The organism is Paenibacillus sp. FSL H8-0457 (assembly GCF_038051935.1).
Taxonomy (GTDB): Bacteria; Bacillota; Bacilli; order Paenibacillales; family Paenibacillaceae; genus Paenibacillus_AQ; species Paenibacillus_AQ lautus_A.
On the sequence record NZ_CP150293.1, the window covers coordinates 5270779 to 5328449 of the forward strand.

At 52.2% G+C, this 57671-nt stretch carries 45 protein-coding genes (1 of these 45 running past the window's edge); 11 read left to right on the top strand and 34 right to left on the bottom strand.

Features of this window, described 5'->3' with window-relative positions; translation table 11 throughout:
- Positions 1 to 1329: the 5' portion of a glycerol-3-phosphate dehydrogenase/oxidase gene (locus MHI43_RS23575; RefSeq protein WP_036660170.1), read on the bottom strand. Its footprint begins 435 nt before the window's first position; the window shows 1329 of its 1764 coding nt (coding positions 1–1329); it begins with the start codon at positions 1327 to 1329; the stop codon falls past the left edge of the window.
- Between the two features lie 312 nt (positions 1330 to 1641).
- Positions 1642 to 2499 carry an AraC family transcriptional regulator gene (locus MHI43_RS23580; protein ID WP_015736731.1) on the bottom strand — a complete coding sequence of 286 codons (858 nt, stop codon included), beginning with the start codon at positions 2497 to 2499 and terminating at the stop codon, positions 1642 to 1644.
- Between the two features lie 126 nt (positions 2500 to 2625).
- On the opposite strand from MHI43_RS23580, the gene MHI43_RS23585 reads away from it, so the two are divergent.
- The 3 genes from MHI43_RS23585 to MHI43_RS23595 are packed head-to-tail and all read left to right on the top strand — an operon-like array spanning position 2626 to position 5484.
- The gene (locus tag MHI43_RS23585) at positions 2626 to 3684 is read left to right on the top strand and encodes a Gfo/Idh/MocA family oxidoreductase (RefSeq protein ID WP_015736732.1); all 1059 of its coding nucleotides are present in this window, start codon (positions 2626 to 2628) and stop codon (positions 3682 to 3684) included.
- Entirely contained in the window at positions 3681 to 4538 is an 858-nt protein-coding gene (locus MHI43_RS23590) for a sugar phosphate isomerase/epimerase family protein (RefSeq protein WP_015736733.1), read from the top strand. The genes MHI43_RS23585 and MHI43_RS23590 overlap by 4 nt, the downstream gene beginning before the upstream one ends.
- Before the next feature lie 49 nt (positions 4539 to 4587).
- The gene (locus MHI43_RS23595) at positions 4588 to 5484 is read left to right on the top strand and encodes a sugar phosphate isomerase/epimerase family protein (RefSeq protein WP_036660168.1); all 897 of its coding nucleotides are present in this window, start codon (positions 4588 to 4590) and stop codon (positions 5482 to 5484) included.
- Positions 5485 to 5636: 152 nt separating this feature from the next.
- Here MHI43_RS23595 and MHI43_RS23600 read toward each other — a convergent pair whose 3' ends face one another.
- Positions 5637 to 6668 (bottom strand): Gfo/Idh/MocA family oxidoreductase, encoded by a 1032-nt coding sequence (locus MHI43_RS23600; protein ID WP_036660167.1) that lies wholly within the window; start codon positions 6666 to 6668, stop codon positions 5637 to 5639.
- A 26-nt stretch (positions 6669 to 6694) separates the two neighbouring features.
- Complete coding sequence (locus tag MHI43_RS23605; RefSeq protein ID WP_036660164.1) at positions 6695 to 7582, bottom strand: sugar phosphate isomerase/epimerase family protein; 888 nt, start codon at positions 7580 to 7582, stop codon at positions 6695 to 6697.
- A 213-nt stretch (positions 7583 to 7795) separates the two neighbouring features.
- Between MHI43_RS23605 and MHI43_RS23610 the strand changes: the two genes are divergently transcribed.
- Positions 7796 to 8701: an AraC family transcriptional regulator gene (locus MHI43_RS23610; RefSeq protein ID WP_015736737.1), complete on the top strand. Its 906-nt coding sequence runs from the start codon at positions 7796 to 7798 to the stop codon at positions 8699 to 8701.
- Here MHI43_RS23610 and MHI43_RS23615 read toward each other — a convergent pair.
- The 24 genes from MHI43_RS23615 to MHI43_RS23730 form a co-directional block, all read right to left on the bottom strand.
- Complete coding sequence (locus tag MHI43_RS23615) at positions 8687 to 9889, bottom strand: aminotransferase class I/II-fold pyridoxal phosphate-dependent enzyme (RefSeq protein WP_036660161.1); 1203 nt, start codon at positions 9887 to 9889, stop codon at positions 8687 to 8689. The two genes, MHI43_RS23610 and MHI43_RS23615, sit on opposite strands and share 15 nt — an antisense overlap.
- 6 nt (positions 9890 to 9895) lie before the next feature.
- Positions 9896 to 10813 (bottom strand): D-alanine--D-alanine ligase, encoded by a 918-nt coding sequence (locus MHI43_RS23620; RefSeq protein WP_015736739.1) that lies wholly within the window; start codon positions 10811 to 10813, stop codon positions 9896 to 9898.
- A gap of 260 nt (positions 10814 to 11073) precedes the next feature.
- Positions 11074 to 11208 carry a hypothetical protein gene (locus MHI43_RS23625; protein WP_341283170.1) on the bottom strand — a complete coding sequence of 45 codons (135 nt, stop codon included), beginning with the start codon at positions 11206 to 11208 and terminating at the stop codon, positions 11074 to 11076.
- Between the two features lie 385 nt (positions 11209 to 11593).
- Positions 11594 to 13048, bottom strand: a complete 1455-nt coding sequence (locus tag MHI43_RS23630) for a PLP-dependent aminotransferase family protein (RefSeq protein ID WP_015736740.1) — start codon at positions 13046 to 13048, stop codon at positions 11594 to 11596.
- A gap of 48 nt (positions 13049 to 13096) precedes the next feature.
- Complete coding sequence (locus tag MHI43_RS23635; protein WP_036660157.1) at positions 13097 to 13285, bottom strand: hypothetical protein; 189 nt, start codon at positions 13283 to 13285, stop codon at positions 13097 to 13099.
- A gap of 131 nt (positions 13286 to 13416) precedes the next feature.
- A complete protein-coding gene (locus MHI43_RS23640; protein WP_036660156.1) occupies positions 13417 to 15081 on the bottom strand; it encodes a DUF4091 domain-containing protein in 1665 nt (554 codons plus the stop codon).
- Positions 15082 to 15255: 174 nt separating this feature from the next.
- The gene (locus tag MHI43_RS23645) at positions 15256 to 16683 is read right to left on the bottom strand and encodes an alpha-L-fucosidase (RefSeq protein ID WP_036660155.1); all 1428 of its coding nucleotides are present in this window, start codon (positions 16681 to 16683) and stop codon (positions 15256 to 15258) included.
- A gap of 19 nt (positions 16684 to 16702) precedes the next feature.
- Positions 16703 to 18331: an ABC transporter substrate-binding protein gene (locus MHI43_RS23650; protein ID WP_015736743.1), complete on the bottom strand. Its 1629-nt coding sequence runs from the start codon at positions 18329 to 18331 to the stop codon at positions 16703 to 16705.
- A gap of 138 nt (positions 18332 to 18469) precedes the next feature.
- Positions 18470 to 19366: a carbohydrate ABC transporter permease gene (locus MHI43_RS23655; RefSeq protein ID WP_009593621.1), complete on the bottom strand. Its 897-nt coding sequence runs from the start codon at positions 19364 to 19366 to the stop codon at positions 18470 to 18472.
- 10 nt (positions 19367 to 19376) lie between these two features.
- A complete protein-coding gene (locus MHI43_RS23660) occupies positions 19377 to 20357 on the bottom strand; it encodes an ABC transporter permease subunit (protein ID WP_036660153.1) in 981 nt (326 codons plus the stop codon).
- Positions 20358 to 20650: 293 nt separating this feature from the next.
- Positions 20651 to 22897 (bottom strand): helix-turn-helix domain-containing protein, encoded by a 2247-nt coding sequence (locus MHI43_RS23665; protein ID WP_036660151.1) that lies wholly within the window; start codon positions 22895 to 22897, stop codon positions 20651 to 20653.
- Between the two features lie 212 nt (positions 22898 to 23109).
- Positions 23110 to 23619: a DUF4188 domain-containing protein gene (locus MHI43_RS23670; RefSeq protein ID WP_015736747.1), complete on the bottom strand. Its 510-nt coding sequence runs from the start codon at positions 23617 to 23619 to the stop codon at positions 23110 to 23112.
- A gap of 6 nt (positions 23620 to 23625) precedes the next feature.
- Positions 23626 to 24267: a TetR/AcrR family transcriptional regulator gene (locus tag MHI43_RS23675; RefSeq protein WP_036660150.1), complete on the bottom strand. Its 642-nt coding sequence runs from the start codon at positions 24265 to 24267 to the stop codon at positions 23626 to 23628.
- A gap of 168 nt (positions 24268 to 24435) precedes the next feature.
- A complete protein-coding gene (locus tag MHI43_RS23680) occupies positions 24436 to 25608 on the bottom strand; it encodes a glycoside hydrolase family 88 protein (RefSeq protein WP_015736749.1) in 1173 nt (390 codons plus the stop codon).
- Positions 25609 to 25640: 32 nt separating this feature from the next.
- Positions 25641 to 28010, bottom strand: coding sequence for a helix-turn-helix domain-containing protein (locus MHI43_RS23685; RefSeq protein WP_036660149.1), 2370 nt, complete (start codon positions 28008 to 28010; stop codon positions 25641 to 25643).
- A 145-nt stretch (positions 28011 to 28155) separates the two neighbouring features.
- Positions 28156 to 29856, bottom strand: coding sequence for an alpha-L-fucosidase (locus MHI43_RS23690; RefSeq protein ID WP_036660147.1), 1701 nt, complete (start codon positions 29854 to 29856; stop codon positions 28156 to 28158).
- 10 nt (positions 29857 to 29866) lie between these two features.
- Positions 29867 to 30745, bottom strand: coding sequence for a carbohydrate ABC transporter permease (locus MHI43_RS23695; RefSeq protein ID WP_015736752.1), 879 nt, complete (start codon positions 30743 to 30745; stop codon positions 29867 to 29869).
- Between the two features lie 14 nt (positions 30746 to 30759).
- Positions 30760 to 31707, bottom strand: coding sequence for an ABC transporter permease subunit (locus MHI43_RS23700; protein ID WP_036660146.1), 948 nt, complete (start codon positions 31705 to 31707; stop codon positions 30760 to 30762).
- Positions 31708 to 31812: 105 nt separating this feature from the next.
- Entirely contained in the window at positions 31813 to 33420 is a 1608-nt protein-coding gene (locus MHI43_RS23705; protein ID WP_036660143.1) for an extracellular solute-binding protein, read from the bottom strand.
- 227 nt (positions 33421 to 33647) lie between these two features.
- Positions 33648 to 36884, bottom strand: coding sequence for a M60 family metallopeptidase (locus MHI43_RS23710; RefSeq protein WP_036660140.1), 3237 nt, complete (start codon positions 36882 to 36884; stop codon positions 33648 to 33650).
- 232 nt (positions 36885 to 37116) lie between these two features.
- On the bottom strand, positions 37117 to 37686 hold the full coding sequence (locus MHI43_RS23715; protein WP_036660138.1) for an XRE family transcriptional regulator: 570 nt from the start codon (positions 37684 to 37686) through the stop codon (positions 37117 to 37119).
- A gap of 33 nt (positions 37687 to 37719) precedes the next feature.
- Positions 37720 to 38688: an NAD-dependent epimerase/dehydratase family protein gene (locus MHI43_RS23720; protein WP_036660136.1), complete on the bottom strand. Its 969-nt coding sequence runs from the start codon at positions 38686 to 38688 to the stop codon at positions 37720 to 37722.
- Between the two features lie 16 nt (positions 38689 to 38704).
- Positions 38705 to 39895, bottom strand: a complete 1191-nt coding sequence (locus MHI43_RS23725) for a glycine C-acetyltransferase (RefSeq protein ID WP_036660133.1) — start codon at positions 39893 to 39895, stop codon at positions 38705 to 38707.
- A 165-nt stretch (positions 39896 to 40060) separates the two neighbouring features.
- A complete protein-coding gene (locus MHI43_RS23730; RefSeq protein WP_036660132.1) occupies positions 40061 to 42571 on the bottom strand; it encodes a M60 family metallopeptidase in 2511 nt (836 codons plus the stop codon).
- 199 nt (positions 42572 to 42770) lie between these two features.
- Between MHI43_RS23730 and MHI43_RS23735 the strand changes: the two genes are divergently transcribed.
- Positions 42771 to 43604 (top strand): AraC family transcriptional regulator, encoded by an 834-nt coding sequence (locus tag MHI43_RS23735; protein WP_015736760.1) that lies wholly within the window; start codon positions 42771 to 42773, stop codon positions 43602 to 43604.
- 258 nt (positions 43605 to 43862) lie between these two features.
- Here the strand turns inward: MHI43_RS23735 and MHI43_RS23740 are convergent, their stop codons facing one another.
- The 4 genes from MHI43_RS23740 to uvrA all read right to left on the bottom strand — a co-directional run bounded on the left by MHI43_RS23740 (position 43863) and on the right by uvrA (position 49951).
- Positions 43863 to 44765, bottom strand: a complete 903-nt coding sequence (locus MHI43_RS23740) for a LysR family transcriptional regulator (protein ID WP_015736761.1) — start codon at positions 44763 to 44765, stop codon at positions 43863 to 43865.
- Positions 44766 to 45169: 404 nt separating this feature from the next.
- Entirely contained in the window at positions 45170 to 45559 is a 390-nt protein-coding gene (locus MHI43_RS23745) for a tautomerase family protein (RefSeq protein ID WP_015736762.1), read from the bottom strand.
- Positions 45560 to 45656: 97 nt separating this feature from the next.
- Positions 45657 to 47420, bottom strand: a complete 1764-nt coding sequence (locus tag MHI43_RS23750) for an ABC transporter ATP-binding protein (protein ID WP_015736763.1) — start codon at positions 47418 to 47420, stop codon at positions 45657 to 45659.
- A gap of 29 nt (positions 47421 to 47449) precedes the next feature.
- Complete coding sequence (gene uvrA / locus MHI43_RS23755; protein ID WP_015736764.1) at positions 47450 to 49951, bottom strand: excinuclease ABC subunit UvrA; 2502 nt, start codon at positions 49949 to 49951, stop codon at positions 47450 to 47452.
- 232 nt (positions 49952 to 50183) lie between these two features.
- On the opposite strand from uvrA, the gene MHI43_RS23760 reads away from it, so the two are divergent.
- The 3 genes from MHI43_RS23760 to MHI43_RS23770 all read left to right on the top strand — a co-directional run bounded on the left by MHI43_RS23760 (position 50184) and on the right by MHI43_RS23770 (position 52709).
- Positions 50184 to 50807: a CGNR zinc finger domain-containing protein gene (locus MHI43_RS23760; protein ID WP_015736765.1), complete on the top strand. Its 624-nt coding sequence runs from the start codon at positions 50184 to 50186 to the stop codon at positions 50805 to 50807.
- A 203-nt stretch (positions 50808 to 51010) separates the two neighbouring features.
- The gene (locus tag MHI43_RS23765) at positions 51011 to 51877 is read left to right on the top strand and encodes an alpha/beta hydrolase (RefSeq protein WP_015736766.1); all 867 of its coding nucleotides are present in this window, start codon (positions 51011 to 51013) and stop codon (positions 51875 to 51877) included.
- A 130-nt stretch (positions 51878 to 52007) separates the two neighbouring features.
- A complete protein-coding gene (locus MHI43_RS23770; protein WP_015736767.1) occupies positions 52008 to 52709 on the top strand; it encodes a MerR family transcriptional regulator in 702 nt (233 codons plus the stop codon).
- A gap of 87 nt (positions 52710 to 52796) precedes the next feature.
- On the opposite strand, the gene MHI43_RS23775 is transcribed toward MHI43_RS23770, so the two are convergent.
- Both MHI43_RS23775 and MHI43_RS23780 read right to left on the bottom strand, forming a co-directional pair.
- Positions 52797 to 53675 carry a DUF4097 family beta strand repeat-containing protein gene (locus tag MHI43_RS23775; protein WP_341283171.1) on the bottom strand — a complete coding sequence of 293 codons (879 nt, stop codon included), beginning with the start codon at positions 53673 to 53675 and terminating at the stop codon, positions 52797 to 52799.
- A 310-nt stretch (positions 53676 to 53985) separates the two neighbouring features.
- Positions 53986 to 54906, bottom strand: coding sequence for an NADP-dependent oxidoreductase (locus MHI43_RS23780; RefSeq protein ID WP_015736769.1), 921 nt, complete (start codon positions 54904 to 54906; stop codon positions 53986 to 53988).
- Between the two features lie 132 nt (positions 54907 to 55038).
- On the opposite strand from MHI43_RS23780, the gene MHI43_RS23785 reads away from it, so the two are divergent.
- From MHI43_RS23785 to MHI43_RS23795, 3 genes are all read left to right on the top strand, one after another.
- Entirely contained in the window at positions 55039 to 55935 is an 897-nt protein-coding gene (locus tag MHI43_RS23785) for a LysR family transcriptional regulator (RefSeq protein WP_015736770.1), read from the top strand.
- Between the two features lie 292 nt (positions 55936 to 56227).
- Positions 56228 to 56851: a TetR/AcrR family transcriptional regulator gene (locus MHI43_RS23790; RefSeq protein ID WP_015736771.1), complete on the top strand. Its 624-nt coding sequence runs from the start codon at positions 56228 to 56230 to the stop codon at positions 56849 to 56851.
- A 136-nt stretch (positions 56852 to 56987) separates the two neighbouring features.
- Complete coding sequence (locus MHI43_RS23795) at positions 56988 to 57542, top strand: HXXEE domain-containing protein (protein WP_015736772.1); 555 nt, start codon at positions 56988 to 56990, stop codon at positions 57540 to 57542.
- Positions 57543 to 57671: the final 129 nt, after the last annotated feature.

Consider the following 57671-nt stretch of genomic DNA (forward strand, 5'->3'; position numbering starts at 1 on the left):
CACGTCATCGTGCCTGATGCCGAGGGATTCGCCCTGTTTAATAAGCTTCTCCTGAGCTTCCGCATAGGTGAGTCCGTTCAGGTCTCCTCCGCTTATCGGAACCCGATCCGTCGTACAGGGAGGATAGATGGTGCCATCGGCGTCCTGAAGCTGTCTGGCAGCAAGGTTAACGACCTTTTCGGCCATTCTCCGGAATCCGGTCAGCTTTCCGCCCGCAATCGTGATCAACCCGGAATCGGATATAAACAACTCATCTTTTCGCGATATTTCCGAAGGACCTTTTCCTTCCTCGCGAACGAGCGGCCGCAGTCCCGCCCATCCGGATTCGATATCGCTTGGCTTCAGCCCTGCTTCCGGAAACGCATGATTGACCGCATCGATGAGATAGCGCCGGTCTTCCTCGGTAATGCCGGGCGTCTCAATCGACCCTTTATAGACTGTATCAGTCGTTCCGATATACGTCTTGCCCTCCCGCGGAATGGCAAAAATCATACGGCCGCCCGGCACATCAAAATAAGCGGCCTGTCGTACGGGAAGCTTGGCATGATCCACCACCAGGTGAACGCCCTTTGTTAAGAGCAGCTGCTTGCCCTTGAGCGAATGATCCTTCAGCCTGACCTGATCCACCCATGGACCGGCGGCGTTTATGATTTTTTTGGCGTATATCGCATAGGTCTCCCCGCTCAATTGGTCTTCTACCTGTGCACCCGCTACTTTTCCTCCTCGATAAATGAACTCACGAACCTTGGCGTAATTCGCGATGTGCGCTCCCTTAGCCCTTGCAGACTTTACCACTTCGACCGTCAAACGAGCATCATCGGTGCGGTATTCGTAATAATAACCGGAACCTTTCAATCCCTCCTTCCGAAAGAGCGGTTCAAGGGCCAAGGTGCTTTCCCTCCGAAACATCTTCCGCCGTTCGCTGCGTTTGACACCCGCCAGCCTATCATACAGATACAATCCGACGCAGCTGGCAAAATAACCATAAGTGCCTTTTTTATAAATAGGGAGCAGCATGGGGATCGGCTCCACCAGGTGCGGAGCGCTGCGGTGAAGCAGTGCCCGTTCGGAGCCCACCTTCCGTACCAGGCCGATTTCCCCTTGCTTCAAATACCGGAGTCCCCCGTGGATCAGCTTCGTTGATCTGCCGCTCGTTCCCGAAGCAAAATCATTCATCTCCACCAAGCCCACGCTCATCCCTCTGCAGCTGGCGTCCCAAGCAATGCCCGCCCCCGTGATACCGCCGCCAATCACCAGCACATCCAGCTTATTTGCCGACATGTCCTGTAAATAACGGGTCCGCATCTTGGCGGATAAGCTTGTGTCCACCTGACATTCTCCTCTCTCAACATATAATAAGAAAAACATCTATCGACGTACCTTCACAGAAGACAGACCGCATTTAGTGGACGTTTTTCTTGCGATTATCGAATGGGTTCAGCTTCGCTTATAACTTTTACATTCAATAATCTAAAAAAAAGAACCGCTTCTGCTCGGAATGCATACCAAATACGGTATGCATGTAAGCAAAAGGGTTCTCCGTCGTCTCCGCCGCTTTATGCAATCAATATGATTACTCATTATATGTCGCTTTTATATTTATGTCTATATGGAACCTGATAGAACCGCAAAACCCCGGGATCACTTTTTCCGTAAAGCCGATGGAGCCATCCGCTTATATTTCTTGAAGGTCCGGCTGAAATAATAAATATCGTTGAATCCGGTAGCAGCCGCGATTTCCGATACCGTAAGCGGGCTTTCGCGGAGCAGGTAATCCGCCCGGTTGAGCCTGGTTTCATTCACGTACTCCGTTACGGTTCGGCCGCTGATTTCCTTGAACAACCGGCTGAAATGAAAACGGCTGAGGCCGGCCATGCCGGATAACTGCTCCACCGACAGATCCTCCCGGTAATGCTCCTCGATATACTTGAATATCGGTGCAAACCGCTCGACGTTCTTCATCCGCTCGACGTATTCATCCTGCGTCAGAACCGTTGCGACATAACCTCGAAGCAGGAGCGTAAGCAATCGGTACAGCTCCGATTTGATAGCCAGCTCATAACCGAATTCCTGCCGTTCCAGCTCCTTGATAATGGATAGCATGGGCGCCAGCGCATCAGCCCCGCTGATTCGGTTCTCGAAGATCAGCCGGTTCTGGGTTATCGGCGTGATGAATTTCATCTCGGGCGCATCCAGGGAATGGCTCTGCAGCAGCGAGAAATCTGCGATTAACGCATAATAAAACAAATGGTCCGACTGGCTGAGGCCATAATGCAGTTCATTCCGGTTAATGACGATCATATCGCCTTCCTTGGCGGTAAAGGTGGTCGAGCCGCATTCCAGCGTCGCTTCCCCCGAAACAAAATATAATATTTCAAGATGCTCATGCCAGTGATGATTAAATAATACCTGTCCCCGGCCATCAAACTCGCAACGATGAACCTTGATCGGAAACTGAGGATCCGGCATCGTCATCGGTTCTCGCAGTGTTTTGTCCAATGCTCTGATCTCCTTCCAGTAAGACAGCACAATTGTACAAACAAACAGCACGGTTTATCATGGCGTCTTCCTCTAAAAGCATTATAATACGAAAGTGTAATGCAGTAAATTCAGAGGAGTGAACTCATGAAATCTATTAATGTTGGCGTCATTGGCACTGGATCAATCTCTGCTATGCATTTGCAATCCTATCAAAAACATGCGAACGCGAATTTGCTCGCCGTGTGCGATTTAAACGAAGAAAGAGCACAGCGCGCAGCTGAAAAATACGGCGCTACCAAAGTCTACACGGACTATAAAGAACTTCTGGCCGATCCGGAAATCGATGCGGTAAGCATCTGTACCTGGAACAATACGCATGCCGAAATCAGCATTGCGGCACTGAATGCCGGCAAACACGTTCTGGTTGAGAAACCGCTTTGCCGCACCGTTGAGGAAGCGCTTCAAGTACAGGAGGCCGTGAAATCCTCAGGCAAGATGCTCCAGGTCGGTTTCGTAAGACGTTATGACCCTAACGCCCAGATGCTCCGCGAGTTTGCAGACAAGGGTGAATTCGGGGAGATCTACTTCGCGAAGGCTTCCTCCATTCGCCGCCTTGGCAATCCGGGCGGCTGGTTCTCCGACATCGAACGTTCCGGCGGCGGACCGCTCATCGATATCGGCGTGCACGTCATCGATCTGTGCTGGTACATGATGGGCCGTCCGAAGCCGGTTGCCGTCAGCGCCAATACATACCGGAAGTTGGGCAATCGCTCTAACGTGCGCAACCTGTCCTTCTATAAAGCAGCTGATTATGATGCTGAGAAGAACACCGTCGAGGATATGGCGAATGCAATGATCCGTTTTGAAAACGGCGCCTCTTTGTTGGTGGACGTAAGCTTCACGCTGCACTCGAAGGAAAATCTGCAATCCGTTAAATTGTATGGAGACAAGGGCGGATTCGAGATCGACCCTGAGGTTTCCATCGTAACCGAGAAGCACGATACCATCATCAACATCCAGCCGCAAACCGACAACAAGGGATTCGACTTCGATGCTGCTTTCCAAAGCGAGGTCAATCACTTCATTTCCTGTATCGAGAACGGCACAACACCGCTCAGCCCGGTTGAAGACGGCGTTGAGATCATGAAGATTCTGTGCGGCATCTATGAATCCGCCGAGAAAGGGGCTGAAGTTCTCCTATGAAACTCGGAATAAGCTCGTACAGCCTGTACCAGGCCATGAACAAAGGCGAAATGACCATTACCGACGTCATCGACTACGTTGCGGAGATCGGCGGAGAGCATATCGAGATCGTTCCGCTCGGCTTTAACCTCAAGGAAACGCCGGAGCTGATCGATACGATCAAATCCCGTGCCGCCTCCAAAGGACTTGAAATCTCCAACTACGCCATCGGCGCCAATTTTGCGGAATTGGATGACGCTGCTTATGAAGCGGAGATTGAACGAGTTAAAGGCGAAGTGGACATTGCGGCTGCGCTTGGCGTCAAGCTGATGCGCCATGACGTAGGCTCTTCCAAGGACTTGTCCATCACGCATTTCCTGGAGGAACTTCCGCGGCTGGCCAATGCATGCCGCATCATTGCCGATTACGCGGCAGAACGCGGCATTACCACCAGCGTGGAGAACCATGGTTACTTCATTCAGCATAGCGACCGCGTCAAAGCTCTGGTTCAGACCGTGAACCACCCTAATTTCAAAACTACCCTGGACATCGGAAACTTCCTCTGTGCAGACGAGGTATCCACCGTGGCTGTCGCGAACAACATCGGCCTCGCGTCCATGGTTCACTTCAAGGACTTCTACTATCGTCCGGCTAACCGCGCGCCCGGATCCGGCTGGTTTAACACCTCCAGCGGCAACTGGCTGCGCGGCGCGATTGTCGGCCAAGGCGATATCGATATGCCGGAAGTCGTTCGCATCGTGAAGGAATCCGGTTACGACGGCTATATCTCGATCGAATTCGAAGGGATGGAAGATTGCCGCACGGGTGCTAAATTTGGTTTGGAATATGTCCGTAAAGCCTGGAACGAAGCTTAAGGCAGAAGGCTTATGGATCACACAAGGATGATATAAGGGGGATATTAGGATGTCGAAGCCTATCATGCCTAACAAAATTGGCGTTATCGTTGACAGCTTTCGGGTTGGCGTAAGAGAAGGTCTTGTCAAAGCACGGGAGGTCGGGGCGGACGGCGTACAGATTTATGCCGTTCACGGCGAAATGGATCCAGCCAACCTCTCCGCTTCCGCTCGAAAAGAATTGAAGGATTATATCGATTCCCTGGGACTTGAAATTTCCGCCCTCGTCGGTGACCTTGGCGGACACGGCTTTCAGGATCCTGCCGAAAATGCGGCCAAAATCGAAAAATCCAAGCGGATCATGGAGCTCGGTTTGGAGCTTGGAACCAATATCATTACGACCCATATCGGTATTGTGCCGCAGGATCACAACGGCCGCGTATACGAAACGATGCATAAGGCCTGCGTAGAGCTCAGCACCTTCGCGAACTCGATGAACGCGTTTTTTGCCATCGAGACAGGGCCGGAGCCTTCGGCTCACTTGAAATCATTCCTGGACGGCCTGGGTTCCAACGGTGTATCCGTTAACTTTGACCCGGCCAACATGGTCATGGTTACGGGCGACGATCCAGTACAGGGCGTATACAACCTGAAGGATTATATCGTTCATACGCACGCGAAGGACGGAATCAAGCTGGCAGACTACATCGATCCTCGTGACGTATACGGCGATTTCGGATATGAAGCACCCGCGCTTGACCATGACAAAATTGCCGATATGGCGGAGTCCGGCGAGAAGTTCCGTGAGGTTCCGCTTGGCGAAGGCGGCGTTAACTGGAATGCTTACCTGCAGGCCCTTAAGGATATCGGCTATACCGGGTATTTGACAATCGAACGCGAAGTGAAGGCTAACCCGGAAGCGGACATCAAGCTTGCCGTGGACTTCTTGAAGACGTTCAGAGCATAAACCGACGCAACGTTGAGACCGTGCCACGCAAACCGCAACGTTCGCTTGGCACGGTCTCGATAACCACAAACAACAGGCCGATCAGGAAATTTCCTGATCGGCCTGTTCATTGTCTCACCATAATGTGTGTAGGAACTTGAAACTTGTATACCTTAAGATACCGCTTGTTTCCCCGTCACGGTCTCCAAAGCCCCGTTCGCTCTTGCGGAACGGATCTCGGCTTCGATAATTTCCAGCGATCCTGCCGCGCTGTCTGGCGTGCATACCGTTACCGGCTTCCCTTGCGCAACATGCTCGATGAAATACTGAAGCTCGCGGTAGTAGCCGGAATCTCCGGACAGTTCGGCTGTAAAGCCCGGTGCGTCTTCAGGATACACCTTCAATTCATTATTCTCGAACACCAGGGTAGCCTCCTCGAAATTTACCCGGTATCCCATATAGAAGCCATGTTCGCCGTGCAGCGTCCAATCCGCATGGGCGTTAATCACTTTCCCGTCAGGGTATGTGTAATGGGTGGATACGATATCGTACGAGCTTCCTTCAATGATCGTTTTGGCGAATGTGGACACCCGCTCCGGTTTGCCCATCAGCCAGTGGATCATGTCCGCGTCATGCACATGCATGTCCGTGATGCAGCCTCCGCTCTTCTCCCCTTCCAGGAACCAACCCTTAGGCGGCTCCGATCCCCGGAAGAATTCGCCTGCAACGATGCTGCCGTAGCGGCCGTCCTCCACGCATTCTTTCAAATATTCATAAGCCGGCCAGAAACGCAGGCATTGTCCGATCATTAGCGTTTTGCCCGTGCGTTCCGCTGTTTTCACCATGCGCCAGGCTTCTTCCGAGCTGCCCGCAACAGGTTTCTCGCACAGGACGTGAATGCCGCGCTCCAGCAGCATGCAGGACATATCCGCATGCAAATACGTTGGCAGGCATACATCCACGATATCCAGCTCTTCATGCTCGAGCATTTTGTCCACATGATCGTAAAGACGATAGGGCTCCAGGTCGTAGACATCGCGCTCGGTCGCCATATTCCCGTTGGCTTTGCTGTCTTTAAGCTCATCGATGCGCAGATCGCAAATCGCCACCAGCTCGATGTCCGCACCTTCTTGAGCCAAACGAAGATAATTGTCGAAATGCATGCGGCCCATGAAACCAAAACCCAATATTCCGATTTTAAGCATTCTTATTCCCTCCGTATTCCTTATGATTATGATTGTCCTTGATGCTGCCGTGCGTCCGGCTTGCGCAAAGACGGCGTCCGTCCGAGAATCGCATCCATCGCATTGGATGTGTTAAATATGATCTGCTCCGAATAATGGGTATAGGCCGGGATCATCTCTGCCGTGACATAGTTGTCGTAGCCGATCAGGCGCAGAGCTTCCACCACTGCGGGATAATTGACGTCTCCTGCCAGCAGGTCGACAAAGCCGTGCAATCCGCCTGCCTGCCTGCGGTAATCCTTGAAATGGACTTTCTTGATCCGCTCGCCCAAAATCCGAATCCAATGCTCCGGATAACCGTTGTGCACGACGTTGCCTACATCAAAATAGGAGCCGACATAGTCGGAACCGATCTCGTCAATAAAGGTCCGCAATTCCAGCGGGGACAACAGGAATTTGTTCCATACATTCTCAAGCGCGATCGAAACGCCGGCGCTTTCCGCGTACGGAACAAGCTTGCGAATGGACTCTTGTGCCCGCTCATAGGCATATTCGTAGTCGATGACTGCGGAACCGGGAACAAAATCGACGCCGACCGCCCCTGGTATCACAAGAATGGCATCCACACCGAATGCAGCCGCGAGTTCCAGCTGCTTTTTGCAAACGTCCATGGCCTTTTCACGGATAGCCGGGTCGTCGCTGGTCATCGGATAGTCCCAGTACAAGCCTGTCGCCAATCCTGCAATATCGAGGTCTGCGTCCTTCAGCTGTGCCGTTATGTTCTGCACTTCCTTATCGCCTGCCTGGAGCCCGAGCTCCCCCGTTTGGTTCAGCGACAATTCGATTCCGTCAAAGCCCGCTTCTTTTGCCAATCGGATACAGTCGGAGATGGAAGCCTCTCCCGGGAACGACCAGATGTTAATCCCTTTTTTCATCGCAAATCCCTCCTAAAATTCATAGGTTGATAATGTTACAAATGTTTTCTGAAACGCATCATTTGACTTTTTCCGTCAAGTTGTAAATAAACCAATTGGATGTAATAATACTTATATAATAAATAAACATTCCAAGAAATGATTTAGAAAGAAAAGCGATTATTTGGACAATTCCGTTCTATTCTCTTACTAACATTCGGGAGTGAATCTACGATGGCCGATATGGACCCCGATTATCCGGTAAAACGCGAAGCGCCTTTCCGCGAATGGTCGCCCAGCATTCATTATGCACAGTTTCAACGCATGGCGACGGGAGCTCTCCCGCAGCGCAGGTTATATGATTTCGAGCTGCTCTATGTATGCCATGGGGAAGCCGTTACCACGATGTACGGGAACCGGCATGTCGTCGAAGCAGGCCAGCTGATCTTCCTGCCGTCCGGCGTTTACCACCAGAATGAGGTGGTTTCCCATCCCGACGCGCGTTTTCTGGGCATCCATTTTGATTTTTTCGATGAGCTGGACATCCAAACGGAAGCCGATATGATCGTGAACGAAGCCGTGGTGGATACGGATAAGTTCGCGCATGAAGCCGTGTCATCCGCTTTCCCTCCCCTTTCTTCCCGGATTATCTACACGCCTCCCCTGCCATGCGTACAGATGATGGAACGCATCGTAGAGGAATTCACCCTGCGTCCCGCCGGCTATGAGCTTGCCTGCAAGGGACTGATGCTGGATGTGCTGGTTCAGCTGTTTCGGACGCACCCCTCCCGGGCATTGACGGAAACGTCGCCGCACGAGGCCAAGCTGATCGAGCTGATGGCTCAAATCGAAAAAGCTCCAGCCAAAGACTGGAGCAACAAAGTCATTGCGGAGCATTTGATGTTAAGCGCGGATCACACCGCCAAATTGTTTAAGCGCCTTGCCGGGATGCCGCCGAGCGAATTCGTGCAATCCGTTCGTCACCGTGAAGCGCGCCGGTTGCTCCGGGAATCCGACATCTCCATCGAGATGGTTGGCGAAGGCGTCGGATACCCCGACATTCATTATTTCAGCCGGATCTTCCGGAGGCTGGAGGGGATTACCGCTACCGATTACCGGAAGCTGTCAAGAATTCTGTAAGGCATGAAGATCTTCGGCACGTACATGCGTTTGAAGCCAGCGTTCCATTCGTTCGAGCGCTTCGCAGAGTCGAGCGGATGAAGCGGCATACGAGCAGCGGATAAAGCCTTCGCCCCCGGCACCGAATACATGGCCCGGCACAACGGCTACTTTGGCCTCCCGAAGCAATCGCTCCGCGAACTGCTGCGAGCCGAGGCCGGTTCCGGTTATGCTGGGGAATGCATAGAAGGCTCCCAGAGGATCGCGGCAGCTCAGGCCGATATCGCTCAGTCCCTGCACAAACATTTGTCGGCGCTCATCGTAAGCCTGCCTCATCACGTCCCGATCCCCGAGCCCGTTCCTTAAACATTCGATGGCCGCAATCTGTCCCATGATGGGCGCGCAGAGCGCGGTATACTGATGAATCTTGACCATAGCGCTCACCAGCCCGGCATCGCCGCAGAGGTAGCCGACCCGCCAGCCCGTCATGGCAAAGGCTTTGGAGAATCCGCCGATGATGATGGTCCGCTCCCGCATCCCCGGCAGGGAAGCAACGCTCGTATGCGTGCCGCTATAAGTAAGCTCGGCATACATCTCGTCTGAAATCACCACCAAATTGTGCTCGACCGCAAGGCGCGCAATCGGAAGCCAATCTTCATGGGTCATGACGGCTCCTGTCGGATTGCTCGGAAAGTTAACAACGATCGCTTTCGTCCGGGGCGTAATCGCCTGCTGCAGTGCATCCGCCGTCAATTTGAAGTCATGCTCCGCGGATAGCTCCAGCTCGACGACGGTGCCGCCGTTCAATTGCACTAGAGGAGCATAGGCGACATATCCCGGTACGGGAATGATAATTTCATCGCCCGGCGAGATGAGCGCCCGCAGCGCAAGATCAATCGCTTCGCTGCCGCCGACCGTAACCAGGACCTCCCTCGACGGCTCGTATTGCAGCTGGAAGCCGGCATGCAGATAGTCTGCAATTCCTTCCCTCAGCTCCATCAGCCCTTCATTCGGCGTGTACATCGTGCGCCCATGCTCCAGCGCCCGTTTGCATGCGTCGATCGCACACTGGGGCGTCACGAAATCCGGTTCGCCCACGCCGAGCGAAATGACCTCGTCATCCGCTTCCGCAGCATTAAAAAATTGCCGGATGCCGGATGGCGGCATGACTTGCACCGTCGATGTTAGAAAGCTGCTCGTTGTCTTCATATCCTTCTACTCCTTGCCTTCGCGTTTTCGTTCCGATAATGAGGTTTCAATCAAGGCATCCAAAAGTCCGCTGAACGAATATCCCGCCGCTTCCGCGCTTCTTGGCAGCAGACTGGTCTTCGTTAAACCCGGAAGCGTGTTGACCTCCAAAATATAAGGAATCTTTCCCTTCAGGATGATATCGATCCGGGCATATACACTGCACTTCATCGCCTTATAGCATTGAAGCGCGGCTGTGCGCACCTGCTCCTGAAGTTCTGTGGGAAGCTCGATCACCTGCTCATCCGCTTCGCCTTCTTCGTATTTGGATGCATAATCGAAGAATTCGGAGTTCGGCTTGATCGACACAATCGGAAGCATATCGCCGTTAAGGACCGGGCAGGTGATTTCCTCTCCCTCGATCCATTGCTCGATCATGACGAAGCGGTCCCACCGCAGCGCCTCTTCGACGGCGGATGCTAGGCCAGCCGAGTCGCGCACGATCCGGGTACCGATGCTGGACCCGCCCGCATTCGGCTTCACCACAACGGGAAAACCGAGCCCCTCCACGTCGGCGGCCGCCAGCTCTTCCATGCAGCTGACCATGATCCAGTCAGCCGTATGCAATCCTTCGTAACGCAGCAGCTTCTTGCTCAAATCTTTATCCATGCAGAGACTGCTGGCCAGAACGCCGCTGCCGGTATACGGAATCCCCAGCGTATCGAGGGTGCCCTGCACCGTGCCGTCTTCCCCGAACGCGCCGTGCAGGGCGAGCAGCGCAATATCGATGCCTTCGGTTTTGCTGATCAGCTCGCGTTTATCGTGAATCTCGATCGGATAGACCTCGTAGCGGCTTTTATCCAAATGAGCGATCATCTCTTTGCCGGTCATGAGCGAAACTTCCCTCTCGGATGATACGCCTCCCATGATGACGCCAACCTTCATGATGTAGACCTCCTAAATAAATTCTTCAAGCTGATTGCCAGTGCAACACTCCGCATGCGGATTATTCCTCCGATCTCTGTTGCCCTCAGATTTCCACTGATCTGAATTTTCGTTGTTGAAATCTGACGGCAAAGGTGAACGCTTCGCTTCTCCACAATAATTCCGCCTTCTCCGTTGCAGCCCATGATTTCTCGGAGAAGTATTCTTTGTATGTTAATCATCACTCCGCATGCGGATTATTCCTCCGATCTCTGTTGCCCTCAGGTTTCTACCGATTTGAATTTTCGTTGTTGAAATCCGACGGCAAAGGTGAACGCTCCGCTTCTCCACATTAATTCCGCCTTCTCCGTTGCAGCCCTGATTCTCGGAGAAGCATTCTTTTGTATGCTAATCATCGGATTATTCTTCCGATCTCTGTTGCCCTCAGATTTCCCCTGATTGGATTTTTCATTGTTGAAATCCGACGGCAAAGGTGAACGCTTCGCTTCTCCAGAATAATTCCGCCTTCCCCGTTACAGCCCTGATTTCTCGGAGAAGCATTCTTTTGTATGCTAATCATCACTCCGCTTGCGGATTATTTTTCCGATCTCTGTTGCCCGCAGATTTCCACTGATTTTGAATATTCGTTGTTGAAATCCGACGGCAAAGGAGAACGCTTCGCTTCTCAACAATAATTCCGCCTTCTCCGTTGCAGCCCATGATTTCTCGGAGAAGCATTCTTTTGTATGTTAATCATCACTCCGCATGCGGATTATTCCTCCGATCTCTGTTGCACCCCGATCACACCAGCTTCCTTGCCGCCTGGCCGATGATCCGAATCCCCTTCTCGATGTTCTCGTCGGAGACGCGGGAGAATCCAAGACGCATGGTATGCTGGCCTCCGCCATCGGTATAGAAAATATCGCCTGGCGTAAACACCACGCCCTGGGCGGAACAGGCCTCAAGCAGCTCCCGCGTCCGAAAGTCCGGACCGAATTCAACGAACAGGTGAAGCCCGCCGTCACCGGACAGCCGCTCCATCGGAATCCACTCCTCGCAGCAGCGGATCGCAAGCTCATATTTTCGCTTGTACTCGGCTTTCGCTCTCTTTAAATACTTCTCGAAGTTGCCATTGTACAGATATTGAAAGAGCAGGGACTGATCCAGAGTCGACGTATGAATGCTGCGGGCCCGCTTCACGCTTTCCAGATAATGAATGAGGGTCTTGTCGGCCAGCACCCATCCGACTCGCAGGCCGGGGAACAGAATCTTGGAGAAGCTGCCCAGGTAAATCACGCTGTTGTTCTCTCCCCCTGCACATGCAACGAGAGGCGCGATGTGGGAGCCCGAATAACGCAGCTCCTCATTGAAGCCGTCTTCGATCACGGGAATCTCATGCTCGTTCAGCAGCCGCAGCGCTTCTAGCCGCTTCTGGTGGGACATTACGATTCCGGTAGGATTATGATAGGAAGGCACAAGGTACGCCATGTCGTACGACCGCTCCGACAGCTCGCGTGCGAGCCCTGTCAGGCTGATGCCGTCTTGCTCCATCTCGACGCCGGTAATGGCGTACCCGTGCATTTTAAAATTTTTAATGGCGGTATGATGGGTGGGATTCTCGCATAGAATGCGGCCATGCCCTTGGTTCAAGGCGGATAGCACCAGACTTAAGCCTTCCGTAAAACCGCTGGTGATCAGCATATCTTTGCCCTGAATATTCACCCCTTTGTTCTCCATGTAACGGAGAAGGTAATCAATAAGCGGTTTATAGCCTTTCGCGTAACCGTAATTTAGTAGGATATCGCCTTCAAGCGACATCCGGTCCAGGAATGCACGCTTGACATTGGGCAGGTCGAACAGCTTCTCGTCGGGAGCGATGCTTGTAAACGATATGGAACCCTTCTCAGCACGGATCCCGTGCTTCATCAGATCGTTCGCTTCCGCAAGCCTGGCATACTCGTTCAGGCGAGGACCCCAGTCCAGCCGTTTGCCTTCCGGCTGTGCGGATGCCCCGCTGATCGAAGGGGAAACAAAGTGTCCTTGCCCTTTAACCGCGTAGATATAGCCTTCATCCTCCAAATCGGAGTATGCGCTCAGCACCGTATTGCGGCCCACTCGAAACAGCGCGCTTAGCTCACGCGTGGAGGGAAGCTTCTGATCGGCTTGCAGCGCCCCGGTTGTCATCAAGCGCTTCATGTAATCCTTGACTTGAATATACGCCGGGCGGTCATTCGCCAGCTTGAAATCCAAATACATCGTTCATTTCCCCCTTGCTCTTATGATGGCATAATTTCGGCGGCGCCACTAGAACCACAGCAGGCCTCTTTCGCCTCGGGCGTGGTTTGCCGATATCGTTGGCAGAATCCCGGCCATCTCATCTCTAGGATTGGACTGCCCTTTGCGCCGGTATACCTTGATGACATGCACGTTCTCTTTATCATGGAACCATACGGGATCATGCACAAGCAAGAATGAAACATGCTTGGTACCCATCAGGCGAAAAAACAGATCGGAAAATCAAAAACTGCCCCACCTTCTCAAAGGAAGATGGGGCAGTGTTACGCCGGATTCGTTCGGCCTAAAATGGCCCTGATTCGTCTAAATAAGCCGTACGCCCGGCCCGCTTACTTCACAGCCAAGCTTTCCCTGATCTTATCATTGATCCACTGCCGCTTCGACAGCAGCCATTCCGGATCCCTCGGGTACGTCTTGAAGGTGATCGGCTCTTCAAGCCCTTCTTCCAGCGCCTGCAGAACTGCCTCCCTGCCGATCTGGGTTTCCAGCAGTTGAAGCGCTCTCAAATCCTGAAGCGCTTCCTGGAATACCTTCAGCCGAATGGATTCGATCGGCCCTTCTTCACCGGGATATACCACAAAAGCATCTCCGGAAGGAAAACCGCAATCCGCATCCGTCACCTTGAACGGATCAATGGCGCGTTTTGAGTATTGCGAATTCCAAAAGTTATATCCCCAATGGAGAAATCCCTCAATGTTAAACTTATACAGCTGAATCCCGATGATCCGGTTTCTCGCCGAAGGCAGATTGAAGAATCGGTTGGACACTTCCTTGTACTGGGAACAGCAATAATAGGTCCACAACGGGGTTACCTGCTGATCCAGGAAAGGCTCGATGTGGTTGCTGCCCGGAATCGGACGCTTCACCAGCCCCTGCTCATAGAACGAAATATCGGAGAGCGCGTCAATGATCGGGTAATCCGGCAACAGCTCGTTCATCAACCGGCTTGCATGCCCGTAAGCCTCCAGATGGGACTCGTACGGCTCATCGGATACATGGAAATAACAGCGCTGCTCAAGTCCCCGGCTTTCGATCCAACCGGTCAAAGCAGGAATAAATTGTCTGATGAAGGAATGATACGCTTCTCCAGTCGCATCCGTCTCCCATCCGAACAGCTTCTCCGGCTGTCCGTTCACGTTAGCCATAATCTTCGGCGCATGCCGGGCTCCCCACTGCGTGAAGAGGTGCGAGAATTCCAGATACTGAATGCCATTGGAATCACACAGGTCAGCCCAGCGGTCGAGTTTGTCAAACCCAAACGCATATGTTCCATCTTCGCTCACATCGACATCGACCAGCTGTACCGTCGGCCGCTCTCCGCCCACTTCCGTATCCAGCGGAGGCGTAAACACCGGAGTCAGGATCATATTGATCCCATGCTGTGCCGCGGTCTGCATAAATTGTTCGATCAACATCCAGTGCCGTTCGCTAAAAATCCCCACCTCATAGTAGTTTGCCAGGCAATCGACATGGAACCATTCCGTATGAATGAGCTTCTGCGCAGGTAAGGCTGCCGGTATCACTTCCAGCGTAAATACCTCTTCTCCAAGCGTATCTCCCGATTCCGCTTCAAAACGGATCCGGATTTCATATGTACCTCCCTGGATCTCTTCCTCAGGCTGTACCGTGATCCAGAGGCTTCTCCACTGGCCCGGGCATCCGGTTATAACAGGATCTGATGCCAGAGGCAGCAGCGGGTCCGGATATAGCCCGGGCGTAGCTCTTAAGATAAACTCGTCATGGTCATGATACGTAGGCAGCTCCGACGGAACCAGGCCTACGGAGCGGACGGTAACCCGTTCGCTTAACTCGGATTGCAGAATAACCCGGATGTTTTTCAACAAGCGATTGGTACGGTAGGCCACTTGAAACGAGAATGTCTCATTGCTAAACGCTGCCCCTGCGTCGTACGAGGCTGGGGACAGTTCTTCATCGGCGAACACTTTGGACAGAGAGCTTAACAGCCGGGTTTCAAACGTTATGGAATGACTCATGCAGATTGCATCCTCTCTACAATGGAATGAGGTACTTTCACGTACATCTTACACTAATCTGGATGGAACGGAAGGTAAATTTTGCGTTTTCGAAAAAAAGGAGCCACCGCTCTTTTGCGATGGCCGCCTTATTACTGCCAATCCTTTAGGGGAGGCTGCAAATCTGCAGTCCTCTCAACAATCCCTCGAGCTCCGGTAAACTTCCATGCCGGACAGGCGCGGACACCATCTCGATTCCAAAATGGTAAGGCGGATATATTGAGCGCGTACGGCGGGAAAGCGGCAGATGCGTTTGCGCCCGATTACCGTCCCGGATTGGATCGTGTGCCATTTCCCGTTTTCCATATATTCAAGCTCGAAGCGCTCGATCCGCTGCCCGTACCGGTATTCGGCCAATACGATATGATCGAAATCGATCGCCCGCCCCAGGTCCAGCTCAATCACGGCGTATTCCGTACCCTCCTCGGGGCTCCAATACGTATCCTTGTTACCGTCGACCATATTTCGAGCATCCGATCCGGCTTTCGTTTCGGAAGCCGTAATATCCGCGCCGGCTGCCAAATCGGTATCAAACGTTGTTCGGATGGCGTCCCCGAGTTCCTGCAGACGCCGCAGATCGTTCTCATGTACGAGTCCGCGGGTATCCGGCGGAATATTGAGCAGAAAGGTGGCATTGCCGCCAACCGAGCCGTAATAAATATGCAGCAATTCTTCCAGCGATCGAACCTTATCGTCTTCGGACGCATGGTAGAACCAGCCGGGACGGATCGAGGTATTCACTTCAGCCGGATACCATACCAGCTCCTTCTCGCCTTGAATGACGCTCCGGCTGCCGAGATCCTCTTCGCTGGATTCATAGCGGCGCGCGAACTCACGGTCATCCGTTTGCTGCGACTTTTCCTGGATCGCTTCATTTTGGCGCAGCGACGCCGGAACGACGCTCCACTCCGACTCCCTGCAATGTCCCGCTTCATTCCCGCACCAGCGAATATCCGGCCCGCATACCGAGATGGCGGCATTCGGCTGCAGTTCCCGAATCAGGGCGTAATACGCATCCCAATCGTATTCCTGGCGCTTGCCGTTCGGCCCTTCGCCGCAGGCCCCGTCAAACCAGACGCTGAATATCTCGCCGTAGCCGGTCAGGAGCTCTCTTAGCTGATTCAGGAAAAATAGATTGTACCGCGGCGAATCCCCATACGACGGTTCATGCCGGTCCCAGGGGGACAAGTAGATGCCGAATTTGATCCCCCCTCTCCTGCAGGCATCGGCAACCTCCTTCACCACATCCCCATGGCCGTTTCGCCAAGGGCTGCTCTTCACGGAATGCTCCGTATACTGACTCGGCCATAAACAGAAGCCGTCATGATGCTTGCAGGTCAGGATCAGGCCGCGCATCCCGGCGCTGACACAAGCGCTGACCCATTGATCCGCATCCAGCTGCGCCGGATTGAACAGCGCCGGGTCTTCCTTTCCCGTGCCCCATTCCATATCCGTGAACGTATTGATGGTAAAATGAAAGAAGGCGTAGAACTCCATCTCCTGTACGGCTAATTGACGTTCCGAGGGCTCGATGTTGGCGGCGTATTCAATGAAATTGTGCAAGCGATAAACCTCCCATACCTCATCCTTGATTGTCTAATGCTTTCTGATGAATCTCCAGATACTTATCCAGCTGAAGCCCCTTAAATCCGCTGACATAGGCATCCCAATCCTTCTCGATGTCTTTGCTGCCGGTTACGAACTGCGCCAGGTTCGATTTCACGTAATCCTGAATCGTCTTCTGAATCTGCGCGATAAAGGTTGCGTCTTTCGGATCGATGAACACATCGGTCGGGTACACTAACTCCGGTTTGGCAAAAGGCTCATATTTCTTGGCAGCCAGCCATAAACGATACTCGTAGGCTCCGTTGCCGAGCGGATCTTCAGGAGCAACAAAGGATTCGCGGAGGGAATTCACCATCAGCATCGTGCCGAGCTGCCACCAGGTTACGTCAAGGGATCCCTCGGGCACATCTCGCTTCAACGCTTCGTATGCGGCCGGCTCGCCGTTGTAATCAAGCGCACCGGACTCCGCCTTTCGCCATCCGTCTCCCTCGAACCCCCAGGAAGTCATGACGGTGCCTTCTTCAGAGAACAAGTAATCCGCCAGCTTGATCGCTGCGATCCGCTGCTCCTCCGTCGCTTTGTTCGTAATGACAAACGATCCGTCACCTGCTCCGACGCTATAACCTGCTAGCTGTACGCCATTCGGTCCTTTCAGCGGGGGAACGACATCGTATTCCTTATGGCGGGGCTTGGCGTCGGTCGGCTCCAGCACGCTGCTGATCAGCGCATAACCGACGGTGCCGACCACATTCTCCGCTTTGTTGCCAAGCTGCTTGACGGCATCGCCGTTCTGCGTAAAAGCTCCTTTATCGATCAGTCCTTCGCTATAAAGCTTACGTAGATATTTCAGCCCTTCCCTCCATTCGGGCTCAGCCGCCGACAAAATCACCTTGCCATTCTTCACGCTTAGATAAGTCGTGCCATTGTTGTATATAAAAGCATTCATCAAAAAGGCGTCAACTCCTCCTCCCCATACATCGAGCGAAGTGGTCATCGGAATTTCGTCAGCCTTTCCGTTGCCGTTCGGGTCCTGCTCCTTAAAGGCTTTCAGCACTTCATAGAACTCGTCGGTGGTCGTTGGCATTTCAAGCCCTAACTTCTCGAGCCAGGTCGTATTGATCCACATCCGCTGGCCATACGTGCAGTGCAGGCACTCGTTCACCTTCGGAAGCGCGTATATATTGCCGTCCGGGGCCGTCATGGCGGATTTCAAATAGGAAACTTCCTCCAATGCCTTCTTGATGTTCGGCGCATGCTGGTCGATTAAATCATTCAAAGGGATAAAGGCCCCCTGCATTCCGTACTTGATCTGATCCGCCTTGGATATGCCGGCATTCATAATAAGCGCCGGATAATCCCCGCTGGCCAGCATCAGCAGTTTCTTGTCGTTGAATACCGCGTCGGGCGTCGTATTCCATTTGAACGTAATCCCCAGCTTCTCTTCGATATGCTTGGAGAATGGATTGACATCGAGGCTCTCGATGCCGGCGGACTGAGGAGCGAATACCGATAGTTCAACGGGTGCCCCCGACTCCGGAGGGCTTGCCGGATTTCCAGTTCCTGTTTCGCTCGATTTGCCGCAAGCGGATAAAACCAGCACTGCCGCGAGAATCAGACTTAAACCTAATCCAGTGAACCTTTTCAAATCGATTCCTCCCTAATATGGAATGTCTGCCCGTACTTCATAAACGAAACCTAATTTTGCATATACCCCCTATGTGTCCGATCATCGGAATTACCCATTCTATACTGCCGGCCTCACCTCCTTCACAATAAGCAGGAATCACCCTTTCAAGGACCCGATCATCACGCCTTTGACAAAATACTTCTGCACGAACGGGTAAATGACCAGTACCGGGGCGCTTGCCACCACGATCAGCGAATACTTCAGCAGATCCTTCAGCCCTTCGCGGACCAGCAGCTCATTCACGTTGGTCACCATCTCGGCGCTGACGGAATTCAGGATCAGAATATCCCTCAGGAAGATTTGAAGCGGAAACAGGCTGCTGTCCTTTAAATAAATCAGGGCGTTGAAATAGGAGTTCCAATGGCCGACGGCGTACATCAGCGCGAGCACGGCCAGGATCGGCTTGGATAACGGAAGGACGATTTTCAGAAAAAAGGTAATGTCGCTGCTGCCGTCCATTTCGGCCGCTTCGGCGAGCTCCTCCGGGATCGTGGTTTGAAAAAAGGTTCTGGCTATGATGACCTGAAACACGGCTAACGCACCCGGTATAATCATGGCCCAGCGCGTGTCGAGCATGCCGAGCGACTTTACGAGCAAATAGTTCGGAATGAGCCCGCCGTCAAAAAACATCGTGAACACCAGCAGCATCATGATGATGTTGCGAACGTAAAACGTCTTTCGGGCTAACGGATATGCAAGCATCACCGTGAATGCGACGTTGACAAGCGTGCCGACAACGGCATAGAACAACGAGTTGCCAAACCCGATCAGAATATTGGAATTCTGGAATACCGCTTTGTAGCCGATCAGGGTCACGTCCACCGGCCACAGCCACACCTTGCCCGACGACACTGCGCCCGGGGAGCTGAAGGATGCGCTTACAATATGCAGCAGCGGAAACAGAATGACAATCAGGACGACGGATAGAAACAAATACACGATACCAAGGAAAATCCGGTCTGCAGCGGACTCCCGTACGGTTGATCTGCTCATGCGATTCCTCCTACCATAGACTTGTGGATGAGACTTTTCTGGATACGTAATTGACGATGACCAAGAGAATGAAATTGATAACGGAATTGAACAGGCCGATGGCGGCGGAGAAGCTGAAGTTCGCTCCGAGCAGGCCGACCTTGTACACATAGGTGGAGATGACCTCGGACGTGTTCTGATTCAGCGGGTTTTGCATGAGATATATTTTCTCGAAGCCCAGGCTCATCAGATTGCCCAGATTCAATATGAGCAAAATGACGATGACCGGAAACAAGCTGGGAATATCGATATTGATGATTTTTTGAAACCGGGTCGCCCCGTCCACTCGAGCCGCCTCGTACAAATCGGGATTGACTCCCGCCAAGGCCGCAATATAAATGATGGCGCCGTAACCGGTGAACTGCCATACATCGGACCAGACATAGATCGATTTGAACAGCTCCGGCACGCCGAGAAAATCAACGGTTTCCAGTCCCAGCGCCCGGAACAGGTTGCTCATCAGCCCGGTGTTGGGCGAGAGGTTCACGATTAGAATCGAGACGATGACAACCGTTGAAATAAAGTACGGCGCGTAGGTCACCATCTGGACGGTTTTCTTGAATCGGCCGTTCCTGATCTCATTCAGTGCCAGCGCCAACAGAATGGGGGCAGGGAATCCGACCAGCAGGCCGTACAGGGAAATCTCGAGCGTGTTGCGGACATACTGCCAGAAGAACGGCGCATCGAACAATTGCCGGAAATAATCGAACCCTACCCAGGGACTGCCGAAGATCCCCTGTACGACGTTGTATTCCTTGAATGCAATCAGTACGCCGAACATCGGAACGTATTTGAAGAGGATGATGTAGACTAACGGGAAGAACACGAGCAGGTAGAACTGCCAGTGCTTCATCAGCTTCTTCCTCGTTCGGTTCATGGGCTTGTTCGATGGTAGATTCGTTGGTGCCTGTGCATCTGCAGGTACTGGAATTGCGCTGCTCATACGAGCCAATGGGGTCACCCTCCTTCGCTTTGTGTTGGTCCCAAGTTTAGAGCGGACGGTTCCATCCGATCAATAAACAAGATTCTCCGAATCAACGTATTTCCGCGAGCAGGGGAAAATTTCAGAGCCGGCAGGCCGTGAGAGCGATAAACCTTTTTCCGCCGCTAAACCTCTCTCCGTTGACGGCAAAAAAGCCCGCAGGACAGCATCGTCCGCAGGGCTCTCTGCTTGGTTATATACGCATGACCTAGTCAGAAGGATTCTCTACTTGATCAGTATGCATGAAGCAGTCAGAAGGATCGTTAGTTCCCGTAATTCTGCTGCTTGATAGCAGCTTGCTCACGATAATCCCCCGGCGACATTCCCATCAGCTTTTTAAACATCCGGCCAAACGAGATGGCGTTGGAATACCCGACTTCGGTGGCGATATCCTGTACGGGCAGCAGGGTTTCTTCCAGCAGTCTCCGGGCATGGTTCATCCGCAGCTCGATCAAATAATCCACGAATTTCTGGCCGGTCTCCTCCCGGAACAGCTTGCTCAGCGTTTTCCAGTTCATACCGAAGCGTTCGCTTAAATAATTGAGGGACAGGTCCGGGTTGCTCGAGTTTTGCTCCATAAACAAGCGTACCTTCTGAATCGTGTCCGCATGATTTCGGCCCTCCATGAGAGCGAGGATGCTGTCGTACAGAGCGGATAAAGCCTCCCCGAGTTCCTGTTCCAGCTCCTCCAGCGTATCGGACGACTGAAGCGCGTTCCGTAAGGCAGGCTGCCCCTCCGTAAGCCACAATTCCTGAAATTCCTTCGCCATGCAGGACATTTCGCGTCCCAGCGAGTACATCATGTAATCCGCCAGGTTCACCACGCCGTCCCGGTCCAGCATGTTCTGCTCGATGTTATGGATAAGGGTGCTGTATTTCTCCTGCCAATCCTTGTTGACGAGCCGGAAGGACTGCGCCATCGAGCGGATCAGGTTCAGAAAATCGAATGCATTCCCCCGGTCCTCACCGGATACTTCGGCGTAATGAATGATTCGGTTGTCGCCGAGGATCATTTTGTATTTCAATGCGGCGCGTGCCTGCTCATAGGATTCCGGGATATCCGTATACCGCTCCGCTTTCTCCCCGATGCCAACGGTTATGGTCAGCTTCAGGTGCTCCTCCACCCACTGGCGGGCTTGCTCCAGCAGTGTGGCCACATGCCGATTTGGATCCTGATCTTCCGCTGCCACGAGAACTCCCAGCTTCGAGGCTGAAATCCATTCCGTCCAAAGCATCGTTTCCTGCCCGGCCGCAATTTCTTGAACGACGCTTTTTAAGGCAAACTTGATCAGATACTGGTCCTGCTGGGGATACTGTTCGCAAAACAGCGGGTATTTATCGATTTCAATGACATTGACGATCTGTGGTTGGGACAGGTCCGGCAGCCCCATGGCTTCGCGCTGCTCGTTCCACTGCTCCAGATGAGAAGGATACTGTCCCTCCATCAGCTGCTGAAACAGGTACGCTTTGCGCAGGAGCAAATCTTCACGGTGCTGCTGCTGAAAGCTGCTCGCCTGTTCCAGCAGGCTCTCCAGCGCCGATTCGATAAAAGCAAACTCATCCTGTTTGCCGCCATGGAGCAGAACGCTCGTTTTGGTCTGCGAATATTTTGAAATCCGGGACACGATGGCTTCAATCGGCTTATAGTTCCGGCGCGTGACGAATACGATCCAGACCACGCCGGCCATGCACATCAGAAGGCCGACGATAAACCAGACATTGTACAATTGGCTGACGATACCCACCACCCTGCCTTGGGTAAGCCCCCCTTCGTAAATCCATCCGGTGTAAGGGGATATGGCTTGGGACACAAGTTCCCCGTGCTCGGCGCCCGAGGTGCCGGCGATCAAGGAACGGCCCTCCGTGTCCATCACATGAATGAAACTAACTTCGGGATTAACCATGCCCTGAATCATGTTATGTATGGCGTCCACCTTGATATTGACGGCAATCACGCCTTTGCCATGGGTAACGAAGGGGGCATCCCGTACCAGGGTGACCACCTGCTGCGTGCTGTTAAAGCTGAATTCCCGGAAATTCCGCAGGGCACTCCATTTTGCTTCGCTATTGACCTGGCTCAGATAAGGCTGGAGAAAGTCATAATCCGCATAATCCTGCAAACGGAAAGTGGACGAAGAGCTTAGGACGAATTCATCCTGGGTTCGAACGAGGACCATGGAATCCACAAGCGGGTTGGAAACCTTGAACTGCTTCATGGCCTTCACGGCCTGCATGTTCAAATAGACGTTGTCCTGATCCTCTTGATTGAAAAATCCCGACATATCAGGATTGAACAGCAATTCCTGCACCAGCATCTGATCGATGGCCTTCAGCGAATTGTCGACCGAAAGCATCGCCTGCTGAATCATCGTCTCATTAGCCTGGATCGCGCCCTGCCGCGACTGTTCCCCGAGCATTTGGAAAAAGACAAAAAACACAAAGGAAATCACGATAAAGAAGACCGGCATATACGATAAAAGCTGACGGTAAAACCACGCTTTCCTTCCCATAGGCATCCCCCTGAGCGATTAATTCCTTATCTCGTCATCGATTGAAAGTAATTTCATCATAGAAGAACGGACGGGGTTTACCAACACTTTTTTGAACCTCGGAAGAAAAACAAGTCTAAAGCATCACGACTTCCATAGCATTTACACCGCCCTTAACCTATGGTAATTATCCATTGCTCGGCAAAGAGCGGTCAGCCGCCGACAGACCGGAACTATGGATTCGGAGGAGTGGGCACCGCCGGTTCTCCCTCACGTCCAAGCCGCCGGCTTGCCGTTTCCCTGCGGCCCGTCGCAGGAACATGAGCTCCTGCTTTGGCCAAACCGAATCTCGGCATGTTGTTGTACAGGCATTCATGCTGCCCTTCCTGAACAAGATAGGTTTCGTGAAATATCCCTACGTCCCCTCCCGTTCCGACCTTGCGGTTGAAATCCCGCCATGCCTTCAGGTGATTGGCTCCGTGGCGTGCATAATGCTCCAGGTGTTCGAAGCTTCTCCAATATTGGATGAGGGTAAGTCCCCGCCCTGAAAAATGATAGGTACCGTCCATGAAGCCGAGCTCCTCCTTGTTCCGGTACAGCTCCTGAAGCATCGGGGTCATGGCATTCATGACAGGCAGCCACTTATGGACCGCCCACCACTTGTTAATCCGAAACCCGATCACGAATACAACGAAAGATCCGTCCATATGTGCGGTATATCGACCTGGAATCACTTTGCCCATGCTTGTTCACTCCTCTTCCTTTATTTCAAGCAGACCTAGGTGCGTTTCGTAAAAGCAGCCGATTTCCGTGGAATTGTACAACTGAGCCGTCAGAAACGCGCCATAAAAAGTGGTGAAGCAGATCTGCACGGCTTGCTCCAAGGTAAGGGCTTTGTTCAGCCTTCCGGCTTGATCTTCATCTTTCATGAACTGCTGGAACAAATCGTACATGTTGGGTGATCGGCTTCCCGCTTCCTCGTGACCGGGAAAGAGCAGCGATACTTCCGCAGGGCTCAGCTCCGGCATGCAGGGCTGCATGTTCTGCTCTGCGAGAAAGGAGATCAGGCTAGGCATCATACCAGGCCTCACTTGATGTTCCTTAGCCACTTGGGTTAGCAGATGCCGGAACGCCTGAAACCCTTTTTTCCCTTCCGTATCGATCTCGATGACCCGCTCGGTCAGCCATATCCGCATAAAATAAATCAGCAGATCCTCTTTGCGTTGATAAAACTTAAAAAAAGTGACCTTGGATATTTCTGCGCGCTTGCAGATGTCCTCCAGCATAACTTGGCTGAACATCCGGTCCTTCATCAAGGATAATGCCGCTTCATACAGCGCGATTTTGTTCTTGGCTTTTTTTAATTCCCTTAATGGGATTTCCGGATCCATTGTGATTAGCACCTCTCAAAAGTTAACTTATGTAAATAAATTAACACGAGTTAATTTATTTTGTCAACTTAGCCAAACAGACAGACAAAACACCCCTGACATCAGCAAGGCTGATGCAGGGGTAACGTTTTACGTTCACACTGTCTTTTGAATATGGCCCCTCTTCATTCACCAGTACATATCCCAATCTTTAAAGACCCTCACCAACGCCTCGAAATAGAAATAGTCCCCCCAAATGCAGCATTCGTCGATTCCGTTACCAAGCGGCTTTCCGTAGACCGCATGCTGCAGAATGCCGTTGGATTCAGGGAGCGTTGCCGTCGTATATCGATCGCTTAAAGACGCCAGGATACGCAGTGCCGCGTTCTCGTATGTACGGCGCTGCGGATGCGAGAGCGGTAAACGCTTGGCCAGCTCCAGCATTCCGCATACCGAAATGGCGGCTGCCGAGCTGTCCCTCTCTTCCTGCCCTTCGGTGAATATCAAATCCCAATAGCACACATCATCCTCAGGCAGCCGATTCAAATAGTAATTCGTGACTCGCTCGGCATCATGCAGCAGTGTTTCTTCCTTCGAATAGGCATAACTGAGCGGCATACCGTAAATGGCCCAGGCCTGACCGCGGGACCAGCACGAATGATCCGCATATCCTTGGGACGTTTGTCCAAACCTTGGTTCTCCGCTCTCGACATCCATATAATACGTGTGATAAGTTGAGGAATCCTCGCGGATCAAATAACGAGCGGACTGCCGTGCATGGCTTATGGCAGCGCGCCGATACTCCGGTTTGCGGGTTTCCTCCGTCGCCCAATAGAGCAAAGGCAAATTCATGCAGCAGTCGATGATCATTCGGCCGCGCTGTGACGGCCTGTCTAGCTTGCCCCAAGCCTGAATGATCCCGGCTTTCTCGAAATACCGCTCCATCAGCAGGTCTGCTGCGGCCAAGGCAATCCGTCTCGCTTCTTCATTCCCGGTCAGCTTATAAGCGGCAACGCAGGACAAGGAATACAAAAATCCCAGATCATGCGTCTCCGTGGCGATGCGTTGCTCTACGCGCTCCTTGTAGCTGTGGAGTTGAAGCTCCGCAATCGACCGGTACTTCGTTTCCCCCGTGATCTCATAAGCAAGCCACAGCATCCCGGTCCAGAAGGACGAGGTCCATTCCGTATTACCGATTGGCTCATAAATATGATTGCGGCTTGCAGGAGATGGAAAACGGCTCGAAAATGTATCTAAATTCTCATCGATCTTATGCAGCACGAATTCGATGGCGGCTTCGGTCCTTTGCCGGGTCCATATCGTTGCCTCGCCGTATTTAAAAGGTTGCTGGATCGCTTCCATGGTAATTGGCCACTCCTCTCCTCGCTTAAGCGTTACTGCCCGCTTGCGCTCACCCGATATTTACCGGGGGTGACCCCCTCCAATTTCTTGAATGCCCGGATGAACACGACATCATTGGTATAGCCGACCAGTTGGGCCAGCTGCGCATTGGTCAGTTCCGATTGCTCCATCAATGTCTTCGCCTTCTCAATCCTCGCGCGGGTAATATAGTCGGTGATATTGCATCGATTCATCTTTTTGAAGAAACTCGAGATATACTGCGGCGTCATGCCGAAATGGTCGGCGATCATACCGAGTCCTAAATTATAATCGGTTAAGTTTCGGTCGATGAATGCCATCATATCCTGCTGCAGCTGGATGCTGTGATCGCTATGCTCCGTATGAAAGAGACAAGTCAGTTTGTCATATAGCCGCTTGGTCTCGGCTTGCATTTCATCGCTTGTGGAACAACCGAATATGTGTTTTACGGGATCAAAGCTCGGCCCCAGCAGGCTTTCATGATCCGTGTTCGTCAAATTCAGTATTTTCAGAAAGGTGCTGATGATATTGAAGAACAAGCATCTTCCCAGTTCCGGGGTCATCCCCGCCGATTTAAAATTCATCGTATAAATATTGTCCAGCAGCTTGGCGACATTTTCCGTATCGCCGCTTCTCACATGGTTGACAAGCTGCGTCTCGAATTCGATCGGATAGTAATAATGATGCTTGATGTCCCGTACGTGCCCGAAGTGAATGATGGAGTTTCTGCCGCTGAACATACGGTAATCCAGGGCGGCCATGGCTTCCAGATAAGCGCTGCCGATCGTTCCGTTTCCTGTGTGTACGCTGCTGACGGCAATCGTGACGGAAATATGGAAACGGTCCTCCAGTACCCGGAGCAATCGCTCTGCAATCTCATGAAGGAAGAGCTGGGCTTCCGCCTCCTCAACCGGATGGAAATTAACCAGGATCGCTACCCGGTCGCGTTCCATATCGACGGCGAATCCCTGATGACCCGAATTTGCGATATCCGTGCCGATATTCGAGATAATAAACCGAATTTGCGTCCAACCTTGCTCGGATGGCTCCGGCGACAGCCTTGTAATATCCACGGCTTGAACAATGATTACCGCAAACTTGTCGGACGCGAAGTGGATGCCCATGGTAGCTAATGTCGGCCCCCCTTGATCCCCCGCATGATCCGGATCGATGTACCCCCGAATGAGCCTTGACAGAAAATCGGCGCGGATGACGGGCGTCTGCCTGAACAGTCGCTCCCTCAGATGCCGCTGCTCAACGAGCGAGCCTTCGATCGTTTGCAATATGAAATCATATTCGTTCGCGGCCGGCTTATCCTGAATCGGCTTTCCTTGAAGAATGGCATCCACCACCCGTTTGACGGGACTGTACTGTCGGTATGCAAACCAACAAGCAACGGCCGCTCCTGCGACAAGCGATGCGACAAACACCGTCAGCGCCATTCTCTTCAGCTGTGCTACTCGTTCCATGACACTGTCCATCGGCATGACGGACACATAATGCCAGCCGGCCTCCTTGGATTCCGTAAAGGTTACCATGCTGTCCGTGCCATTTAATGCTGTCTTGAACAATCCCGATGGACCGGTTAATCTTTCCGTCACCTGCGCGGACAACTCCGAATCCGATGAGCTTGCAATCACGCCCCGTTCCTTATCGAGAATATATATCTCGCTGTCGTTGGCGGACTCGATTTGGCGGAACATCTCTTGAAGCTGCTGTCCATCGATCATAATAACCAGCGTTCCCCGGATATTGGACACGTCATGAAGCGGAAGGGATTGCGCATAGGTGATCACATCCGCCGGGTTGCCATTTCCTTGGTTCGGGTTCTGCAGCAGCACATCGGAGGGCAGGAACGCCTTGTTGTGGTAGCTGCCAAGCATTGTCTGCTTCCATGTTTCAAAGTCCATATGCTCAAACCGGTAATACTTGTCGTAAAAGGTTCTGGCATCCGTCCGCAATCCAGGCTTCAGGATGACGTCTCCGGCTTGCAGATGAACATAGTAGTCCTTCACGAATCCGCTTACAAACGATTGATAGCGATTTAAATAATCGCGGAGGAATTCTACCTGGCGGTACGCCCCTCCTTGATCATGCCGATCAAGATTCAGCAAATAAGCCAGTTTGGGGTTAAACATGATTTGCTTAGCCAAAATATCCACTTCTTTAAGCTTGCTGTCCATGGATAGCCGCAGCTGCTCCAGCATCGCCGAATTTGAACGCTCCGCATTGTTTTCCATCACGTTTTCCACCCGTCCATATAGAAAAAGCCCCACGGTCATAGGCAACAAAAGGATGAGCATATACGAAACGATCATGGTTTTCAAGACGCGTCCCCGGCTTCTCTTTCGCTTGCCGGGAAGAAGGCCGGGTATCGAGATCATGTCGCATTCCTCCAAGAAAATGTATGGAAACCTATTTCTTGAATCCTTCGCCGAACGGACCAGCAAACCCTTTAAAAATTTTGGTCACCCAGGTGAGAAGCGTCCCCATTAAAGGGATGTCTAAGTTTGGGGTACATCGTAGTATTTAAAGCGCCTGAACCAATCGCACGGAACGAAGCTTCACGGCAGCCGCCTGCCAAATTTCCGGTCCAAAAGGTTTGGGCTTCGCAAGCTTGCTCGATAAGGTCAACGCATACGTGCCCGGATTCTCTATTACGATCCGCCCGATCGATGAATGTATCTCAGTGTACGGATGCTGACAAGAAATGGAGTCGCTGACGACCTTATCCTCTCGGGGAACACACGCAATCGTCTGTCCTGCTGCCCGTACGGTGACTTCATGATCATATTCCTGTTCCCAAGCGGCATCGGATTTTTTGAAGTTGACGAGGATGACTTCATATATGCCGGACGACGCTGCCTTGAAGGTCCACCGGGCCTCGTTCATCCCGTTGCCTGTCGTTATTTCCGACAGGACAAGATCCAACTTAACAGCGCCGTTTGCCTGTTGGATAAAACCCTGATCTACATCGGTCCTGCCATCGAGTTCCAATGCTATAACCGATACATGGTCTTCTGGGGGAAGTTCAGGCAATCGGATCCGCATCTCGTGACGGTCCGTTTCCGGCCGATAGCTCTGGTGCACAGGAAGACATGTACTGGGGTCCGTGAGCAGATAAGCTTTTTCAACCGTATTTCTTACGCCGTTCAATACCAATTCTTCCGCAGGCCAATAGCGATTGTACACATGCAGGAAGAGCGTATCTCCTTTCACCGTAACCGCTCCCCATTCCAGCTCATAAGGGAACGGGCTTGCGCTTGTGCCGTAAACCGCCTCTCCATTTCGCCCAAGCCATTCGCCGACTTCCTCCAGGCGCAGAACGGATTTTTCCGGAATTATGCCTGTTTCCGTAGGGCCGACATTGAGCAGCAGGTTCCCTCCCTTGCTTACGATGTGCACCAACTTTCGGATCAGAGCATCCGTCGATTTCCACACTTGATCCTTGGTGCTGTACCCCCACGATTGATTTAGGGTCATCGGCGTCTCCCATTCCCGCGTTTCCTCGCCATGCATCGGGATTTCGTTGTCACCCTTGGATTGGTAGTCACCGAAATCAGGCCAATGGCTTACCCTGCTGTTAATCAGGCAATCGGGCTGAAGCCCACGGATCATGTTTACCATCGCTTCGCTCTCCTTCTTCGACAATCCCCCGGAGGTGTCGAACCAGAGCAGCCCGACCGGACCATATTCCGTCAGCAGCTCACGCACTTGTCCCTTCGCTTTATGGTTCCAGTAACTAAAGAACGCCTTCTTCTCCAGCTCATAGTCCCATAGATTGTTAAACGTATCGTGAAGCGCATGCGGATGATGCCAATCAATGACATGGGAATAGTAAAAGCAGAGCCGGATTCCTTCCTCCCTGCAAGCCTCGGATAATTCCTTCAACGGATCCCGGCCGAATGGAGAAGCATCCACGATATTGAACGAGTCCGTCCGTGAATGGTACATGGCGAAGCCATCGTGATGTTTGGCTGTGATGACGATATATTTCATGCCTGCCCTTTTGGCGCAATTGACCCAAGCCTTGGCATCATACTGCGTCGGATTGAATTCCTCGGCGAGTTTCTCATATTCCTTTACCGGTATTTTGTTGGCATACATGACCCACTCCCCTTTGCCGAGCAGCGAATATACCCCCCAGTGGATGAACATGCCGAATTTGGCATCCTTCCACCACTGCATCCGGCTCTTGCTTTCCGTTGCGATATCTAATGAGTCAGCCATCGTTCTCCTCCTATTCCTTAATGGCGCCGATCAAAACGCCTTTGACGAAATATTTTTGCAAAAACGGATACAGAAGCAGTATCGGCAATGTAGAAACGATAATCGTTGCATATTTAATGGTGTCGGCGATCGCCATCCGGTCTCCCGAGGCCTCCGTCATCATGCTGTCGGTCGTATTGGTTATGAGAATTTCCCGGAGCACGAGCTGAAGCGGGAATAGCTCCCGGTCCCTTAGATAGATGAGCGCTCCGAAATATGAATTCCAATGTCCAACGGCATACCATAAAATCATGACGGCGATAACGGGCATGGACAGCGGAATAATGATCCGGAACAGAATGATCAGATCGTTCGCCCCGTCGATTTTCGCCGATTCCTCAAGACTTATCGGAACGGACTGAAAGGCAGTCCGCATAATGATCATATTGAACGTCCCGATCATCCCGGGGATCAGCATCGCCCAGATCGTGTTCAGCATCCCCAGGTTATTGATCAGCAGATAAGTCGGAATCAGCCCGCCGCCGAAAAACATGGTGATGACGATCAGCATCATCAGGACATTTTTGAAGTACAAATTTCTGCGGGACAGCACATATGCGCCGATCGCCGTGGCCACCAGATTGATGGCCGTTCCCGCCACAACGTAGATTAGCGTGTTCCGATATCCCGTCGTAATCATCGGATTGTTAAACACCGCCTTATAGGCTTCGAAGTTAATATCAAGCGGCGCGAACAGCAGCCCCCGGTGCTGGGCCAATGAAGCGGGATCGCTGAACGAAGCGAAGGCAACGTACACGAACGGATATAAGGTGACGAAGCAGAGGCCCGTCAGGATCAACGCATTCAAACAGACGAAGGTTATCTCGCCTGCGGATCGATTGTTAGCCATGGATGCCCCCCTCTCTACCACAGTTTATGTTCGCTGACCCGCTTGCTGATCGAGTTCGCGAGTACAAGCAGGATGAAGCTGACCACCGCATTGAATAAACCAACGGCGGTCGTGAAGCCGTAATCCGTCTCCAGAACCCCTCTTCTGTAGACAAAGGTCGAGATCACGTCTGCCGTTTCATAAGTAAGCGGGCTGTACATCAGCAATACTTTTTCGCTGCCAACGCTAAGCATGGAGCCCATATTGAGAATGAAAATGATGATGATCGTCGGCAGCATGCCCGGCAGCGTGATGTGCAGCATCTGTTTCCAGCGGCCTGCGCCGTCCATCTTAGCAGCTTCGTAAAGGGTCGGATCAATGGTGGCGATGGCAGCAAGATAAATGATCGAACCCCAGCCCACGCCTTGCCAAATGCCGGAGCCGACATATATCGTACGGAACCAACTGGCCTCGCTCATGAACGGAATCGATTCGATGCCGAAAAAGCCCAGAATCTGATTCACCAAGCCATCTCTTGCAAGGAAATCGAACATGATCCCGGTCACGACGACGATGGATACGAAATGCGGCAAATACGAGATCGTCTGAACCGTACGCTTAAACAGCCGGCTGCGGATTTCGTTCAGCAGCAGGGCAAGGATAATCGGTGCCGGAAACGCGAAGATGAGCTCATAGACATTGATCAGCACGGTATTGCGCAGAAGGCGTTCGAAATAATAGCTGTTAAAGAAATTGCGGAAATGCTCAAATCCGATCCACTCGCTTCCCCATATGCCGTCGGCAATGCTGAAATCTTTGAAAGCCATCAACAGACCGTACATCGGTCCATAGTGGAAGACGGCATAGTATAGAATGACGGGAAGCGCCAGTATGTAGACGAATTTGTTCCGTTTCAAATCGTTCGCAATCGTTGTCCATTTCCCTTTGCGATGCTCGAAGGGATACTTCTGGGTGGCTGACAATCGAATCCCTCCCTCCAAATCAATTTATATTTCGCCAAGCGCGGCGGAGTCTGCATGTTTCCGCCGCTTCAGGACGTTTACCGTTTACCGTTTACCGTTTACCGTTTACCGCTTACCGTAACGCTCCAAGGCTTTCTGCTGTATTTCCAGAGCTTCGGCAAGCCCCATGGATTCGATGGTTTTCACATACTTGTCAAACTGATCCAACGGCTCGGCGCCCATGACGAACTTCAAGTACATCTCATCCTTGTATGTGTTGATGTCCGTCATGATGGAAGCATAGCGGCTGCTCTCGGATTGGGTCGGCGTTGTGCGCGGCATTTTCTTCTCCATGGTCGGCTCTGCCCAGATAATCTTGGACTCCAGCTGATCCGGCTCGGTGGTGTATTGTTGATCGAACCGAATATCAAGCATGAACGGCCCGCTGAAGGTTGCGCGGTTGTGCTTGGACATGGACTGAATCACCGGCAGTCCGGAAGGGTCCTTCAATACTTCGGGCTTAAATATCGGCTTGCCGTCCTCCATCGCATAGCTGACGCCCTCTTTTCCGAAGTTAAACAACAGGGTGCCTTCCTCGGAATAGCCGTAATCCAGCCACTTCACCGTTTCAACCGGGTTTTTGTTGCTGGTGGTAACCGCTGCCCCGATTCCGTTAAACGCATGGTCCTTATATCCCCAGATTTGCTTGTCGCCCTTGTTCATCACGGGGTAGGGGGCTGCCACCAATCTGAAGTTCGGATCTTTATCCTTCATGAGCGTTCCATACTTGCCGATCCCGCTGCCGGTGTATAGAACCGCTGATCCGATTTGCCCGCCCGTAATTTTGGCCTCCAGCATTTTCTCATCGGTCGTCGCAAAGTCTTGATCAAGCAAGCCTTCCTTGTACCACTGGTTCATGAGCGTCAGGAACTCCTTAAACCTCGGGTCCGTCGGGCCGTATTTAACCTGACCTTCCTCTTGGTAAAACCCTGCATTAATACCCCATGCCCCGAGAAAAGCGGTTGTTGTATCGACATCTCCTTTCGTCAGATACAGGGGAATCTCATCCGCCTTGCCATTGCCGTTCGGATCTTGCTCCTTAAAAGCCTTCAATACGTTGTACCATTCATCAACCGTGGTCGGCATCGATAGCCCCAGCTTATCGAGCCAATCCTGCCGGATCGTCGGTCCGAGAAATACCTTAAGCTTGTCGTCGGTGCGCAGAAACGGGAACACGTAGATGCTGCCGTCATCGGTCGTAATTTCCTTCTTCCACTCCGGATGCTCCTCGAGCACCTTTTTAAAGTTCGGGGCATATTGGTCAATCAAATCATTGAGTTTGATGATTTTGCCGTCTTTGATCGCCTTCTCCGGCCCCCCCGGATAGCCGGCCCATGAATATTCAATCACGTCCGGGAGTTTATCCGAAGTCATCATGAGGTTGAACTGCTCCGTCGCCTGCTGGCCCTGCGGAGGATGCTGAAAATCCACTTTCACCCCGGTGATCCTCTCCAGCTCCTTATAGGCCTCGATTTCGTTATAACTCTTCATCGTAGCGGACACCTGGCTAACGATTTGCACCCAATACGTCAGTTCCGATAGAACCGGAGGGGCTTCCGGGTCCGACGCTACCTCCGGTTGTTCCTTGGCAGGACCGCCGCACCCTGCCGCCGTGATGGCCATGGTGACGACAAGCAAAACAATCCAGAATACTTTAAACCTGTTGACCTTCATTATCATTTGCCTCCCTTTTCCTTTGCTTGTTGTGTGGACTTCTGGTTTGTTAAGCACCACCTTACTGAACATTTTGGCGATTGAACACTGCCGTGTTTTCTAATTGTGCAATATATTTTTAAGGCAGTACATTGTCTATATTTAATCTTGGACTGACTTATTTCATGATGATGGCCATTACAGAAATGAAGGGCGGCCATTTCGGCCGCCCTTCATTTCGCATGCTGCTAGGAAGCCGAGCTGCGGCTTCGGATGTAGTCTATGTCTCCAAGAAGCAGCTCCGCGAAGCCGAAATCGAGATGCTTGCCCTGCTGCGCCTTAATGGCATTCTCCAGCGAAATGATCGCATCCTCAGCTGCTTCACTTCCAGGCAAATGCTGCTGGAGATTCGCGATTTTGGCCAATAAGCTTTGCGTGATGCCGTGATTATCGATCCAGCCTTTCTCTTCCCCTGCCCTTACAATATCGTCGAGCTGTTCCTGATCGACAACAACTTCAAACGGGTATTCGCGAACCGAAATATTCCCGGCTGCATCTTCTGCCGTTATCCGAAGAGTGTGCGGTCCTGCTGTCAGCGTTAACGGCTCTCTAACCAGCGTTTCGGCAGCTTCCTTGCCATCCAGTTCCACGATGACGCCGGATACGCCGCTTAATGCGTCCGTGATGTGAGGTGAAATGGTGAAACGCTCGGTTTGGTATACGGACTGGGTCACGTTTGCCGTGATTTCCGGGCCGGTCCGGTCGATCTTCACCGTCTTGGAAGCTTCGTCGCTTGTCACACCAGACATCGCGGCCGCCCGGGCATGTATCGTTGTCTGACCTTCCGCTTCTACAAGTATGGGAGCCGTGTAATCCGTCCATTTGCCCTCGGATCCAATCTTGTACTGGCTTCGCATGCCCGCCGCTTCAGCTACCGGTGTCATAGTGATGGTGACCTTCACCGATTCGCGGCTCCACTCGGAATCCTGATCGACCTTGATCTCGGGAGGATCATTTAACGCGTGCGTCTCCCTTAAGCGCCAAAGTTCCTGCGAAGGTAAGGGTAAGTTCAAGGCGGCGATACGGGATTGAACCTCAGCCTTGGAATACGGAAGCGCCCATTTATCGAAGAACTCCGTCAGGTTCTCGCCTGCGGTTTTCGAGGCCATGATAACAAACGTGTCGATCTCTTCTTGGTTTGTCGCTGGCAGCTGTGATGCCGGCAGCTCCCGGTACGCCTTATGAAGCTCAGCATAAAAGTCCCATCCGTAAGCCAGGGAAAGCTGGCGGAACATCACGAGATAGCCGAAGAGATCCAGCTGGCCCGAAGTGCCGAACGACTTGCCCGGAAGATCGCTTTCGATATAATCAAATGCCCGATCGTAGAAGTCCTTTCCTTCCGCGTTCCGAATCAATAAGTTGCTGCTGTTGCCGAATTTTTCCTGGACATATAAAGAATAAATATTAACGGTAATTTCGCCCGTTACGTTCCAGTTCCAAGCTCCTTGCTGATACTCGTGGCCCGTCTCGTGCCAGAAGCCCCATCCACCCTGTGTAACTCGGGATATGTCCACGGCGTGGCCCGCCGAAGGATCGATGTGAAACATGATCGGATAGCCGGCGTGCATATAACCTGCACTAATCTGTCGATCCGCAACGTAACGGAACGGAAGGTCTATACTTTTGTGAGGCAGCTGTTGATCCGGGGAAAGTCCCGCGACTTCCTCGGTGTAGTCCACGATCGCGTCCCACTTCTCCACTAATTGCTGCGGATCTTCCAGCTGCCTGATATACTCGGACGGAAGCGTCAGGATCACTCTGCGTCCCTGAAGCTCTGCCCATGGAGCGGGATGATGCCGAATCGCGTCTTCCCATTCAGACGGTGAGGTCTCACCAAGGATATAATAAGGAGCACGAACTCCGCCGCTGATTTCAACATCCTTCGCGACGCTCGGCTGCGGTTTGGTCGGAATCAGGTAAATCAGGCCGCCATAAGGGCTGCGGATCCGATTCTCGCCCGAAAGGAGCGGCTTTCGCTGCGTTATGACCGGAGGTCGTTCCCATTCCGTTTTACTTGTCAAATTATCCGTGTGAGCCCCTACCTGCACATCTAAATTCTGGGTGCCTTCAGGAACATGAATCGTTACCCATTCTCCGGCCGGCGCGTATAACCCCGTGCTGATCCAATTCTTTGGAACCGTCCCTTGACGTAAATAGTCATAGGTTGAATAATCAAAATTCACGTGAACGGATTGTCCCGTCACTCTCGGGGCGTCCCCCGGAACGGCTCCAGGAAATTGATCGGCATAAGGGGATTTAGGTGCTGTCAGATCATTGCCGATCCGTCCCAATTGAAAAGCTAACAATGCGCTGGTATAGGGCGCTTTGGAACGGTCGAGCGGAAACGTAAGCTGGGACTCCAAATCGCTGGCATCCTGCTCGATCACAGCATACAGCGGGCTTTGCGGGGTGATGCTGCTAACAGTTCCGCCGGTCACCGAAGCGATGACCTGCAGCTTCTTGTCCGCGCCGGCGCCAGGTCGTCCGACGTTCACCTGATCCGGTGACAGCGTTCCAGCCTCAATCGCCTCGGCCTGCTCCAGCAGCTTTAGCGAATGATAATTGGCGGATTGCTCCGGTGTCAATCTGGGCAAGGTTTCCGTTCGAGTCGATGCCGTATTGTTCATCAGACCAAGACCCATCCGGTTCAATAGGCGCTGCACCGGGAAATCTTCACTGAGCCTGCCCGAACGGCCCTGATATTCATTCCCGAGGAAGACATGCGGATATTGCTCCATCACCCATCCTTTTAAGGGGACTACGACATGACCTCCTTGCGCGACGTAATGCTCGACGGCATCGACCTCGCTATCCTTCAGCGTCCCGTCAACATAAGCTACGGGGTAGCGGGACGGATCCAAATGCTCAGGCGTGAATTGCTCCAACCGGACCATATCGATCGGCACATCGGTCTCGATGGTATAATTCTTCCACGTTGCCGACAACATGGGCAATCGCCCCTTGCCTTCCAACGCCTCCTGATAGGTTAACGTCTCGGAGTCCTCCGTTAACCACAGGAGGATGTTGCGTGCCACCGTCTTCCGCTCATCGGTAATATCGGAGGTGAATTTGAAATAGGAATCATCGCCTGCAACAACGACTTTGCCTTTTCCGTAGCGAGCGGCTGCAAGAATCGGCGTCGTGTCCGGGTTGACCGCCAGGACGAAGGCTTGGTCTCCGATGGCAGCGACACCTCCGTTATAGGTGGCCGATACCGTCGGATAACCGGACAAATCCTTATAAATCACATCAAGATCATGCTGAGGCGCCATGCTCGCGGCGGTATTCGGGCCTACTACATGAACGTCAGCCTGCTCCGTCATTCCATCCGCCGCCATCAGTGTCTTCCCTGCCGGCGGAACGGCCGCAAGCGTGCAAGCAACCGCCAATAACAGCTTCAACCACTTTTTGGTGTGGAAACCCATCAATCGCTCAACTCCCTTGTCGATGATTTCGTAATAGCAACGAGAAACGAAGTGCTACCGCTTCACCTCCCCCTCCCCTCCAGTTTCCTTTTTCCCACGTCCTAAATATAAAACGGCCGCCCGGAACACCATACAGTCGATATTTAAGATCGGACTGTATTTTTTCCGGACGGCACTAGCTTTTTTTAATATTTGATTGACGGTAATCAATACGTGCAGCTGTTTATCTAGATCATCCTCTGGCTGCGGCATCCGCATAAAATATAATCGTGTAAAATTTCGTTGTTTCATTCCCAGGGTTAACGTACCGATGGGGCCGGTTAGCCGAGAAATGCACAGAACTTCCGGCAGGGACGGTGTAGCTTTCGTCTTCGCGCCATAGTTCCAGCTCTCCCTGATGCACAAAAATATATTCCTCCACGCCATCATTATGCGCTTCTGAACCATGGTCACAGCCGGGATCCATGATGACCATATAGGACTCGAATTTGGTGCGCAGGTTGTAGGAGAACAAAGGGTATACCCGGTATGCGCCTTCAGCCTCGTGAAAAGGCTCCACGTCCTCCGGGGATACCACGGTCACTTCGGTTTCCGCCTCTTCAATGAGCGTGGTGAATGAAATGCCGAGGCCGCTGACGATGCGCCATAATACGGAAATCGTCGGGTTTGAATCCCCCCGCTCGATCTGTCCCAGCATGGCTTTGCTTACGCCGGTCAACTCGGCTACGTTATCGAGGCTGAGGCCCCGTGATTTGCGGATGGCTTGCAGATTTCTCCCTACTTTTTTATGAATGGGTTCCAAGTGTAACCATATCCTCCTTCTGAAACTAAGCCGTTAACTGATCTTGCTCTGATCCGCTTGCGGCTTCTCCATAAGCTTTGACACCATATCATCGGTCATATGGTTCAAATCATATTGTACATCAAATCCCCATTCTTCGCGTGCTGCAGTTGCGTCTATAGAATCCGGCCATTCGTTCGCAATCGCTTGACGGACAGGATCCACGTTATAGTCGAGGCTGAAATCCGGTATGTGTCGGCGGATGCTGGCCGCAATCCCCTCAGGGTCGACGCTCATCGCCGTGACATTAAAGGCATTACGGTGCTTCAGCTTAGCCGGATCCGCTTCCATCAATGTCATGATGGCTGAGATCGCATCCGGCATGTACATCATGTCAAGGTAGGTCCCTTTATCAATGTAGGAAGTATAGCTGCCGCTGCAAATGGCGTCTACATACATCTCAACCGCATAATCCGTCGTTCCCCCGCCCGGAGGCGCGGAGTGGGAGATCAGCCCTGGAAAACGCAATCCGCGGGTATCCACTCCGAATTTATGGTAATAGTAGTCACACAATAGCTCGCCGGAGACCTTGCTGACTCCATACATCGTTAACGGGCGCTGCAGCGTGTCTTGCGGCGTTGCTCTTTTCGGAGTGTCCGCCCCGAATGCTGCGATAGAGCTCGGCGTAAAGAACTGGCAGGATAATGCCCGTGCCGTCTCGAGGGCGTTTAACAAACCGCCCATATTCAGGTTCCAAGCCAGTGCGGGATTGGATTCGGCCTTGGCCGACAACAGGGCTGCAAGATGGATAATCGTATCCGCCCGGTGTTCTTTAGCTGCTTCATGGAATGCTTGGTGGTCGGTTACATCCAGTGTTCGGAACGGTCCTGATTGCACCGTTTCATGCTGGATTTGGCGAATGTCCGTTGCGAGAACAGCTTCTACGCCGTAAACTTGCCGCAATTTCGCCACCAGGTCTGAGCCAATCTGACCGAGCGCACCAGTTACCATAATTCGTTTCATCACTTGTGCCCCCTTATTAGATCAGACCCAGCTCGCGTCCGATGGTTTCATATGCGGAAAGTGCGCGATCCAGCATCTCCTTCGTATGCATGGCGGTTGGCATATTCCGAACTCTTCCCGTGCCTTTTGGCACCGTCGGGAACACGATCGACTTGGCATACACGCCTTCTTCATACAATCTGGTGCTGAATTTCTGGGTGGTTGCTTCATCTCCAATAATGCAAGGCGTAATCGGCGTTTCCGTACGGCCGACGGAATAGCCAAGACGCTTAAGGCCTTCCTGCAGATAACGGGTGTTCTCCCACAGCTTCATTTGCAGGTCTTTGCTGTTCTGCAGGATGTCGATAGCGGTAATGCAAGCGGCCACGGTACCTGGAGGCAGCGCCGTGGAGAACAGGAACGGCCGGCTGCGGACCTTGAGCCAATCGACCAGATCCCGTGATCCGGCAACATACCCGCCGACAACGCCAACCGCTTTGGACAGCGTGCCGATCTGGATATCCACTCGCTCCGACAATCCGAAATGCTTCACGGTGCCTGCTCCGCCGCCAAGAACACCTGAGCCATGCGCATCGTCCACATAAGTGATCAGATCATAGGTCTCCGCGATCTCCACGATTTCGGGGAGCTTCGCAATATCGCCGTCCATCGAGAACACGCCGTCGGTAATGACCATAATCTTGTTATATAAACCGGATTCTCTCGCTTCTTGGGCCTTCGAACGCAAATCGTCCATGTCCGAATGGTTAAAACGAATAACCTTCGCCTTGGTCAACCGACAGCCGTCAATAATGGACGCATGGTTCAGCTCATCCGACAAAATCGCATCCCCGGCACCCATCACCGCCGAGATTGCCGCCATATTGCAATTGAAACCGGACTGATAGGTCAGCACCGCTTCGGTTCCCTTGAACTGAGCAAGCTTCTCCTCAAGCTCTACATGAAGTGCAAGCGTTCCGTTAATGGAGCGAACGGCGCCGCTGCCGGTCCCGAAATCGGTCGTAGCCCGGATGGCCGCTTCTTTCAATCGCTCATCATTCGCCAGACCCAGATAGTTGTTGGAAGATAAATTCACGAATTCACGACCCTGAATGGTAATAAGCGGACCATTCGGACTTTCAAGAGGCTGGATCGTATTATAGAGCCCTTGCTGCTTGAGTTCCGTTAGATTATCCTGTAAGAAAGCGCTTAACGATTGACTGGACATATGAAATTCCTCCCGTGGATCCGAAGTATCTTAACGTACATATCATTTACCATTCCATTGTATGCAAAAAGCCACGCGCATGCAATATCCTGTACAAAAATATGTTATATTGCATAAATAAAAAAACCATGCTTCCTCAACCGAGAAAGCATGGCTTATTCATGGTTATTCTCTTAACGTCCAAATATCGGCTAGCGGCTCAGGCAAATTCAATGAGGCAATCCTTGCTCTTCCGTCATCCGTCAGGCCTATTGCCCATTTGTCGAAAAATTCAGTCAGGTCCTCCCCAGCCGTTTGAGAAGCTATGACGGCAAAAGTATCGACCGTGCCTTGAATTTCATCGCGAGATAATTCGCGGTATGTCTCGAATATCCGGGTGTAGAATTCCCAGCCGTAAGCAAGCTGAAGCTGCTTGAACATCACCAGTCTTTCATAATTGCCGATTTGGCCGTATTTTTTTGCCGGGTCATTGTTCTCAACAAATGCGATCCCCCGTTCGTAGTAATCCTTGCCGTCATTCCCGACTTTCAATAGTTCGGAGGCATTCCCGTACTTTTCTTGGGTGTAAAGCGAGAACAGGTTAACGGTCACTTCCCCGACATCGCTCCAGGTCCATGTCCGCTGCTGGTATTCATGCCCAAGTTCATGCCAGAATCCCCAAGCGCTTGTTTTTACATAATGAACATCCAGCAGGTTGGCTGCATAACTGAACGGCAGCATGATTGGATATCCCGCATGCATTGCCCCCGAAGAGATCTGTCCGTCGGCGACGTAACGACGATTCAATTGATGGGCGGTATGCGGCATCGCCCTGTCCGGATCAAGACCTACCAGTTCATCATAACTGTCGTAAATTTCATCCCACGTCCGCATCAACTCCTCCGGATCGGCTACTTGGCGAATCAAATCCGAGGGGACCGTCAGGATAATACGTTCGCCTTGAAGCTCCGCGAAAGGGACGGCAACCGGCCCGGTGCGAATTCTCTCCCATTCCTCAAGCGTAGTCTTGCCAAGCACGTAATACGGTGCTTCCGCCGCCCCGCTGATCTTGACGGTTGCCCGAAAGTCATTCTTCGCCTTTAGGGGAATGAGATATATGAGTCCACCATATGGGCTGTTAACTTGATGGATGCCCGGGGTCAGCTTCTGGTGGTTAACGATAAGCGGAACTCGTTCCCACTTGCCGGATCCTCTCAAATCGTCATCATGCGAACCGATTTGAACCGTTAAATGCTCCACGCCTTCCGGTACTTCAAGCGTAATGACTTTACCGGGGGGTGCATACAATCCGGTACTGATCCAGTTTTTCGACGGAAGGGCGTGCGTGTACATCGTGTTGGGGAAATCAAAGTCGACCTCGACTTCCCGGTCGTTAACGATGGCCGCTTCCTCCGAAACTACTCCCGGAAATGCGTCGGCATACGGAGATTTCTCGTTGGCCGGATCCAAGGTAAAATGACTGAAGCGGAAGTTATGCAGCGCATTCGTATAGGGCTGCTGAAATTTTTGGACCGGGAACTCGGCGGGCGGCAGGCTGCCGGCCTCTGTATCTGCCCAAGCGTTCAGGGGGGATTCGCTGGATAACGTTTCGAGCGTCTCGTTTAGTATATGGTAGAGCCGCTCCTGTTTTTTGTTCGCAGGGGTGCCCGGCGGACCGATATCGATTTGATCGTAAGTGATCGTTCCCTCTTCCACTTCCTTGCCTTGAGCAAGCCGTGTCTTGATATGATGATCGTTGGCTTGCTCATAGGTCAATGCCGATTCGCCCACACTTGACTCCGAACCTCTGTTCATCAGCGTCAGCCCAGCCCGGTTAAGCAGCTTTTGAATCGCAAAATCACGGCTCAGTCTGGCTCCCCTCAGATTGCCTACCTGAAGCACGATTTCCTCTGTGGTATCACGCGTTATTCCCTCGATGCCGCTCAGGTTATCCGCCACGACAATGCCGCCGCCTGACCGTAGATATTGATCCAGCGCTTCCAGATCCTTTTCCTTCATCGTATGGTCTACATAGGCTGCCGCGTATTTTTGCGGATTCAGGTTTACGGAATCCCAACTGTCGATTTTCACCAATTCGATGGGCAAATCCGGGTTTACCGCAAGCCCGGCGGAGGTAGTTATCAATCGAATCTTCTTCCCAGATTTCTTCAATGCATCTTCGTAGCGGTTCGTATGATCGTTTCCTTGACCTTGATTCGTGGTGGCATCTTCGGTCAGCCACCATAAAATATTCCGGGCCAGTTTTCCGGCAGTATCCCCCGCCGACTCAGTCAGATTAAAATACTCCTTGCTCCCGGCGACAACGATACGCCCTTTACCGTAACGGGCTGCCGAAATCGTTGGAATATAATCGGGCACGTTGATATTGAATGCCGCATCCCCTACTGCAGCAACACCGCCGCCAGCGAAATATGGTATCGCTTGCAAATCCTTATAAAATATGCTGAAATCGTTCTTAAGCACGTCGAGCGGCGTTCCAGCCGACCAAGAAGCATCAGCCAATCCGGATGATTGAAGCTCGGTTGGTCCGGTGACGTCTGCCTGCGAAAAAGCCGTTACCGTATGTTTACTGATCTCCGCAGGTTCGGCAGATTCGGCTGATGCGATAGATGCAAACATTAAGGATACTGCAGGCCCGATTACTGCATATTTTTTAATCCGTTTCATTATCTTCATTCCTTTACGATCCCTCCTTGATTTCCTTTAATATCTGGATGGAATGGCACAGCTGCCATAAGCTTTACAGTCAACACCTCCCCCTGGATTTGTCATAGAATAGGAACTCCACTTTTAGCTTAATGAACGCCGCTCGGATTTGAAATGCATAAAAAACACATCAATGTATCCAAAATACACAACCGGTAGGGGGCAGCCAATGGATATTAACCACCTGAAGTTGATTCAGAATTACCTGGCTAACGCGAATCTTCGCTTATCCATTGCCAAGGTTGATAAAGTGTCCCAGAACTGGCGCTTCTTTAATATGAGGCCGTCCTATAACGCCCTATATTTTATACGGGAAGGAGAAGGCTGGATTAAGATCGATGATCAAGAGTATCGTCCCTCCCCCGGACAAATCGTTCTCATGCCGGCCGGATCGCTTCATTCCATCTCTGTCGTCAACGACAATACCTACAGGAAGTTCTGGTGCCATTTTACCGCCAAGGTGGACACCCTGAACTTGTTTCAGCTAATTCATCTTCCCCACGTGCTGGATGTGCCGGACGAGTCATATATGGAGCAGTTATTCAAGGAATTGATCGATGCCTATCGGAGCAGCGCTTGGACCGCCCCATTGCAAAGGAACGAAATACTGATGAAGCTTGTCCGACATTATCTTGATATCGTTCCCGATCGCCAAATCTCGCTGTCCATGCTGCCTGATATGCAGAAGCTGAACACGGTATTCCAGTATATCGAGGAGCACATCAACGATAACGTCAGCGTGGAACAGCTGGCAGGACTTATCCATTATAATCCCAACTATTTCATCCGCTTCTTCAAATCCAAAATGAAGATGACACCCGTGCAATATATTATTAAAGTCAGGATCGAGAAAACAAAGGGTCTATTGATGACCACGGATTTGACGCTGGAGGAAATCGGGAGGCAGGTGGGGATGGAGGTCCATTATTTATGCCGGGTATTCAAGCAGTTCACCAACATGTCGCCAGGGGAATTCCGTAACCAGATCATGTCGAACCGCTAATAAAAATCTCCCTGGGATGTTCCGGAATGTGATTCCGATACTCCCAGGGAGATGAAGAAGTGACAACTTATTTCCCTATTTCGTCCGCGGTCTCTTTAAGGAAACTCAGTTTCTCCCATTTGCTGCTATGCCGTATAGATGCTCGGCCACAGACTCGTATCCGCCGGATGAAGCCCACCCATGTGGTATGATTGTTGCCGCGCCATTCGTGAGCCGTAATAATCAGGCTAGCGATGGCCGGAAGCTATATCCGCAAATTCAAGTGGCAATCGCTTCATGCAGCGCCTCGACGTAAGCTGCGGCAAGCTTGGACAGGGTCGCGTTTTTATGGCTGATCCATCCAACGTTGATCGTCTCATCGCAGGCGAGCGGAACCGGAATAATCTCGTTCCCGTTCAGGTCGGCGCTCAGCACCCCGGTCGAAATGGTATACCCGTTCAGACCGATCAGCAGATTGAACAGGGTTGCACGGTCATTGACCCGGATGCTTTTTTTGTGAGACAGCGTGCTGAGGATTTCCTCCGAGAAGTGGAACGAATTGTATTCCCCCTGCTCGAAGGATAAATACGGATAATTCTGAAGCTCGTCAATGGTCACGATGGACTGCTTGGCCAGCGGATTTTTGATGCTAATAAAAATATGCGGGCTCGCCGTAAACAAGCTGGTAAACTGAAGCCCTGCATCCTTCAGCAGCTTGTTGATCACCTTGGCATTGAATTCGTTCAGGTAGAGAATGCCGATCTCGCTGCGCAGGGTTTTGACGTCCTGGATGATTTCGTAGGTCTTCGTCTCTCTCAGCGCCAATTCGTACTCATCCTGCCCGTATTCCTGGACCAGCTTCACGAAGGCATTGACCGCAAAGGCGTAGTGCTGCGTGGATACCGAAAAATGCTGCGGGGAAGGCTTTGCGTTCAGATAACGCCCTTCCAGAAGCTCTGCCTGCTCCACCACCTGCCGCGCATAGCCGAGAAACTCCGCGCCTTCTTTGGACAAGGATATTCCTTTGTTCGTCCGCTCGAATATCGTAATGCGAAGCTCTTCCTCCAGATCCTTGATCGCGTTGGACAGGCTGGGCTGGGAAATAAATAGTCGTTTGGCCGCCTCGTTCATGGAACCACGATTGGCAACTTCGATGGCATACTTTAATTGTTGTAAGGTCAATGTGATTCCCCCTTTTTATACTTCACGTTCAAGAACATATTTGTCTTCCACAAGCACAAAACAATCGCGTTTCCAATGCGACTAGTCCTATCCCTCTTTTTAAGAACCATTATAACCCTTTTTCACGATAAGAAGGGATCCTTTACATAATGTAAAGATCATCTCCAACAGTTCTACACATTTGGTCCGTACGCTGAATGCAAAACGAATACAGAGCAATAAATTTGGACCATGCCGCGGCCGGGATGTCGATGCATCTCATGTATGAGGGGGTTACGCCTTACGAAATCGGGAGTGCCACCGTAAATAAACACGAATGAACAAAAAACAAGCGCCGATCACCAGGCTTCCGGAGCCAGCGGTAATCGAGCGCTTGTTTGCAATTGTTAATACTAGCTAAGCCTCTAAATATTCACCTTATACCCTAAAGCCAGTTCATCCCCGGGAAGCCCACGGATTCCCCAGTTGTGCTGCGGCGTTTCGAAAATCGTAATCTCCACGTCCTGGGAAGAGACATGCAGCGTTTGCTGAATCCGTTCAAACAGCAATCGAATCAGCTGTTTCTTAGCCTCCACCGTCCGGCCTTCAAATATGCTGATCTCGATCACCGTGTAACGATCAGTTCTCCCGTCAGGGAAGTAGAAATCCTCCCGACTCATGGGAAAAAAACGATGAAATTTCTTATCCGCCGGAAGTTCAAATGCGTCTACCACGCACGAATGTATCACTTCCGACAGCTGCTCCTTCACCGGGTTCAGCCGCTCCCGGACGCCGTAAATTTTGATCTGTGCCATGCTCTGCTCATCTCCTCTAATCTCATCTAAACTAAAGGCTATGTCACCTTGTCGTTATATTCGTTTCAGGCAGTAAATAATCCTTCCTGCCCCGTCCCTATTCCCCGGTCTGGAACTGCTTCTTCGCCCACTCGACATAGGACGGATGGCTTCGGATCAATTCTTCATGCGTGCCGCTTCCCGTAATATGACCCTTCTCAAGCACAATAATCTGGTCCGCCTTGACGACCGTCGATAACCGGTGCGCGATGACCACGGTCGTTCGTTCCACCATCAGATTGTTCAGCGCCTTCTGCACTTCGTGCTCGGAGTCGCTGTCCAGGCTTGCCGTCGCTTCATCCAGCAGCAGGATGTCCGGCTTCCGCAGCAAAGCCCTTGCAATCGCGACCCGTTGGCGCTGACCTCCGGATAACTGGATACCCCGCTCGCCAACCTCCGTGTTGTACCCTCTCGGCAAGGCCTCGATAAACCCTTCCGCGTACGCGAGCCGCGCTGCTTCCGCAATCTCCTCGTCGGAGACCGGCTCCTCCCGCCCATAGATGATATTGTCCCGAATCGTTCCGGTCATGAGCGGGCTGTCCTGGGACACATATCCGAGCTTTCGCCGCCAGGACTCCAGCGTATAATCGCGGATCGCTTCCGAACCGAAGCAAATCTCCCCGCCGGATGGCGCATAGAACCGCTCAATCAAGGAGAATACCGTGGTTTTGCCGCTGCCGCTGGGCCCGACCAGGGCAGTAACCTTCTTGGCTGGAATGGAAAAGGTTACGTCGGACAGAATGGTTTCACCTTCATGGTAAGCAAACGTAACCTTTTTGAATTCAACGTCCCGATGACCTTCCGGTGCCGACCGCACCGCACGATGATCGCTCTCCGGTTCGAATTCAAGGATAAGCCGCAATCTCTCGGTTGCCGCCATCACCTTCTGGAGCTGGGAGTAAAACGTGGCGAACTGGCTGAAAGGAAACATGATTTGGAAGAGCAGCAGGATAAACGATACCAGCTCGCCTGCGCTGAGCGCACCGGAAGAAACGCGAACGCCGCCGTATCCGATGATGACCACCAGCAGAACGACCATGACCATCGACATCAACGGAATCAGAACCGAGTTAATCTTGGCTTCCTTCATGCCGAAACGGTACAGGCTGTCCATATCCTCATACCCGCTTTTCTCCTCCCTCCGCTCTGCATTGGAGGCTTTCACCAGCCTGATCTCGCCGATCACCTGGGTCAGCATGGCGGACAGCTGGGCCAGCTGTCCATACATGCTGATGGAGATTTTGTACATTTTTCCGCCGATGGGCATCAAAATGCCGAACCCGACCGGAACGGCAATCAGGATGATGAGGGTCATCCGCCAATCCAGGTAAAACAGGATCGCAACAGCCCCCAGAACGGTCAGCAGATTCGAGCAAAAAGCGATCAGATGATCCGTGATCAGCGTCTTTACTTCATTCGTATCGTTGGTCACACGGCTCATCGTCTCAGCCGAGCGATGCTTGTCGAAGAACGGAACCGGCAGGGCCAGCACCTTCGTCCAAAGCCGTTTTCGAATTTTGTTCACCGTCTGGTTCCCGACATAGGCAAGCATATAATACGAAAGTCCGCTGGCCACGGCTTCCAGCAGGAACAGGACGGCCAGAAAGCCGACCATGCCAATATTAAACGCATCTGCGGCGAAATTATCGATGAGCTGGCCGGTGATGAGCGGGACGATAAGTCCCGTCACCGCCCCGACCAAACTTAATACGATTGCCAGAAAGAGCATCAGCTTCGGAATGCCCGAAGAACGCAGCAGCTGGATAAAATATCGAACCGTGGTTTTTGTTACCTTGCCTTTCTCATCTACGGTTTGCTCCATTCAAACTTCCTCCCTTCTCGTTCAACCCGTCACATATAGATTTCTTTGATAAAGCGGCCGGTAAAGGAGGCTTCCACTGCAGCCACTTCTTCGGGCGTTCCTGTCGCCACCAGGGATCCGCCAGCTGCTCCCCCGCCAGGCCCGATATCGATGATCCAATCGGAATTCCAGATCAGGTCCAGATTGTGCTCAACCAACATCACGGTGTTCCCCGCATCCACCAAACGGTTTAACAGGACGAGAAGCTGCCTGACGTCTCCAGGGTGAAGCCCTGTCGAGGGTTCGTCCAGCAAATAGAGCGTGTGGTTTTTCGTTTTTTTACTCAGTTCCTTTGCCAATTTGATCCGTTGTCCCTCGCCGCCCGACAGGGTGCTCACCGATTGTCCCCACTTCAAATATCCAAGTCCGACATCGCAGAGCAGCCGGGTCAATTCCATGATCTTTGGCTTCACTTCCAGAAGGGCAAGACTTTCCCCAATCGTCATGTCCAAAATATCGGAGATGGTGTAACCGTTAAAAGTCACGCGGAGAACCTCTTCCTTGAAGCGCTTGCCCTTGCAGTCCGGGCAGCGTACTTCCAGCTCCGGCAGAAAGTGCATATGCACGGACACGACGCCAAGGCCTTGGCATGTCTCACAGCGCCCGCCTTGCGTATTAAAGGAGAAGTGCTTGGCCGTTAAATGATTCTGTTTAGCTTCCGGCAAGCTGGCGTACCAGTTTCTGATATGAGTGTAAACATCCGTATAGGTAGCAATGTTAGAGCGCTGCATTCGGGATACCGGCGATTGGTCAACCTTGATCAGCTGTCCCACCGATTCCCAGCCCGTGATGGCTTTGCAGCCGATTGGAGTTGATTGATCGCTTCCGGATTCCGCCAGAAGATCGAATAAAAGCGTGGATTTACCAGATCCCGATACGCCTGTCACGGATATAAGACAGCCTAGCGGGAAAGAGGTCGTAATATGTTTCAGATTTCTCAGATGTGCATCCTCGATCGTCAGCAGGCTGCCGTTTCCGGTCCTGCGCCGAGTCGGAGCCGCCAGCATCGTGGGATCCCGGAAATACGATCCGGTCACGGACTCGGGATTCCCTATCAATTCCTCCAGCGTTCCTTGACCGACGACCGTGCCGCCCATCGTTCCCGCAGCCGGTCCGATATCAATGATATGATCGGCGGCCCGCATCACTTCTTCGTCATGCTCGATGACAAGCACCGTGTTGCCGAGATCCCTCAGTTGTTTCAGAACCTGGATAAGCCCCCTGGTATCTTTGGGATGCAAACCCGTCGTCGGTTCGTCCAAAATGTACAGCACGCCCGTGAGGCCGGAGCCCAGAATCGATGCGAGCCGAAGCCTCTGAGCTTCCCCGCCCGACATCGTGACGACCTGCCTCTCCATGGACATGTAACCCAGCCCGACATCCATGATGCGCTTTAGTCTCACGACAGAATCATAAATGAGCGGTTCCACGATCGTTAATTGGTCCGCCGTCAGCTTCTTCAGCAGCGCCTCCATCCAATTCAGCGCTTCCCCGATCGACCATGCGTTAACTTCGTTAATGGAGACGCCGTCAATCCGGACGCGGCGGCTGTCCTCCTTCAGCTTCGTTCCGTGGCAATCCGGACAGACATGCTCATGAAACAGGGCCGCTTCCCCGGACTCGCTCCCCTTCTCCCGGTACCTTCTCCATATTCCGGTGACTACGCCCTCGTACTTGCCTTGTCCTACGGACTTCGGCGGCTTCACGTCAGGAAAATGCCGGCTGAACGGCTCGCTCTCCACGCCATAGTACAGGAGATCGCGCTGAACGTCGCCATAATCCCGAAGCGGCATAAACTCATCGAACACAAACCCGTAATACTTGGCTGCTGCTTTCAGAATGCTGATGTTATAATCGGTGAGAGCGCTGTACCATATTGCCACCCCGCCGTCTCTTAGGCTCAAATCAAGCTGGAACACGGCTTCCATGTTCAGGCTGACCGTCTGACCGAGTCCGCTGCACGTTTCGCATGCGCCTTCCGGCTTGTTAAAGGAAAAATGCGACATCGTCAATTTGTCGAGACCATGACCGCATCGCCTACAATGAACCGTCTCGTGGGAATCGCTGATCTCTTCCTCGTCTGAGGGGCCGTGATAGGCTTCTCCGTCCACACTCGGTATCACCTTCTCGCCGCAGGAAGGACAGCTTCGTTCCCCCAGCTTGGCAAACAGAATCCGGAGCAGCGTGTAGATATCCGTCACCGTTCCGATGGTGGATCTCGGGTTCCGGTTCGTTATGTGCTGACCCACGCTGATCGACGGGGAGAGCCCTTCAATCGAATCCACCTTCGGCTTGCTGACCGAGTCCGACACCATGCCCATGGATTCCATGTACTGCCGCTGACATTCCCGCTGCAGCGTATCCATGGCCAGCGTAGACTTGCCCGAGCCGGACGGACCTGTCATGACGACCAGTTTGTATTTTGGAATCTCAAGCGAAACATTTTTCAGATTGTTCTCCCTGGCACCGCGAATCTTAATCGTTCCTTCCATCTTCCCTACCTCCTTCATTTTACAAACCCATCTTACAACATTGATGCAAGTACAAAATTTCAAACCTGCGAAGGTTGCTCCACCACTGTTTTCAACGGCGAAAGCCGTCACGGAGCTTTAAGGTTTATGTACAATGTTTGATGCCCTGTTGGTTGTCTGTGCACCGCAATTGACTTTATAATAGGCTATAAATATCTACGCTACGTATCGTGTGTTCAGAGGAGAGGTACCCATGCCGAAAAAAATCGCACCCGAATTTTATTTTATTGGCAACCATCCCGTGCTGGATTTCGTGAATACCAAGATCGCTGTCAACGCTCAGCCGCTGGATTTGCTGGATACTTTCGATTCTTTAATGGATTGGATGGTGAAGGCGAACCTGCTGTCGGAGGCGGAACGCAACCTGCGCAAGGCGGTATATAACGGCAACGAGGAGGAAGCCCGGATCGTGGAGTCCGCCAGATTGCTCCGCCACCACATCTTTCATCTGATTCAGCCGGGCAGTGCGAACGAGAGTTCAACCGAAGCAAGCCTGCAGTTCATCAACGGGCTGCTGAAGGAGCAAATCATGCGTACCGTGCTTGTGGCCGAAGACAGCGCGTACAGCCGCAAAAGCCGGATGCTTTTTCGGAAGCCGCTGGACCTGCTGAGCCCGATCGCCGCATCTGCCGTTGATTTTTTAACGACCCATGACTTGAAGCTGGTGAAAAAATGCGAAAATCCGGCGTGCGTGCTTCGCTTTTACGACAATAGCAAAAACGGCACAAGGCGCTGGTGCAGCCCCAAAACATGCGGAAACCGCATGAAGGTCGCTGCCTATCTGGAGCGTCAGAAACAACAAACGAAGGAATCTTAGATAAACCGTCTAAGATTCCTTTTTTAATACCCAAAATAAAACTTTACAGGTTAATACTCGGGATATATAATACCCTTAAATGAGTTATGATGGTTAATAAAAAGGAGGGAAGTGTTCTACAAATAAATGACGACCAGTCAAAAGGATCTACATAGCAATCGCTTCATAAAAAAATCGCAGGTATTCAAGGAGGCGTTTATCCAATGGAACATAAAATCCAGTATCATACGGCTCAAATCAACGGTTTGGACATTTTTTACCGTGAAGCAGGAGCTCCCGGCTCGCCTGTCGTATTACTGCTGCATGGTTTCCCGACTTCCAGCCATATGTATCGTCAATTGATTCCGTCCCTTGCCGATCAGTATCATGTGATCGCACCTGATTATCCGGGATTTGGTTACAGCAGCGCGCCAGACCATGATCAGTTCCGTTACAGCTTTGACCATTTCAGTCAGCTCATCGAAGAATTGCTGGCACAATTAAATATCCAGACCTTCTATATGTACTTGATGGACTATGGTGCTCCCGTCGGGTTCCGGATCGCGGCGCGACATCCCGAGCGGATCCGAGGCCTGATCATTCAGAACGGGAACGCCTACGATGAGGGACTCGAAGAATTCTGGAATCCCATTAAAGCTTACTGGGAAGATCCGGCAAACCCGGATAAACGTGAGGCTCTGCGCTGGCTTACCAGCATCGAGGCAACGAAGTGGCAGTATACGCATGGAGTCGATGACGCCTCCCTCATCAGCCCGGACACTTATACCTTGGATCAAGCGCTGCTCGACCGTCCCGGCAACCAGGATATTCAACTGGATTTGTTCCTGGATTACGGATCGAATCCTCCCTTGTATCCGGCTTGGCAGCAATATTTCCGCAATGCTCAGCCGCCAACCCTGATTGTGTGGGGGCAAGGCGACCACATCTTCCCTGAGAACGGAGCCCATCCGTATCTGCGTGATTTGCCTCATGCCGAGCTGCATCTTCTGAAGGGTGCCGGTCATTTTGCACTGGAATCCCATGGACCGGAAATCGTTCAATACATCCGGGCATTTTTGGAACGGCAATGATTCTGAGCATGATTCAAACCCAAGGTGACAGGTTATTTTTTCATCCGTCTTTTCTCGGAAACGCACTTCATGATACAATCCCCCAATAAGTAAGGATTCAGGCAGATCCGGATGAAGTAGGGGGGACATCATGGGCATCCGACCGATTGATATCGCCAAGAAACTCGGGATTACCACAAGTGCGCTCAAGCACTATGAGAAATGGGGAATTGTCCCTCCTGCCGAGCGTGCGCCGAACGGCTACCGGTTATATACCGAGGAGCATGCCGCTTATTTCGAGTGCATCCGCGCCATGTTTCCCGGTTTCGGCGTAGACGTGACGAAGCGAGTCATGAAGAAGCTGCTGGAAAGGGAGCTGGATGATGCGCTCTGGATCGTAAGCGAGGTGCAAGCCCGCCTCCAGCAGGATAAAATCCTTGCGGAGCGGACCATCCGCATTCTGGAAACGGAGCAGCTTGACGCAGTCGATGCCCGAGGCCGCAAGAAAGAGCTGACCATCGGGGAGGTTGCGGCCGAGATCGGCGTTCCCACCTCGGCCATCCGCCATTGGGAGAAGGAAGGCGTCCTTATCCTGCCGCGGGATCAGGATAACGGCTACCGGAAATTCGATGGTGCCCAAATCCGGCAGATTATGATCATTCGGATTCTCCGCTCAGCCAATTACCCGCTTGAAGTCATCAAGGACGTCCTGCATGAGCTCGAGCATCATCAGGTTCATAACGCCAGACGGGTGCTCAAGGACACGCTGGTGTACCTCAATCACCTCAATCATAACCAGATACGCGGCGTGCACTACTTATATCAATTGTGCCAAGTATTGAAGTTAATGTAATCCGCTATCCATTCGCACATTGGTTATTGCTGTAACAAAAAAACAAACCCGGAGCCTCATCCGGGTTTGTTTGTGTGTATGTGCCGCTTATGGATTAACCTTGATGGAACCGACCGAGGTCGTCAGGGATATTTTCGCTCCGCCGCCGTTAACGTCGCTCTGTCCCCGGCTTGCTCCTGTAATCTGTCCCAGCTCGGTTTCGGTATCCAGCGTATATTTCATGGACGGCGCGAACGCAGCGGTGATGCTGCCTGCCGATGTGTTGGCCGTCAGCGAGCCGTCCGGGTCGATCTGCCCAATATCCAGCTTGATGCTCCCCGCTTCGGATACGATCCTGGAGCTGCCCGTGATTTCCGTTTGGTTGAGCTGAACTTCCCCGGCTCCCAGCTGCAGCTCGAAAGCCCCCTTCAACTCGTTCACCCTTACCTTCCCGACATCATTTTTGATACGGATATTCTGCAGGGCTTCCGGTACCTCGATCACATAATCAATCATGAATCCGGAATCGCCGAACTGCTTCTGCGACCAATCCCACAGGCTAATGCCGGAGTCGTCTCTTGGATGCGTCCTTAATTCCAGCATGCCGTCCTGGAGCGTCAAGGAGGTAGCGGCCTGCTCCGTCACCTGGGTGCGAATGTTATCGTTCTTGAAAAAACTTTCGTTGAACCACACGGTTGTTTTCACGTTGATCTCGTTACCGGATGCCGCGATAAGCTCGATATTGCCTACGGCATGGTCGATGACCAGTCCCTCGGCTGCGCCGGCTTCCTGAGCCGTCGTCCATTCGAACTCCTTCCCTTCCCGCTTTACTTGATCGCTGATGGCTATCGCTGATTCGCCGGCTATGTTCCCGATTTCCGCTAATTTATCAAGCTCCCGGTTTACCGCTTCATCGGCATTTTGGGCAGCGTCGCATCCGACCAGCACGGCAAATATCAACAGCGACGAAATTTTCACGGCCAGCATGCTCTGTTTTCTCTTCAAATCCTCCACGTCCATTCCTGTTTATGTATATGTCCATTATATCGCGGAGGAAAAAGTTCACACGCTGCCGCGGACCAGTTTCTTCCTGGACCTTAGTCTGGGACGCCCCCTCCGTCTTTTGTATGACGCTGCACGTACGGATCATTCTTCCAATCGCTGTTGCCCCCAAATTTCAATCATGGTTTTGTAACGGTAGAAAATCGGGGACAAAGCTAAAAAAAAGAAAAGGAAGTTGCTGCAGTAAAAGATCTACTCTTGGAACAACCCTTTTCTCTAAAATCATGCGCGGTTCTCATGGCTGGTCTATCCGCAGCACGACCTTTCCCCGAACATGACCGGATTCCACGGCACGATGCGCTTCCGCCGCTTCGCTCAGCGAGAACGTCTGCGACACATGGATTTTCAGCTTCCCTTGTTCATACATTTGAACCAATTCCGCTAATCGATCCTTGGAGCGCTGGCTGCGGATCGGGCGCACCCCCAATTCTTCTACCAGATCGAAGGCCACGATCGTTCCGATGCGGCTCCGGTCGCCGACAAGCGCCACCGAGGCCCGCAGCGCTTCTTCGCCGGCGGCATCCAGCGCAGCTGTCACTCCCTCGGGGGCGCAAGCCTTGACCCGGTCTACAAGGCCTGGTCCATAAACAACGGGAACGGCGCCCAGTGAACGAAGATAATCATGATTTCGCTCGCTTGCGGTCCCGATGACCCGCGCTCCCCAGGCTCGAGCGATCTGGACGGCAAAGGAGCCGACTCCCCCCGCTGCCGCATGAATCAAAACCGTATCCTTATGGCCAACCCCTAGCATCCCAAGTGCCGTATGGGCGGTTTGCCCTGATGCGGTCAAGGCACCCGCTTCCTCCCATGGCATCGAATCGGGTTTCCGTACAACTTGGTCTGCGCTGACCACAACATATTCAGCGTAGCAGGCGAGTAGTGACCAGCCAATGACGTCATCCCCAACTTCAAATTCCATCACTCCCTCTCCTACCTGATCAACCGTTCCGGCGAATTCGTTGCCGAGGATTTGCGGCATCCGCAATGTCACCCCGGGCGGCGCCCAGCCGCTTCCCCTGATTCCGCAGTCGGCCGGCTGCACGCCTGCAGCCTTGATGTTAACTCTTATCTGGCCGTTGCCGGCCTTGGGATCTTCGAAGTCCATAACGCGCAAAACTTCCGGCGGTCCAATCGTACTGAACGCAGCTGCTTTCATATCGATCATCCTTTCATACATCCCTTGATCTTGTTTCTGAGACCATTCTATAATCATCGATAGATAATAAAAAATACAAAATAATCTATGTATATATATACTGGAGTATATAAGCAGGGACGGTGAACCGTAATGGAAATGTTGCAGCTGAAGTATTTTGTTACCGTAGCAAGGCTTGAACATATGACCAAAGCCGCAGAGGAGCTCCATATTGCTCAGCCGGCGCTCAGTAAGACGATCTCCAGACTCGAAGAGAATCTCGGGGTTCCGTTATTTGAACGCCAAGGCAGGCAAATCCGCCTCAATCCGTTCGGCAGAGCATTTTTGGCGAAAGCCAAAGCTGCCCTGCAGCTGCTGGAAGAGGGAAGGCGGGAAGTGGAAGATCTTGCGGGGCTGGAGCATGGGCGCATTCATTTGGCCTTGTCCAACATGGAGCAGCTCCGCGAGCCTTTACGCTTGTTTCTGCGCGAACATCCGAAGGTCAACTTTCATATTATCCAGTCCTCGATGGAGGATATGGTTCAGACGATTGAACATAATGAAGTGGACTTCTTTCTGACCTCCATGCCCGTTCGGCATCCGGATATACGCAGCTTGCCATTGCACGTGGAAGAAGTGTTCTTGGCAGTCCCTCCCACCCACCGCTTAGCCGGAAACAATCGCATCCGCTTAAGCGAGGCTGCCGGAGAATCCTTTGTGGGTTATAAAGAGGGCCATCCGTATCAGAAGATGAATAACGAGTTTTGCAAACAAGCCGGTTTTCAACCGAAGGTCGTCTGCGAGGTGGAAGACCCCGGGACCATCGCCGATCTGGTCCGTTCGGGGTTTGGCGTGGCTTTAATCGGGGAATGCAGAAGCAGCGAGGAATTAAAGCTGACGAAGCTCAGCATTCAAGAACCTCTCGCACGCCGGGTATTCCAAATCGCATGGCTGGAATCCAGATACTTGTCCAAGGCCGCGATTTCCTTCCGCGATTACCTCGTCGAATATTATGCGGATCACGGTAAGAGAGACATAACCACGTCGTAAACGACGTGGTTTTTTATGATATCGAAATTTCAAACCCTGCAGCGCCGTTTCACTCTCTGGCTATTCCACTTGGGCACGTTGTCTGTCCGTGCACCTTGGTAGAACAAGACCACAATGAACAGTCCCTGCGGTGATACTTCGAGGGTTGACAATATTTGGGGAGTGATTATACTTTTGAGTAAACACTCAGTATTTTGAATTCATCACTCATGACTATTTAGCATCCATGGAAACCGGAAGCTCCACAAGGAAGTTTTGCCTATTTCATTCCAAAGGAGAAAGACATCTGACTATGCCTACAACAACCCGTCGAAATGCCAAGAAGGAACGGATATTGAACGCCGCTCTGAAGCTGTTCTCCCAGCAGGGATTCCATGAAACGACAACCAAAGAGATTGCGGCCGAAAGCGGCGTGGCCGAGGGGCTGATCTTCTACCACTTTGGAGATAAACGGAAGCTGCTGCTCTTTCTTGTGAACAATTTTTCCTTTGCTGCGCAGCTTCAAGAGGATGCAGGTGAATTGTCGAAGCTTCCTGCGGACGAGGCCCTGTTTCAATACGGCATCGCATATCTCCAGTTCCTCAGGACGAACATGGATTATCTGATGCTCATCTGGTCACCTGAACTCATGAAGGATGCCGAGGTATCAAAAGAGGTTTTGCGGCTGATCGGTGGTCTTGGGACTGTAAGCAGCAGCATGCTCAAACAGGCGGCGGGATCGAGTCGTCAACCGGAACACACGGTTCAGGTTGCCATGATGATGATGACCTCGTCCATCCTGGTCTATAGCATGCTCCATTTCCGTTTCGGAGAGGAAGCGCTCCCGCTCGGGGACGAATCCTATATTCGCGAGCTCGTCCGGCTGCTGCTGCATGGGATGAACGAAGAACCGGATCATGACGTCTTCTCTCCGTGAAAAGCGATGTGTACAAATAGCTGATGGCCGTATAGAACATGCTGCATCGGCTTCTTTTATCTTCACAATTTGAGTGTTTACTCAGTTTCTTTTCGTTAGGCATCGCTAATATGGTTTGAAGGGAGAAATGAGGATTATGCTGTCATTCATGCCGGATTGGAATTTCGTCATGTTGTTGTGGCTGCTGCCGGTTGTATTTTTCATTCACGACGGAGAAGAAATTGCCACGATGGAATGGTGGCTCAGGAAGAACAAGAACAGCCCCTGGATCACGAAATTTTCGCCCGTCTCCATTTCGTGGGATAAGAACATCACCCTGCAATTCTCCTTTGCCGTACTGCTGATCGGGTTCATCCTCACCTGCGTAACGTTTCTAACGGCGCATATCTTCCATATCGGCAGCCCGTTCAACGCCCTGTTCGCGGGGTTCGTTACGGTGTTCCTGCTGGACGGCGTGAAACATGTGGGGGCCTCAATCGCGCTGAAAGCATACACCCCTGGCGTCATTACAGCTGCGTTCCTTGAAATTCCTTACGGAATTTATGCGCTCAACCGCCTGCTGTCCACTGGAATCGTGGATGCCACGGCATTCGCGATGGGAACCCTGATCTCCATGCCGCTCATTCTGTTTCTGGTGTGGTTTGGTTTAACGCTTGGGAAACGAATCGCGCCGCACCGCATAAATACGTAGGCTCCGATAACGGTGCCCTGCAGCGCTTTCAAATGTCAACACTCTTTTCGATTGAACGTGAGATATGTCATTGCGAATCTCTCCCTGGGCAACCTCGCTTCCTCAACATATTAGCCAAGCGCCGGCTCA

What these genes read in the sequence shown, in the direction of transcription:
- MHI43_RS23585 (WP_015736732.1), top strand. Translation starts at nt 2,626, where the DNA reads ATGAAATCTATTAATGTTGGCGTCATTGGCACTGGATCAATCTCTGCT.
- MHI43_RS23590 (WP_015736733.1), top strand. Translation starts at nt 3,681, where the DNA reads ATGAAACTCGGAATAAGCTCGTACAGCCTGTACCAGGCCATGAACAAA.
- MHI43_RS23595 (WP_036660168.1), top strand. Translation starts at nt 4,588, where the DNA reads ATGTCGAAGCCTATCATGCCTAACAAAATTGGCGTTATCGTTGACAGC.
- MHI43_RS23600 (WP_036660167.1), bottom strand. Translation starts at nt 6,668, where the DNA reads ATGCTTAAAATCGGAATATTGGGTTTTGGTTTCATGGGCCGCATGCAT.
- MHI43_RS23605 (WP_036660164.1), bottom strand. Translation starts at nt 7,582, where the DNA reads ATGAAAAAAGGGATTAACATCTGGTCGTTCCCGGGAGAGGCTTCCATC.
- MHI43_RS23610 (WP_015736737.1), top strand. Translation starts at nt 7,796, where the DNA reads ATGGCCGATATGGACCCCGATTATCCGGTAAAACGCGAAGCGCCTTTC.
- MHI43_RS23615 (WP_036660161.1), bottom strand. Translation starts at nt 9,889, where the DNA reads ATGAAGACAACGAGCAGCTTTCTAACATCGACGGTGCAAGTCATGCCG.
- MHI43_RS23620 (WP_015736739.1), bottom strand. Translation starts at nt 10,813, where the DNA reads ATGAAGGTTGGCGTCATCATGGGAGGCGTATCATCCGAGAGGGAAGTT.
- MHI43_RS23625 (WP_341283170.1), bottom strand. Translation starts at nt 11,208, where the DNA reads ATGATTAGCATACAAAAGAATGCTTCTCCGAGAATCAGGGCTGCAACG.
- MHI43_RS23630 (WP_015736740.1), bottom strand. Translation starts at nt 13,048, where the DNA reads ATGTATTTGGATTTCAAGCTGGCGAATGACCGCCCGGCGTATATTCAA.
- MHI43_RS23635 (WP_036660157.1), bottom strand. Translation starts at nt 13,285, where the DNA reads ATGGGTACCAAGCATGTTTCATTCTTGCTTGTGCATGATCCCGTATGG.
- MHI43_RS23640 (WP_036660156.1), bottom strand. Translation starts at nt 15,081, where the DNA reads ATGAGTCATTCCATAACGTTTGAAACCCGGCTGTTAAGCTCTCTGTCC.
- MHI43_RS23655 (WP_009593621.1), bottom strand. Translation starts at nt 19,366, where the DNA reads ATGAGCAGATCAACCGTACGGGAGTCCGCTGCAGACCGGATTTTCCTT.
- MHI43_RS23665 (WP_036660151.1), bottom strand. Translation starts at nt 22,897, where the DNA reads ATGGGAAGGAAAGCGTGGTTTTACCGTCAGCTTTTATCGTATATGCCG.
- MHI43_RS23670 (WP_015736747.1), bottom strand. Translation starts at nt 23,619, where the DNA reads ATGGGCAAAGTGATTCCAGGTCGATATACCGCACATATGGACGGATCT.
- MHI43_RS23675 (WP_036660150.1), bottom strand. Translation starts at nt 24,267, where the DNA reads ATGGATCCGGAAATCCCATTAAGGGAATTAAAAAAAGCCAAGAACAAA.
- MHI43_RS23680 (WP_015736749.1), bottom strand. Translation starts at nt 25,608, where the DNA reads ATGGAAGCGATCCAGCAACCTTTTAAATACGGCGAGGCAACGATATGG.
- MHI43_RS23685 (WP_036660149.1), bottom strand. Translation starts at nt 28,010, where the DNA reads ATGATCTCGATACCCGGCCTTCTTCCCGGCAAGCGAAAGAGAAGCCGG.
- MHI43_RS23690 (WP_036660147.1), bottom strand. Translation starts at nt 29,856, where the DNA reads ATGGCTGACTCATTAGATATCGCAACGGAAAGCAAGAGCCGGATGCAG.
- MHI43_RS23695 (WP_015736752.1), bottom strand. Translation starts at nt 30,745, where the DNA reads ATGGCTAACAATCGATCCGCAGGCGAGATAACCTTCGTCTGTTTGAAT.
- MHI43_RS23705 (WP_036660143.1), bottom strand. Translation starts at nt 33,420, where the DNA reads ATGAAGGTCAACAGGTTTAAAGTATTCTGGATTGTTTTGCTTGTCGTC.
- MHI43_RS23710 (WP_036660140.1), bottom strand. Translation starts at nt 36,884, where the DNA reads ATGGGTTTCCACACCAAAAAGTGGTTGAAGCTGTTATTGGCGGTTGCT.
- MHI43_RS23720 (WP_036660136.1), bottom strand. Translation starts at nt 38,688, where the DNA reads ATGAAACGAATTATGGTAACTGGTGCGCTCGGTCAGATTGGCTCAGAC.
- MHI43_RS23725 (WP_036660133.1), bottom strand. Translation starts at nt 39,895, where the DNA reads ATGTCCAGTCAATCGTTAAGCGCTTTCTTACAGGATAATCTAACGGAA.
- MHI43_RS23730 (WP_036660132.1), bottom strand. Translation starts at nt 42,571, where the DNA reads ATGAAGATAATGAAACGGATTAAAAAATATGCAGTAATCGGGCCTGCA.
- MHI43_RS23735 (WP_015736760.1), top strand. Translation starts at nt 42,771, where the DNA reads ATGGATATTAACCACCTGAAGTTGATTCAGAATTACCTGGCTAACGCG.
- MHI43_RS23745 (WP_015736762.1), bottom strand. Translation starts at nt 45,559, where the DNA reads ATGGCACAGATCAAAATTTACGGCGTCCGGGAGCGGCTGAACCCGGTG.
- MHI43_RS23750 (WP_015736763.1), bottom strand. Translation starts at nt 47,420, where the DNA reads ATGGAGCAAACCGTAGATGAGAAAGGCAAGGTAACAAAAACCACGGTT.
- uvrA (WP_015736764.1), bottom strand. Translation starts at nt 49,951, where the DNA reads ATGGAAGGAACGATTAAGATTCGCGGTGCCAGGGAGAACAATCTGAAA.
- MHI43_RS23760 (WP_015736765.1), top strand. Translation starts at nt 50,184, where the DNA reads ATGCCGAAAAAAATCGCACCCGAATTTTATTTTATTGGCAACCATCCC.
- MHI43_RS23765 (WP_015736766.1), top strand. Translation starts at nt 51,011, where the DNA reads ATGGAACATAAAATCCAGTATCATACGGCTCAAATCAACGGTTTGGAC.
- MHI43_RS23770 (WP_015736767.1), top strand. Translation starts at nt 52,008, where the DNA reads ATGGGCATCCGACCGATTGATATCGCCAAGAAACTCGGGATTACCACA.
- MHI43_RS23775 (WP_341283171.1), bottom strand. Translation starts at nt 53,675, where the DNA reads ATGCTGGCCGTGAAAATTTCGTCGCTGTTGATATTTGCCGTGCTGGTC.
- MHI43_RS23780 (WP_015736769.1), bottom strand. Translation starts at nt 54,906, where the DNA reads ATGAAAGCAGCTGCGTTCAGTACGATTGGACCGCCGGAAGTTTTGCGC.
- MHI43_RS23785 (WP_015736770.1), top strand. Translation starts at nt 55,039, where the DNA reads ATGGAAATGTTGCAGCTGAAGTATTTTGTTACCGTAGCAAGGCTTGAA.
- MHI43_RS23790 (WP_015736771.1), top strand. Translation starts at nt 56,228, where the DNA reads ATGCCTACAACAACCCGTCGAAATGCCAAGAAGGAACGGATATTGAAC.
- MHI43_RS23795 (WP_015736772.1), top strand. Translation starts at nt 56,988, where the DNA reads ATGCTGTCATTCATGCCGGATTGGAATTTCGTCATGTTGTTGTGGCTG.